Raw genomic sequence first — 55969 nt, 5'->3', positions numbered from 1 at the left:
CCGCCTGCATCCCTGCATTGCTGGAAGGCCGCGACGTCCTGGGCGAGGCCCAGACCGGCACCGGCAAGACCGGCGCCTTCGGCCTGCCGCTGATCGACCTGATCGACGCCGGCGAGCGCGTGCCCCAGGCACTGGTGCTGGCCCCGACCCGCGAACTGGCCAATCAGGTCGCGGGCGCGCTGACCGAATTCGCCTCCGGGTTCGACGGCATCGACGTGCTGCCCGTCTACGGCGGTCAGCCGATGGGCGAGCAGCTGCGCGCCCTGCGCAAGGGCCCGCAAATCGTGGTCGGCACCCCTGGCCGCGTGGTGGACCACATCAAGCGGGGCACGCTGAGCCTGGAGGCCCTGCGGGTCGTGGTGCTGGACGAGGCCGACGAGATGCTGCGCATGGGCTTTGTCGAAGAGATCGAGTGGATCCTGGAGCAGACCCCGGAAGCGCGTCAGACGACCCTGTTCTCGGCCACCATGCCGGGCCCGATTCGTCGTATCGCGCATCGCCATATGCGCGAGCCGGAAGAGATCAAGATTGGTGCCGGCAACGAGGCCGGCACCGATATCGACCAGAGCTACTGCCTGGTCGACGCCCGCCACAAGCTGGAGGCCCTGACCCGGCTGATGGAAACCGAAGAAGACCTGGATGGCGCGGTGGTCTTCGCCCGCACCAAGGCCTCCACGGTGGAGATCGCCGACGCCCTCGGCCTCGCCGGCATCAAGGCCTCGGCCCTGAACGGCGACATGGAACAGGGCGAACGGGAGCGCGTCGTCAGCGACCTGCGCGACGGCCGCCTGGACGTGATCGTTGCGACCGATGTCGCCGCCCGCGGCATCGATGTGCCGCGCATCAGCCACGTCTTCAACTTCGATGCCCCCGGCGATGCCGAGGTCTATGTGCACCGCATTGGCCGTACCGGCCGTGCCGGGCGCAAGGGCCGCGCGATCCTGTTCCTGGAGCCGCGCAAGCGCCGCATGCTCAAGGACATCGAACGCCTGACCGGCAAGCCGGTCCGCGAGCAGGCGCTCCCCGATCGCCAGGCCGTGCAGGCCCGTCGCGAGGCGCGTTTCGCCGAACAAGTCCAGGCCCTGCTGGGCAGTGAACAGGCCAGCGCGCACGACGCCCTGGTCGAGCGCCTGCTGGCCGACGGCACGGTATCCGAACGCGACCTGGCCCTGGCCCTGGTCGCCCTCGCCACCGCCGACAGCCCGCTGGATGCCAACGCCCGTCAGGGTACGGACCCGCTGCTGGCCGCCGCCCGCGCGCCCCATACCGACCACGGCAACAGTCGCCGCGACGCGAAGCCCCGGGGCGAGCGTCCCTCGCGTGGCAAGGATCGCGAGCCGGAAGCGGATATGGTGCGCTACTACATGCCGGTGGGCCGCAACAACGGTGTGGCACCGGGCGCTATCGTCGGCGCACTCGCCAATGAGGGCGGGCTGAACGGCCGCGACATCGGCCGCATCGGGCTGCGCGACGACCACAGCCACGTCGATCTGCCGGCCTCGCTGGACGAGGCCACCATTCGCCGCCTGGGCAACATCCACGTAGCGAATCGCAAGCTGGAGCTGACCCGCCAGGCGCCCCGCCCCGGCCAGTCGGCCCACCAGGACGACGCACGGCCCGCCCCCGCGCGCAAGCCCGGCAAATCCCGCGATGAGCGGTCCGAGCCGGCGGCCCGGAAGTCGCGGCCCATGGGCAAGCCGGCACCCGCCAAGCGCGGCCCGGCCCCGGCCAACCGCAAGCGCCCGGCCTATGCGGCGCCGGGCAAACGCCCCGCCGGCAAGGGCACGGGGTCCCCGAAGGCCTCCGGTCCGCGCGCGGACGGCACGCTGATGATCAAGCGCAAGGTCGCGAACGGCTAACCCGCCCCAACCCGCGAAGACGACGGCTGGCTCAGGCCAGAAGCCCGCGACACCTCTGGATGCCGCGGGCTTTCTCGTTCAGGGCTTCAGAAATCGCCGGTACGGCCCGCCTCGACGATGCTGTAGATCGTGTCGCGGACCTCGCGCGCGGTCGCCTCGAGGTCCTCGGGCAGGTCCGTCGCGTGCAGCATCATGTCCATGTTGGTGGTCACGATCCAGCCCTGCCCCTCGTCGTCCTCCACCACGGCGATCCGGCAGGGCAGGAAGCTGGCGAAGATGATGTCGTGCTGCACCATCTGATTGGCAATCAGCGCATCACAGAAGGCCAGGATGCGCATGTAGTTGCCCTCGCCCCCCATCGCCCGCACCTGCTCGGACAGCGGCAGATCCGCGACCTCCTGGAAATTGCGCAGGTTGGCGCGCAGCTTCATCGACTCGATAGCCTCATCAATGCTTACGCCATCCTCGATGCGCACCAGCTCCACGCTGTGTCGAACCATCTGCTGCAGGGTCTCGCGATCCAGCTCCTCCACATCGGTGGAATCCGACGCAGCCAGAGGCAACGGCAGCAGCATCAACAGCAACACCAGCATCCAGACTTTCATCGCGCTCTCCTGATTCGGGTGGACGGAAGGGTTCGCCGGCCGGGGCGGCATGTGAATCCTTCCTTACCGAAATCTAGATCATGCTGGCGCGCTTCACCCGCTCTCCCGCACTGGACGACGGGAGATACCCCGCGATCAAGGCAATCTGCCCCGCCTGAACTAACGCCGGATCAGGCGGTACAGAAGCTCGTACTTGCCGTTCGTGTGATCGGTGCGACCCACCTCGTCACGCCACTCCCAGCGATCCGCCGGGAACAGTTCCCGCATGGCCGGCAGCGCGCAATGGAAGGGCGGCCCACCCTCCCGGCCGGTCTGCATGAAACACGCAAACAGCTCACCGCCCGGGCGCAACCAGGCGTGCAGCTGGCGTTCATAGGCCGGCCACTGAGCGGGCGGCAGGGCACACAGGGAGGTTTGCTCGTACACCCCGTCTACCGGTGCCTCCGGCCGCCAGGACAGCATATCGGCCTGAACCACATCGGCTTCCAGGCCGGCATGGTCCAGATCGCTCCGCAGCTGTTCGACGGGCGTTGGCGCCACGTCCAGTCCAATCACGCGAAAGCCCCGTGCCGCCAGGGTCGGGACTTCGTGGCCAAACCCGCAGCCGGGCACCACGATACGGGCCCCCGGCTTCAGGGCGGTGCGTTGCAACCATTGCTCCAGCGAGGGGCTGGGCCCACCGCGATCCCAGCGGGTCGAGCCCGCCTGATAGCGGGCCTCCCAGTCCGCCTCCGCATCGACGGAAGCGGAATCGGCAGGGGAACTTTCGGAATTTGGCATCGGACTCCTTCTCGGCACAGGATAGGAACCCAATAGACCATACCAAAGCGCCAACGACTCACGGAGAGCCCGATGGACCGGAACCAACTGCCCTACCGCATCCACCGCCAGGAACTCGGCCCCATGGAGAACTTCGTCTACCTGATCGAGGATCGCGCCAGTCACCGCGGCGCCGTGGTCGACCCCGCCTGGGAGCCCGAGGCGATCATCCGTCAGGCACGGGAGAACGACGTCGAGATCTCCGACATCCTGCTGACTCACAGCCATCACGATCACATCAACGGCGTCGAGGCCATCCTGGAGCAATACCCGAATGCCCGGCTACACCTGCTCAAGCCGGAGGCCGAATTTTGGGGCAAGCAACTGGAACGCCCGGAGCTGCACCACGGCGGCGATGCGATGCGCCTGGGCGATACCGAGATCCGCTTCCTGCATACGCCCGGCCACACGCCCGGCTCTGCCTGCTTTCACATGCCCGCGGGCGACGACCTCATCACCGGGGACACCCTGTTCGTCTTCGGCTGCGGTCGCTGCGACCTGGCCGGCGGCGACCCGGAACAGATGTTCCATACCCTGAACGGGCTGCGTGAAGGCCTACCGGCGCATACCTGCATCCACCCGGGCCACAACTACGCCGACAAAGCCGAATCCACACTGGAAGAACAGGACGCCGGCAACCCCTTCCTGCACTTCCACGACAAGGACGACTTCGTCCACTACCGCATGGTCGAGCACGACCGCGTACGCAGCACGCCCTACCACGCCATCCCCCGGAGCTGAGACGGGCCGAAAAACAAAGAATCGGTCCCGATGGCTTGCATCCCCCGGGACCAATCGCGATAATGCGCGCCTTCAGACGATGCGCCCGTAGCTCAGCTGGATAGAGTACCTGGCTACGAACCAGGTGGTCGGAGGTTCGAATCCTTCCGGGCGCGCCATATTCCTGAGAGAGGGCACCCACATTCAGGTGCCCTTTTTCGTTTGGACCAGCACAAAGGATTCGAACTTCCGTTCAACAATACGGTTCGATCCCGAGCGCAGCGAGGAACGTGTCAGCCCACAGCCGGCAGCCGGGAGGTCAACACGTACCGCGTCGCCGCCATCCTTTCGGGCGCGCCACATTTCGGAGAAAGGGATCCCTGACTTACAGTCGCTGGTCCCTTTTTCGTTCTGGCTCAGGGCTCGTGCCACTCCTGTGACAAACCCGAATTACGCCAATTGGGCTCCTCGTGCCCGATTAGTACCTGGCTTCGCGAGTCATTCCGTTCCTTGTGTTCGTAGGAACGCCTTCGATCGTGCCCCTACAGCCAGCCCTCAGGTGCGGCGCAACGCATCTCCTTCTATATTTTCCACGGGCCAGCTCCCGGGAATGCGCCGTTTGCGCAATCATGCCCCCGACCCGTACTTTTAGCGTAGCAACCGGGTTTCGATGACGCCTCGGTAGTGCTCCCGGCGTTTTCCCAAGCTGGGCGCCGTGCAGGCCTCGGGCAGGACGCGATCGGAGGTGGACGACCCGCAACACGCGGGGCGTTACCCGAAAGAGCGGGGTGGGACGATGATGGAACTGCAGTGGCTGATCGCCCTGCTGCCCTTTCTGGCAGCACTGCTGGTGCACCTCCTTGCGGGCCGGCTGGGCCACCGGGTCGCGCACCTGAGCGTGGGGATCAACGTCATCGTCGTAGGGATCGCCGCGTTCCAGCTGGCGCTCTACATCACCGGCGACACCGGGCCGCAGTGGATGGGCCTGGCCAACGGCTGGGGCAGCCTGCAGCTGGATCCGCTCAGCGCCATCATGGCGCTGGTCGTGGCCGGGATCAGCCTGGTGGTGCACGTCTACTCGATCCGCTACATGTTCGAGGAGCCCGGGTACGCCCGCTTCTTCATGCTGCTGGACCTGATGACCGGATCCATCCTCCTGATGGTGATGGCCGGCGACCTGATCACCCTCCTGATCGGCTGGCACCTGATCGGGGTAGTCCTCTACTTCCTGCTTACGCACAACACCGAACCGCCGCGCGCGCAGCGCTACGCCTTCTGGACGTTCATCACCTACCGTCTGGGGGACCTGCCGCTGGTGCTGGCCACCGTGATCCTGTTCCAGGCCTACGGCGTACTCGACCTCCCCACCCTCTTCGACCGTATCGCCGAAAGCCCCGATGCCCGCACCGTCATGGGGCTGCCCGTCACCGGGACGGTGGCCTTCCTGGTAGCGCTGGCCGCCTTCGCGAAGTCGGCCCAGTTCCCGCTGCACACCTGGCTGCCCTACACCATGGAGGGGCCCACGCCCGTGTCGGCCCTGATGCATGCGGGGATCGTCAACGCCGGCGGCATCATCATCAACCGCTTCGCCCCGGTGTTCGTCCACAGTAGCGAGGTCCTCCATCTGCTCTTCATCGTGGGCCTGCTGACCGCCGTGATCGGCTCGCTGATGATGCTTTCGCAGAACGACATCAAGAAGTCGCTGGGCTACTCCACCATGGGGCAGATGGGCTTCATGGTGATGGAAACCGGTGCCGGCGCCTTCGCGCTGTCGATCTTTCATCTGATCGCCCACGGCCTGTTCAAGGGCACCCTGTTCCTCGGAGCCGGCAACGTGATCGGGGCCGCGCGTCGCCATGACGGGGTTCCCAATGAGCCCCTCTACGACTTCCTCGTGGAGCGCAAATCAGCCCCCGCACGCGTGCCCTGGTTCATCATCGGGGCGGTCACGCTGATCGTGCCTCTGGTGATCCTGGTCGGCGCACATGCCTGGGTTGCGGAGCGCTTCTTCCAGCAACAGGGCGCGATCGTGCTGCTGTTCTTCGGCTGGATCACCGGGGTCCAGGTGCTCTTCACCGCCCAGCGGCTCGATACCGAGAATCCGCTGCGCATGATGGCCCTGATCATCCTGTCCTTCGCCGTGATCGTGATCGGCTACGTGCTCGTGGGCCACAGCTTCGAGGCCTTCCTCTACCCGGATGCCGCATTCCGTGACGCACTCTACTCGTCGGCGGGTATCGACAAGCTCACCTTCGATGTCCTGGTCGTCCTGCTGGCCGTGGTGTTCGTCCTCGGCTGGATCGGGGCCTACCTGAGCCGGACGCGCCAGCGCCCGATGGACAAGCTGCCGGCCGGCGCACGGCTGATGCTGTACTCGCTTCTGTCGCGCGAGCTTTATGTAGCCGACGTCCACGAACGTGTCACGGACCGGCTGCTGGCCCTGTCCAGACGCCTCAATATCTGGCTGAGGTGGCGCTGACATGTCGGTGTTTCTATTGATACTCGCCGCGTTCTTCCTGCCGCTCTTCCCGGCCACGATGCTGTTCACGCGGCTCGCCGTCAGCACCCAGCCTCTGCCGGTACGGCTCGCACTCGTCGTCTTCTGGCCCCAGATCGGGGTCGTTCTGATCCTCTGGGGCGAACTGGAGCCAGGTCCGATTCTCGCGACCTGGGCCGTGATGAGTGCGCTGTTCTACGCCTTCCGGATGCTGACCGTGCGCGAGGTCGGGCGCTGGAACGCCATGCTGGCCGTATCCGCCTGGCCCCTGGTCTGGCTCTACGCCCTGCAAACACCCGCGCCGGTTGATCTCGTCGCCGTGACGCTGGCACTGACCACCGCCCCTGTCCTGATGCTGGTGGTGCGCGAAGTCCTCGTCGGACGCCTGGGAGCCGCCTACACGGGGCTCCACGGCGGTCTGGCACGCGATCTGCCGCGCCTCTCGGGGATCATTGTGGTGGCAACGCTCGCGGCAATGGCCCTGCCCTTGTTCCCCGGCTTCTTCGCCCTGCTGACCCTGCTGGGCAGTGCGCCCGTCGGCTTCGCCATTGGCATCCTGCTGATCTGGCTGCTATGGAGCTGGGCGGGGGCCCGTCTGCTGCAGGGCACGGTATTCGGTCCGCGCAGCGGACCCGTGGCTGCCGATCTGACGGCCCCCCGCGCATGGGGCTTCGCCGGTCTCGTCGTGGCCCTGACAGGCGCCGGGCTCATCTGGACCGGAGGTGCGCTGTGACCCTTTCCCTCGGCCGCCAGCTGAAGATCCGCTCCATGGTGCACATGGCCGCCGAGCCGATCCCCAACTTCTGGCCCATGCGCACCTTCATCCACCACAACCCGTTGCACGGGCTGGAGGACCACCCCTTCCCCGAGGCGATCGAGCGTGGCCGGGCCCTGTTCCACGGGCGCGGCTTCCTGGCCCGCGCCGACTACCAGTGGCTGCTCGCCGATGGCCGCATCGACCCGGATGCGCTGGACACAGCGATCGACCGGGCGCTTGGTGGCTATCCAGCCCTGCAGGCCACCGGTGGCCACGCGCTGATCCATACCCTGCTCACGCGCTGTCGCGAACCGGCCCGTCGACCGTGCGTGCTGGCCGCGGCGGAGGACGTGGCGGCCATCCTCGCCGGCGGTGTTCCATCCGCGGGGGACGGCGTGGATGTGGAACGCATCGAGGACATCCTGCGCCGGGCGTTCCCGCCGGAGCGGCCGCTCTACGAGGCGCTGGACCACCTCTACGACACCCGCATCGCCGAGACCCTGGACGAGCTCCTGATCAAGACCTGCCTCGACTTCTTCGACGAGGGCCAGTCCGCCTGGCCCATGCCCGGGCGCGAACAGGGCCTGTTCGCCGCCTGGAGCCAGCTTGCGCAGCGCAACCTGCGGCTGTTCCTGCGCGGCCTGCACATCAAGAAAATCCTGGATCAGAGCGACACCCCGGAGGGCATCATCGCCTTCGTCCTCGACGAACTCGGCATCCCCGAGCCGTCCTGGCCCGGGCTGATCGTGCGCGAACTCACCCATCTGCACGGCTGGGCCGGCTTTATCCGCTGGCGCGAACGGGCGCCTCGCTATCACTGGGCCCGCGAATATCCAGCGGACCTGGTCGACTTCCTGGCGATTCGCCTGGTGCTGGCACTGTCCCTGGTCCGCGAACACGCGCGGCGCCGTCGGATGCCACGCAACCGGTTCGAACTCGAGGCCCGGATTACCGAGCGCCCGGCGGAATCCTTCCTGCGCCACGAACTGTTCACCGGCGCCGTGCTGCCCACTCGGGCCGAGTCCGTCGAGGACGCAGTGGCGCGCGGTCGGCCGGCCGAAATCGCCCGGCTCATCGGGGCTTACATCCCCGAAAAGCGCCAGGCTGAAGCCGGGACCCAGTCACGTGCCCTCGAAGAACTGGCACAGCGCGCCGGCACACCGAATGCCTTCCGCGGGCTCTCGCCGGGATGCCTGGCCGAGGTGCTGACGGAACTGGAGGCATTCGAACGGCGCGAGGGCATGATCTGGCTGGAGGCCATGGAGACAACCTACCGCCGCGCGCTGCTGTCACGCCTTCACCCGACTCCCGCGCCACCCCGCGAAAAGCGCCCCTTTGCGCAGATGCTGTTTTGTATCGATGTGCGCTCGGAACGCATTCGCCGCCAGCTCGAGACGCTTGGCGACTACCAGACCTACGGGATCGCCGGATTCTTCGGTGTCCCGGTCAGCTTCATCGCGCTGGGCAAGGGTAGCGAGGATCACCTGTGTCCCGTACTGCTGACCCCGAAGAACCTGGTCCTCGAGGTGACGACCGGCGCCGAGAAACTGGAGACGGATCTGTATTCCTCGGCGGAACACCTGCTGCACGACCTGAAGCATTCGGTCCTGTCGCCCTACTTCACGGTCGAGGCCATTGGCCTGCTCTTCGGTTTCGACATGGTCGGCAAGACCCTCGCGCCGCGGCTCTACAATCGCTGGCGCCACCGCATCGAATCGGACAAGCCGTCCACCCGTTTGCTGGTCGACAAGCTCACCCGCGAACAGGCGGACTCGGTCGTTCGTGCGCTGCAGCGGGTCATCATCGTGGAGGCGATTCACAAGGAGTTCGGCATCGAGCGCGAATCGATCACCGACGCGATCATCCGCGAACTGCGCGAGGCGGCCCTGGGGCGCCACACGGGCCAGACCCACTTCGCGCAGGCTTTCGCCCTTGGCAAACGCGCCGAGGCGGATTTTATCCAGACCCTGCAACAGCGCTACCGCATCAATCGCTCGTATGCGCAGATGCAACTCGAACGCCTCGGGCGCATCGGCTTCTCCCTCGACGAGCAGACCTACTTCGTCGCCCAGGCGCTGCGCTCCATCGGGCTCACTGAACACTTCTCCCGCTTCATCATCCTGACCGGGCACGGCAGCCAGTCGCACAACAATCCCTACGAGTCCGCCCTCGACTGCGGTGCCTGCGGCGGGAGTCACGGCCTCGTCAGTGCCCGCGTCCTGGCGCATATGGGCAACAAGCCGGAGGTTCGCCGGCGCCTGCGGCACGAGGGCATCCACATCCCGGACGATGCCTGGTTCCTGCCGGCATTCCACAACACGACCAGCGACGCGATCGAGTTGCACGACCTGGATCTGCTCCCGGCCAGTCATCTCGTCTACCTCGAGCGCCTGCGCAACGGGTTGCAGGCAGCGCGGCGCCGCACCGCCGCGGAGCGGCTGCAGACCCTGCCGCCGGAGGGCGGGCCGGAACTCGAGCCCATCCAGGCCGCGCGGATGGCCCAGCGCAACACGGTGGACTGGACCCAGGTGCGGCCCGAATGGGGCCTGGCGCGCAACGCGGGCTTCATCATCGGGCGCCGCCACCTGACCGAGGGCAGCGACCTTGACGGCCGTACCTTCCTGCACTCCTACGACTATCGCCTCGACCCGCGCGGGCGTCTGCTCGCGAATATCCTGACCGGCCCACTGGTGGTCGCCCAGTGGATCAACATGGAGCACTACTTCTCCACGGTCGACAACGAACACTATGGCAGCGGCAGCAAGGTCTACCACAACGTGGCGTGCCGCCTCGGTGTCATCACCGGCAACCTCAGTGACCTGCGAACCGGCCTCCCCGCCCAGACCGTACTGCGCGACGGCCGGCCCTACCATGACCCGATCCGCCTTCTGGCGGTCATCGAGGCGCCCTTTGAACAGGCCCGGGCGGCGATCAACGGCGTCGCCAAGGTCCGGAGCCTGGTCACCAACGGATGGATCCTGGTGGTGATCCTCGACCCCGAGACCCACCGGATCCATCGCTTCGCGGACGGCCAGTGGCTGGAAGAACCGCTGGCCGGGGCCGCTCATGTCCAGACCGATCCAACGGCTGCGGAGGAGACCCGCGCATGAACGACGTGAACCTGAATCCCCTCAAGAAGCTCGAGATTATCCTCGAGGGCGAACATCAGGCCTTTGCCACCGACCTGCTCGACCGCGCCGGCGTCAAGGGCTACACCATCATGGGCAACCTCTCGGGAAAGGGCAGCCAGGGCTTCCACGAAGGCCATCTGATGTTCAACGAGGACGACGTGCTGATCATGATCATCGCCGCCGTACCCGAGGAACTGGTCGAGCCGATCCTCGAGGGCTTCACCCCCTTCTTCAACCAGCACAGTGGCGTGATCTTCATCTCCGACATCCAGGTCAGCCGTCTGGTGAAATTCAAGGGCTGAAATCCGCCCCCGGGCGGCTGCGGTGCCCCCGGGAACACCTGCTGTTCGACAGCCGGGCTTGGCCGGTTCACAGGCAACATGCCAATCCCTGGCGTGCATCCCGCCTCTTGCAATGCGCCACTCCCGAGGCCAGCCTGAGTCACTCCCCAGTCACGGTTCACCACCATGCGCCAGATGTCCCCCCGGGAATTGCACGACTATCTCTCGCAGGCAAAGAGCCCGCCGAAGCTGCTGGATGTGCGCGAGCCCTGGGAATTCCGGCACTGCCACATCGAGGGCTCGCAACTGCTCCCGATGGGCCAGATCCCGACGGCGTACCAGGACCTGAATCCGGAGGACGAGATCGTGGTGATCTGTCACCACGGCGTCCGCAGCCAGCAAGTCTGCGGCTTTCTGCAGCGGGTCGGGTTCAACAACGTGATCAACCTGTCCGGCGGCATTGATGCCTGGGCACGCGAGGTCGATCCCCACATGGCGACCTATTGATCAGAGCTCCCCTGGCCGCTGCGTGAGACGCGCACCCACCCTGTCGTTCATCATCCCGGCCTGGAACGAGGCCGAGTGGCTGCCACGAACCCTGACGGCCGTCCAGGAGGCCCTGTCGGGCCTTGATCGCCCCAGCGAGATCATCGTGGTGGACAACGCCTCCACGGACGCGACCCCGCAGATCGCGCAGCGCGCCGGCTGTCGCGTCGTCTTCGAGCCGGAACGCAGGATCAGCCGCGCCCGCAATGCCGGCGCGGAGGCCGCCAGCGGGGACTACCTGCTGTTCGTGGACGCCGACACCTGGCCGGATGGCGCCCTGCTGCAGGCTACCCTGAAGGCACTGGACAGCGGCCGCGTCTGCGGCGGCGGTGCCCGGGTGGCGTTCGACCACCTGAATCACCGCATCTACCGCTGGGGCGCGCGTACATGGAATACGCTCTCCGCGCGCCTGGGGCTGGCCGCGGGCTGCTACGTCTTCTCCACCCGCGAGGCGTTCACGGCGGTGGGCGGGTTCAGCGAGCGCGTGTACGCCGGGGAAGAGGTGTTCCTGTCCCGCGCCCTGCGCCGCTGGGGCCGGGCACACGGCCAGCGCGTGGAAATCCTGGACACCCCCGTGTTGACCTCCGGGCGCAAGGCGGACTGGTTTCACCCCGGCCGTCACATCCTGGTGGTGCTGCAGGTCCTGCTGCTCCCCTGGAGCCTGCGCTCCCGCCGCCTCAGCTGGTTCTGGTATACCCGTCCGGGCAGTCGCGACTGAACGATCGCGGTGCCGTCGCCCCGTCGGGTTCGGTATACTGCGCGGTCTTTCGGTTCGCGCCCTGCAGAGGAACCCCCGGACGCCATGAATCCCCGCCTCGACCGGCTCCAGCCTTACCCGTTCGAACGCCTGCGGGCCCTGTTCGCGGACCTGCGCCAGCCGGAAGGGCTGGAGCCCATCGCGCTGTCGATCGGCGAACCACGCCATGCGCTTCCGGGTTTCGTCGAACCCGCCCTGCGCGACGCCGTACAGGGTTACAACCACTACCCCACCACTCGCGGCGAACCGGCCCTGCGCGAGACGATCGCCGCCTGGCTGCAACGCCGGTTCAACTTGGATACCGTTAAGCCCGAGCGCCAGGTGCTGCCGGTCAGCGGTACCCGCGAGGCCCTGTTCGCGATCGCCCAGGCCGTCGTCGCGGAGAAGCCCGGGGCGCGCGTGCTGATGCCGAATCCCTTCTACCAGATCTACGAGGGTGCGGCCCTGCTGGCCGGGGCAGAACCGGCCTTCTACGACCTGGCGCCGGAGAACGGCTATCTACCCGACTTCTCCACGATCGACGTCGCCACCTGGGATGCGGTGCAGCTCGTCTACATCTGCAACCCGGGCAACCCGGCCGGCGCCTGCATGTCCGAGGCGGCGATGCAGGACCTGATCCGTCTGGCCGAACGCCATGACTTCGTAATTGCGGCCGACGAGTGCTACTCCGAGATCTATCACCCGGAGGCCACCCCACCCGCCGGCCTGCTGGGTGCCGCGGCGCGTATGGGTAATACCGGGTTCGAGCGCTGCATCGTGTTCCACAGCCTGTCCAAGCGCTCCAACCTCCCGGGGCTGCGCTCCGGATTCGTGGCGGGCGATGCCGAGCTACTGGACCGCTTCGCGCTGTACCGTACCTACCATGGCTGCACCCTGCCGCCGCCCACCCAAGTCGTCAGTCGCGTGGCCTGGGCGGACGAGGCCCATGTCGCGCACAATCGGGCCCTGTACGCGGAGAAGTTCGCGGCGGTCGTCCCGCGGCTACAGGCCATACTCGACGTCACCACACCGGCCGCCGGCTTTTACCTCTGGCCACGGGTTCCCGAAGGCGACGACGAGGCCTTTGCCCGCCGCCTGTACGCCGAGGCCGGAGTGACGGTGCTGCCCGGGCGCTACCTCTCGCGCAGCGACCCGACCTCCGGGCACAACCCCGGTGCCGGGCATGTCCGCATGGCCCTGGTCGCCGAGCCGGCCGCCTGTGTCGAGGCCGCCGAGCGCATTGCCAGCCTGTATGAATCCATTACCTATTAATACTTTGCAAGGAAAACCTGATGTCCGATATCCAGAGCACCATCGAAACCGCCTTTGAACGCCGCGCCGAGATCAACCCGCGCAACGTGGAGACCAATGTCCGCGATGCGGTGAACGAGGCGCTGGAGATGCTGGACACCGGCCGTGCCCGAGTCGCCGAGAAGAAGGGCGGCGAATGGGTGGTGAACGAATGGCTGAAGAAGGCCGTACTGCTGTCGTTCCGCATCTCGGAGAACGAGTTCATCAAGGGCGGCTTCACCAACTACTACGACAAGGTCCCGTCCAAGTACGCCGACACCTCCAGCCGTGACTTCCGCGAGGCCGGCGTGCGCGTCGTGCCGCCGGCCACCGCGCGCCGCGGGAGCTTCATCGCCCCCAACACGGTGCTGATGCCGTCCTACGTGAACATCGGTGCCTATGTGGATGAAGGCACGATGGTCGATACCTGGGCCACGGTCGGCTCCTGCGCCCAGATCGGCAAGAATGTGCATCTCTCCGGCGGCGTCGGGATCGGCGGCGTGCTGGAGCCGCTGCAGGCGGCCCCGACCATCATCGAAGACAACTGCTTCATCGGTGCCCGATCCGAGGTGGTCGAGGGCGTGATCGTCGAGGAAGGCGCGGTCATCTCCATGGGCGTGTATCTCGGCCAGTCCACCCGGATCTACGATCGCGAGAACGACGAGATCCTCTATGGCCGCGTACCGGCCGGCTCCGTGGTGGTCTCCGGCACCCTGCCCTCCAAGGACGGCAAGTACTCGCTGTACTGCGCGGTGATCGTTAAGCGCGTGGACGAGAAGACCAAGGCCAAGGTGGGTCTGAACGCCCTGCTGCGCGATGTCTGAGATCGCGCTCTTCGGGATCGCCAACTGCGATACCGTCCGCAAGGCTCGCCGGGCGCTGGACGCGGCCGGCGTGAGCGTTCGCTTCGTGGACGTTCGCAAGGACGGACTGGAGGAAGCCCGGGTGCGCGCCTGGGTCGAGGCGCTTGGCTGGGAGGCCTTGGTCAACCGGCGCGGCACGACCTGGCGCCAGCTTCCCGCCGAACAGCGCGACGGGCTGGACCGCGAACGCGCGATCGCCCTGATGCTCGAACACTCAGCCCTGATCAAGCGGCCGGTGATCGAACAGGGGGACGCGATCACGGTCGGCTGGACCCCCGACATCGCGGCCCGCTGGGGGGCTGCCTGAGGCCCTCGGCGGCATGCTGAGGCGGGCCGGCATTCGCTGGCGGGCGTTGCGCTGGCGCGCCCACCACTGGCTGGCCCGTCATCCCCGCCTGCACACGGGCCTGCATGCCGCCGGGAGCATGAAGAGCGGCCCGGAGGCCATGGCCCGCGGGGTTGCCATCGGGCTGTTCATTGGCCTGACGCCCACGGTCGGCTTTCAGACCGTATTGATGATCATCCTCTGCATCGCGCTGGCCGGGAATTTCCCGACGGCCTTCGTGGCCTCGTTCGTCAGCAACCCCCTGACCACCGCTCCCCTGTACTGGGGCTACCACTCGCTGGGCGAGGCAGTCTTTCGCTACATGCCCCTGCTCACCCACGACCCGGACGCCTGGTACCTGCAGGGGATCGGCGACGAGATCACCTTCACGTTGCTGGGCAGCCTGCTGATCGCGAGCCCCACCGCCATGGCCGGCTACTGGATCTCCCATCAACTTTCCGCCGCCTGGCAGCGCCACCGGGACCGGCGGCGCGCCGAGCGGGCCCGGCGCCGCGGCCCCTAAGCCTCGTCACTCGGTCCCCTCCTCGGCGACCCCTTCCCCTGCCGGCGCGCCACTGGGTTCCGGCCATTCCAGCCGGACATCCAGCAACTCCACCGTGCCCCGGTCGCGCTCCAGGGGCGGTACGTCGGCGTAGGGGTCCGGATCCAGCCGGCCGTCGTGCCACACCCACACGAAGTACCCCAGGTTCAGCAGCGCGAGCGCCAGGATTAGCCAGCGCATCCGGCATCCTCCGCGAGCGACAGGGCCCATAGCCCGTCCAGAACCAGGTTGGGCACGATCCGAGATTCCTCGCGCAACAGCGGCGCCAGCCAGTAGGCATCCCCGCCGGTCAGCCAGCAGGGGGCCTCCTCGCCCAGCACGTCGCGGGACCGCGCGATCAGCCCGTCCAGTGCCCCGGCCAGCCCCAGACCCCAGCCACGCTCCAGCGCATCCGCACTGTTCAGCCCGGGCGACGGGTCAAGGTCCTCGGGCCACTGCGTCGCCTCGCGCGGCGCGATACGATCGGCCAGACGGGGCTGCAGCGCCTCCCAGCCGAGCTGGCGCCCCGGCAGTATGTAGCCGCCTGCATGACACCCGCCCGCCTGCAACACGTCGACGGTGACCGCGGTTCCGGCATCCACCAGGATGACCGGCATATCGCCAACGGCCCGCGCCGCGACCAGCGCGCAGTACCGGTCCACCCCCAGCTGGCCGGCTGCGTAGTCGGTCCGCAGGCCGTTCGGCCCGGCAGCCGCAACCCGGACCGCGTGGACCGAGGCCGCCAGCCCGGCGCTGTCCAATTCCTCGGCGAACGCCGCCCCGCGATCACCCGCCACCCGCGAGACCCATACGGCGTCGATGGTCGAGTCCTGCGTCATGGATGCAAGGGCGCGGGCGCAGCCCGCGGGCTCCCGGGCCGCGCCGGAGCCCAGCACGTCGCCATCCCGGCTGCGCACCTGCCATTTGACCCGGGTACTGCCGATATCCACCAGCGCAACGTCAGACATGTTCACGACTCCGTACCGAAACCTCGCCCGAGTGCAGATGACGCACCGATCCGTCCGCGAATGCCGCCACCAGACAGCCGCTGGCCGGGTCGATCCCCAGCGCCCGGGCCTGCGCTCCACCGTCCAGAAGCTCGATGGCCTGCCCGCGCAACAGATCGAGCCGCTCCAGCTCGGACTCCAGCGGGGCCACGCCCTCGCGCACCAGGACGGGGTGCAGGCGGCAAAGCCGGTCGACCACCCGCGCGGCCAGTTCCAGGTCGTCTGGCGCCCCACCCGGACAATGACTGGCGAGATCGGTGACCGCGCGGTCCAGTTCCAGTGTATCTGCGGCCTCGCGATTAATCCCGATCCCGGCCACCAGCCGGCCCGGGCGCTCCCGACCGGGTGCCCGCTGCTCCATCAGGATTCCGCCGAGCTTGGCGCCCTGGATCATCAGGTCATTGGGCCACTTGAGCCGCACGGACTCCAGACCCAGCCCCGCCAGGGCCTGGATTACCCCGATCCCCGCGCCCACCGGATAGGCGGGCGGCACCGGGCCCCGCGCGATGGGCCACGCCAGCGACAGAGCGAGGCTCGCCCCGGGCCGCGACTGCCAGATCCGGCCCCGCCGGCCGCGGCCCGCGGTCTGGGTATGTGCCACGCAGACACGCGGTCGCTCATCGTCCGTGGCAGCCGCCTCCAGGAGATAGCGGTTGGTCGAATCGACCGATTCCAGGACCTCGACCCAAGGTGCGTCGACGTCGCTGCCCGCCAGCAGGCCGTCGACGCGCTCTTTCAGCCATGCACTTTCCGGCGCCATAATGCAGACTGTGAACGAAGTCTCGGTCATCGGGATCGCTACTCGGCCAGGGGGCACAGGGGTTGGATACCAGGGATACGCGGAGGAAAGCCAGGCACCATGGTAAGCATTCCGCCCGGCCGGCGCTGCTACTGCTGGTCCTGGCGGCGGGCCTGCTCGCGGGCGGGACCAGCGCGGCCGAGCTGTACAGCTACCGCGATGCCTCCGGTGCCCGCGTCCTGACCGACGAACGGCCCCAGGGTGTGCCGTACGAAACCATCCGCTCGCCCGCGAGCACGGGTACGGCCACGCCGCCTGCCGGCGGCGACTGGTCTCCCAGCCAGATCTTCGTGTTCGAGGGCCCGGGCGGTGAACGCCTGGTCACCAACCAGCACCGCCAGGACAACGGCATGGAACTGGTCGCCACCTACGGCCGCCCCACCGCACGGGCCCGCTGCGGCGAACGCGCCCGCCATGCGCTGGCCACCGGCGGCGGCGAGTTCGCGGACCTCATTCGTACGGCCGCCACCCGCAAGGGCCTCGACCCTGCGCTGGTCCAGTCGGTCATTCACGTGGAATCCTGCTTCGATCCGCAGGCGGTCTCGCGGGTGGGCGCCCACGGCCTGATGCAGCTGATGCCCGCGACCGCGGCCGATCTCGGGGTCACCGACCGCTTCGATCCGGCCCAGAACATCAACGGCGGCACACGCTATCTGGCCGCCATGCTCGAGCGTTTCGAGGGCAACCTGGATCTCGCCCTGGCCGCCTACAACGCCGGCCCCGGCGCGGTGGAGCGCCACGGCGGCGTCCCGCCATTCCGCGAGACGCAAACCTACATCCAGCGCATCCGCTCGCAGTACACCGGCAACGGACGGCCGAACTGACTCAGACTTTGGGCTTGTCGCGCCCGCAGTTCCAGCACTGGGTGAACTGCGGCTCGATTACCTCGCCGCAGCGCGGGCACTTCCAGTCCCGGCCGTCGTGTTCCGGCTCGCCCTCCAGATACTCCAGGATCAGGGCTCGCGCCTCCTCGGCCTGCTCCTCGTGCACCACCATGATGCGCGCCCAGGTCTCGGTTGGCGGGACCTCCCCCGCCGCGCCCATGAGCCCCGCCTGGTTCACGTACGCCGGGATGCCGGCCTCTTTCAGCAGGTCCTCGATGAACCCGGCCATCACGGGGTCGGCGGCGGAATAGACAGTCCTCATGGCCGCGACCGTAGCACGCGCGGCAAATCCGACGCAGCGGGCCTACCCCTACTGCACCGTGCCCTGATTGGCCGCCTGGAAGTACTCCATCGCCTTCTGGATCGCGAAGAACGGGGCTTCCTCGAGCGCGGTGCGGGTATGCGGCAGGTTGATGTCCGCGTGGTACTTGCGCATGGCCAGGACATGGATCGGCAGCTCGCGCGCGAACATCGGGTTCTCGAAGTTGAAGTACTGGCCCAGCCCCAGCACCAGATCCTGGCGCTCGTCGGCCGTCAGGCTCTCCGGGGACACCCGGACATCCGGGAGCTGCCCGGCCTGGCCGTCGACCGATACCACCACCTGGCGATCCCCGTCGGCCGCGGCCGGCACGGAATCTCCGTTCACCAGCTGCAGGTTCTCCGACAGGTCCAGGTACCCCTTGGACAGGATATGCCCATGCGGCTGGAACACCTTGCTGGACATGTTGACCGCCCAGAGTTCCATGGTCTCCTTGAGGTCCTGGGCCGCCTGCACCTCGCCCAGGGCGAACAACTGCTGGGCGTAGACGATATCCCACACCCAGACCTGGCCGTATTCGGGCAGCTCGCCCTCGACGGCCAGCGAGACCTTGCGCAGCTCGGGCTGCGATTCGTCGCGCGCATGCAGTGTCAGGGTAAATTCGGCCAACGGACTTCTCCTTACGGCAGCGGATATCGCGCTGCATGATCAAGCCCTAAATTATAGCCGTCCGTCGACCCGTACCGCAGTTCAGGCACGTCGCCCGGGGACTTCGGCCACGCCTGCCCCCCATTCACGGAACTGACATAATGTCGGAGGGGAACACTGGTTAATCTACACATTCGCGTTGGTGCCCCATGTTTCCCGAGACAAGGCGCGGTGCGCAGCCGGTAGTGGGGCTACCGGTAAGCGCCGCAACGCTGCATCGGGGAACATGGGGCACCAACCCCACAAACTATTGAACGCAGGGGCTCGGCCGATTTTGCGCGCGCACGGCGTTGCGGTTCCCTTGTGCAGAATGACTGCACGGCAGTCACCGCGCCTTGTTCGCACGCAAAATCGACTCGAGCGCGAACGTGTAGATTAACCAGTGTTCCCCTAGACTCGCGAGTCCACTTCTGCCGCGAGTCGTGCATGCCGGATGCCGACGTGACCCAGACTGATCTGTTCCTCAATCGCGAGCTGTCCCTGCTGGAATTCAACCGTCGGGTCCTCGCGATCGCCCAGGACCCCGCCTTCCCGCTGCTCGAACGCCTGCGCTATCTGAGTATCTCTTCCACCAACCTGGACGAGTTCTTCGAGGTCCGCGTGGGCTCGCTGCGCCAGCAGGTCGAGCTGAACGTGCAGGCCCCCGGTCCGGACGGCCTTTCCGCCGCCGAGCAGCTTCGCCAGATCGCCCCGCGCGCGCACGACCTGGTCGAGGAGCAGTACCGCACCCTGAACGATGAACTGATCCCGGCACTGGCGGCCGAGGGCATCCACTTCGTGCGTCGCACCCACTGGAGCTCCGCGCAGCAGGAATGGGTGCTGCAGTATTTCCGCGAACAGCTGCAGCCGGTCCTGACCCCGATCGGCCTGGACCCGGCGCATCCCTTTCCGCGCATCCTGAACAAGAGCCTGAACTTCATCGTCACGCTCAAGGGCAAGGACGCCTTCGGCCGCGAGTCCGGCCGCGCCGTGGTACAGGCACCGCGTTCTCTCCCGCGTCTGGTGCGCCTCCCGAGGGAGGTCGCCAGCGGCGACAACGATTTCGTCCTGCTGTCGTCCATCCTGCACGCCCATGTTGACGAGCTGTTCCGCGGGATGAAGGTGACCGGCTGCTACCAGTTCCGGCTGACCCGCAACTCCGACCTGTTCGTGCAGGAAGAGGAGATCGACGACCTCCTGAACGCCCTGGAGGGCGAACTGCCCCAGCGCAACTACGGCGCCGGCGTGCGGCTGGAGGTCGCGGACAACTGCCCGCAGGAGGTCGCCGATTTCCTCCTGCAGCAGTTCCATCTGGACCCCGACGACCTGTATCAGGTCACCGGCCTCGTGAACCTGAACCGGCTGATGGCGGTGCACGAACTGGTCGACCGCCCGGACCTCAAGTTCCCGCCCCTGGTCCCGGCCCTGCCTCGCGTGGACGCCAGCGGCAGCGGCATCTTCGCCTGCATCCGCGAGCAGGAGCTATTGCTGCATCATCCGTACCAGTCGTTCATGCCGGTGGTGGATTTCCTGCGCCAGGCCGCGGCCGACCCGCGGGTACTGGCCATCAAGCAGACCCTGTACCGCACGGGCACCCGCTCGCCCCTGGTCGAGACCCTGATCGAGGCGGCGCAGGCCGGCAAGGAGGTCACCGTCGTGATCGAGCTGCGGGCGCGCTTCGACGAGGCCGACAACATCGAGCTGGCCAACCGCATGCAGGATGCCGGGGTGCATGTGACCTACGGCGTGGTCGGCTACAAGACCCACGCCAAGCTGGCCCTGGTGGTACGCCGGGATGGCGACCAGATTACCCGCTACGCCCACCTCGGCACCGGCAACTATCACTCGGGCACTGCCAAGGCCTACACCGATTTCGGCCTGCTGACGGCCGACCCCGTGCTGACCGAGGACGTCCACCGCGTGTTTCTCCAGCTGACCGGGCTCGGCAAGGTGACCCGCCTGCGCCAGCTCATCCAGGCCCCCTTCCGCCTGCACGACGCGATGCAGGAGAAGATCGAGCGCGAGATCGAGAACCACCGGGCCGGCAAACCGGCGCGCATCGTCGCGCGCATGAACTCCCTGAACGAGGCCACCATCATCCAGGCCCTGTACCAGGCCTCGCAGGCCGGAGTACCCATCCAGCTGATCGTGCGCGGCATCTGCAGCCTGCGCCCCGGGGTCCCCGGCATATCGGAAACCATCGAGGTGCACTCGGTACTGGGCCGCTTCCTCGAACACTCGCGGGTGTTCTACTTCGAGAACGCCGGCAACCCCGAGGTGTTCCTTTCCAGCGCCGACTGGATGCCGCGCAACTTCTTCCGCCGCGTCGAGGTGGCTTTCCCGGTGCGCGACCCGGAGCTGCGCGACCGCGTGGCCGAGGAATCCCTGTTCAACTACCTGCGCGACACCGCCACCGCCTGGTCCCTGCAACCGGACGGCAGCTACACCCGCATTCGGCCCGCCGACGACCAGGCCCCCTACTCCGCACAGGAGGTCCTGGCGGCCCGGCTGGCGGGGTCTACCGCCGGCTGACGCGACACCCATGGCCGGCGCGGGGCACCCGGTCGTGGGACTTCGCCGGTCCCCGCTTGACCCCATCCTTCGGACAACCGAACCTGAAGGTCACAACCTCCCTGTGGGCGCGAGCATTCGGACCCCCTATGAAGATCCTGATACTGGAAGACGAAGATCTCATGGCGGATCTCCTGAAGACGCTCGTTCGCGGCCTTTATCCCAATTCCGACATCTTCCACGCGCGCTCCATTACCGAGGCCCTGCGACGTTGGCGCGAGACACACCACGACCTCGTGCTGTCGGACCTGTCGCTGCCCGACGGGAACGGGCTGGACTTCCTGCGACGGGCGGCCATCGATGGCCGCGTCACGCCCATCGTCATCATCACCGCGAACCCGGAGCGTAAGAGTGTCCAGCGCGCCGCTCGCTACGGCGTCCGGGGTTTTATCTCCAAGCCCTTCGAGGCGGAACTGGTGCATGACCGTCTGCAAGCGATACTGGCTACGGGAGCGACTACCGCCGAGTCCCGCGAAGAAGCCGAGGGCGAGCCGGAGGCGCCCGCCCTGGAAAACGCCCTGCAACAGGCCGAATCCGGTGAGCTGAGACTGCCTACACCGATCGATCTTGACGCACTGCGGGAATTGAGGGCGCGGGCCGACACACTCTCGCTGTCCGAACTGGAGAAGGCCTGGCAGGACATTCCATCCCTGGTCACGCGCCTGATCGATGCATCCAACGGCAGTGCTCTGAGGCGCACCGACACCCCCAATACCTCGCTACGCGACGCCCTGCAGGTTCTGGGCATCCCCACCGCCCTGAATCTGGCAATGGCCATGGCCCTCGATCTCACCACCACACTTCAAGACCCCAACCTCCAGAGCCGCGCCCGGCATTACCAGGAACAGAGCGAGCGCATGGCCCACCAGGCCGCGGCCCTGGGTCGCAGCCTGCGGGCGGACGCCAGCCTTTGCTTTACCGCCGGACTGATGCATCGCCTGGGCGAGCTCGCGGTCATCGCCACGGCACAGCGCTGCGTCCTTCAGGGCTGCACCCTCGACCCAGCCGCCCTGGATACGGCGCTTGCGGGGGACTGGCCCGCTCGAATGGCCGTAGCGCTGAAGTCGCGTCTGCGCCTTTCTCTCCCGTTAAAGCAGATGATTGGGGCCGCCCACGGCTTCGGTCTGGGCAGCGGCCACATTCATCTCCCCATCATGCGCACCGCCTTCTTGCTGACCAATGGGGCGGCGGACTCCGCCGAATGCCAGAAGCTACTGGGGCGCCTTGGTCTGTCGGACCAGGACACAACAGGCGACATACCCGCTCAGCAGGTCTCGCTCCAGAGAAATGCTGATGGGTGAACACGCTCGCGTGGGTACCCCGAGCCCCCGAGGCAGGGGTCACACAGCCGTTAGCGCCTCCACCCCCGTTCTATAAACCCTCGGGGCGCAATGCAGGGTCGGGGAACCTGGAGTACAAGCCCCAAACGTGAGTGAATACAGGGGCACATGCGCCGCACACCATCGGGCCGCACACGCGTGCGGCACCCTCCCGGAACCGAGGCGCTCCTGAACCCAATCCTCTTGTTCCCGATGCAGAGGGTCGCTGGGTTCCCTACCCGTTCACAACACACCCGGTAAGCGCCTCAGCTCCCGCGGTTTTTTGTATCCGCTTCACTTTGACGCTCGGAGCGCGGCACATCATGCAGTCCGCCCAGCAGGGTGACCTCGGCGTCGCCATGACGCAGCAGGTCCTGCAACAGCACCACGATCCCGGCCACGCAGAGGAACAGCCCGAAGTTCAGTCCGATCGACTGCACATGGCGGAGCACAAAGAAGAACTCCGCCTCCTGCGCCGGAATCCACAGGATCGGCGCCATCACCCCCAGCAACGCCACGAATGCATACACCATGAAACGGATGAAGTGCACCGGTACCCGCCGTATGCTCAGGCCGTACACAATGGTGGCCACGATCAGCACACTCGCCGTCGCCTGAACCGCGATCATGGCCCGGTCGGTGATGAACACGTACCGGCCCTCCTCGTAGGTGGCTTCGCTGAGCCCGCCGAACATGGCCACCAGCAGGGCGTTTCCGACCACATACACCAGACTGAGCAGGAAGGGCAGTGCCAGCAACCGGTTGTGCCGCATCAACCGGAACCCCGTAGCCGACCACCAGATGCCGATCCACAACGGCACCGACAGTACATAGATCCAGACCACCAGCGTCAGCATTGCATCCATCCTTTCCGAATCCGCCGTCAGGCGTACTCGAGTTGCAGTGCGTGGCGGGCCCATTCCTCGCGCTCGGCGTCGAGGTCGGCCCGTGTCAGGGGATGGGCATCCAGCCATCCCGTCGCAAAGCTCAGTGCGAGGCCGTCCGTCGTCGCCTCGATACGCTCCAGCGGCACCGGATCGGGTGCCCGCGAGCGATGCAGCAGCACGGCCAGGCGCAACAGCACCGCCATATACCGGAAGGCGCCCGTACGATCCTCACGCACATCGCCCAGAAGCTTGGGTTTCAGGCTCCGCCGGTGCAGGCGTACCAGCAGTGCAAGCTCCGCCTGCTCCGGCTGCGAGAACCCGGGCAGGTCGGCCCATGTGAGGATGTATTCACCGTGCTTGTGGTACTTGCTGTGGGCCAGGGCGAGGCCGATCTCGTGCAGCTCGGCAGCCCAGTCCAGACGCTCGGCGTCGTCCCCGTCCAGCCCCCAGGCCGAGCGCACCGCGGTGACCAGGCGTGCCACCGTGGCCTGGACGCGCTCGGCCTGGGCCGGGTCCACCGCAAAGCGCCGGCGCAGATGATGAATGGTGCGCCCGCGCACGTCCTCGTGCCGGAAGCGCCCCAGCAGGTCATGCACCACTCCCTCGCGCAGCGCCCCGTCGGAGGGATGCAGGCGCTCGATGCCCAGCGCCTCGAACACGCCCAGCAGGACCGCCAGTCCGCCGGCGATGACCGGCGCCCGCTCTGCCGCCAGGCCGGGGAACTCCAGCCCGTCGATCGAGCCCTGCTCGATCAGTGCGTCCCGCAGCCGCTCGAGGGCCTGCCGGTCCATGCCCGGCGCCGGGTCCAGGCCCGACTCCTGCACCATGCGGTCCAGCGCGAGGATCGTGCCCGAGGCCCCGAGTGCCTGATCCCATCCCTCGGCCCGGTAGGCGCTGGCAATCGGCTGCAGTTCCTGCTCCGCTCGCAGCCGGGCGGCATCGAAGGCCTTGCGACTCAGCTTGCCGTCGGCGAAGAAGCGCCGGGTAAAGGTCACACACCCCATCTCGAGGCTCTCGGCCAGGACCGGCTCGAAGCGTTCCCCGATAATGAACTCGGTGCTGCCGCCGCCGATATCCATCACCAGGCGCCGGCCACTGTCATCCGCCAGCGTGTGGGCCACGCCGAGGTAGATCAGCCGTGCCTCCTCGCGCCCGGCGATGACCTCCACCGGATGTCCGAGGGCCTGCTCCGCCGACCGCAGAAAGGCCCGGCTGTCATGCATCTGGCGCAGCGTGTTGGTCCCAACGACCCGCACATGACCGCGCGGCAGCTGACGCAGCCGCTGGCCGAAACGATCCAGGCAGTCCAAAGCCCGCTGGGCGACCTCCGGATCCAGCTGTCCCTGATCGTCGAGGCCGCTGGCAAGCCGCACCATCTCCTTGAGCCGGTCCACCTTCAGGACCTCGCCATCCTGACGCCGAGCCACGATCATGTGAAAGCTGTTGGATCCCAGATCGACGGCCGCAACCGTCTCCGTATGGTGAGCCTCCTGCATGCCTAATGCGCCTCCCCATCGGCCAGCCGTTCGAGGACCCGCCGCGGGAGATGCCAGACAAGGCGCATCGGCCCCGGCAGCGAACCCGCCAGCCCGCAGGCATCGCCCTTGCCCATATGCACCAGACTCCGCCCCCCGGGCGCGCCCAGCAGGCAGCTGGCCAGGAGCGACAGGTCGGGCTCGTGGCCCACCAGCACCAACCCGCCGTTCGCCGGCAGGTTCCGGGCCAGGGCTTCGACCTCCAGCCCGGCGGGTTGTCCCGGAGCCAGCCATTTCTTCTGTCGCACCGGTACATCCAGCGCCTGGGAAAGGGGGATCGCCGTCTGCCGGGCGCGCAGATAGGGGCTGCACAGGAGCTCCACGGAAGCCGGCAGCAGATCGCCCAGCGCCTGGGCCATGCGCACCGCGCTGACCTGTCCCTTGTCGGTCAGCGGCCGGTCACGATCAGCCCCGTCCCAGTCGCCGGGATTACCGGCCTGGGCATGCCGCACCAGCACCAGCCGCGGTTCCCGCATGCCGATCAGGCCGCCCCGGGCCGCAGCAGGAACAGGGAGTACCACGCCTCGGGCGCCGACCACTCGGCCTCGTGTTCCAGCCCCGCCGCCGCCAGCAGACCATCGACCGCCTCGCGGCTGAACTTGCGCGAGATCTCGGTGCGGATGATCTCGCCTGCCGCGATCTCCAGGCGAGCCTCGGGCTCCGAGACCTGCACGACCTGGTCGCGACGCGCCACCAGGTGCATCTCGATCCGCGAATGCTCTTTCACGAAGGGCGCGTGGTGATCGAACCCCTCGGGGTCGAAATCCGCCCCCAGCTCCGTATTCAGCACCGACAGGAGATTCAGATTGAACGCCGCGGTGACCCCCGCCGCATCGTTGTAGGCCGCCTCCAGCACCGGACGCGGCTTGACCCGGTCCAGCCCCAGCAACAGGCGATCCTCCGCATGCATGGTCGCGCGGATCCGGGTCAGCAGGGCTGCGGCCTCTGGATCCTCGAAATTCCCCAGACTGCTGCCGAGAAAGGCGAACAGTCGGGGACCGTCGCCGCGCGCGCCGGAAACCTCGCCCAGGTGGCCCAGGGCCGCCGCATAGTCGCCGCACAGACTGTCCACCCGCAGTTGATCGAAGCGCTGCAAGAGCCGCTCGCCCGCCTCGTCCAGGATCTCGCCACACACGTCATTAGCGACGTAATGGGGCGCCGCCACGCGCCGATCCAGGGCGGCCAGCAGGTATTCGGTCTTGCGCGAGGTCCCGCTGCCCAGCTCGAACAGCGTCCGGGCGCCGGATGCCTCCACGATCGCATCGGCATGGTGCTCCAGGAGCTCGGCCTCCAGGCGGGTCGGGTAGTATTCCGGCGTGTCGCAAATCGCATCGAACAGCTGCGAACCCCGTGCATCGTAGAAGTACTTCGGCGGCAGGGATCGCGGTGGCTCGAGCATCCCCGCGCGAAAATCGGCCAGTAACTCGGCGTGGGCATCACGTTCTTCCACCACCCGGCGGCTGTAACGGGAGGAAACGGGTACAGCGCAGGCGTCGGCGGACATGCGGGCTTCCGTATCAAGAGGGTTTGCGGCACGCTAGCATGAAACCACCGACGTCCCAACTGCCCCCAGGGAAGCCCGGATCAATGTGCCGACACCTCGCTTATCTGGGTCCTCCGATCACGCTGCGCAGCCTGATCCTGGATCCCCCCCACAACCTGATCGAACAGGCCATGGCGCCCCAGGAACTGGTTTACGCGCGGGTCAATGCCGATGGCTTCGGCTTCGGCTGGTTCGGGGCCGGGGGCATGGCGCGCCATTACCGCCGAGCCGACCCGCTCTGGCAGGATCCCAACCTGGAAGATCTGGCCAGCGACATGCGCCAGCCCCTGTGGATCGCGGCCATCCGCAGCGCGACCCCCGGCTTCGGGGGAGACTCGGTCAATGCCCAGCCGTTCGCCCGGGACGGCCTTCTGTACAGCCACAACGGTCTGATCAGCCGCTTCCGGCCGGATGTGCGGCGGCAGATCCAGAACATCCTCAGCCACGAGATCGAAGCCAGCATCGAGGGTACAACCGACTCGGAACACCTGTTCGCACTGGTGCGGCAGTACCTGGCCGATGACGAGAACGCCACCCTGGAGGGCGCCCTCGGCGAGGCGTTCTCGACCATCGAGGCCTGGCTGGGCGCGGATACCGCCCTGCTGAACGTGATCCTGTCCGACGGACGCCGCATCATCGCCAGCCGCCACGCGATCAACGCGCCCTGCCCCAGCCTCTACTACACCACCGATGACGAGACATTCCCCGAGGACAGCGTAGTCGTGGCATCGGAACCGCTGACGGATCGCGAGCGCTGGCGCCCGGTGCCATCCGGCCACCTGCTGATCCTGGATCCCGACGAACCGCCGGAACTCCTGGCCTTGTAACGCGCTCCACCGGATATGAACGCCGTCCATCCGCTATCGAACGCGTCCGAACCGGACCTCGTGGAGTGCCTGTCCGTCCAGCACGACCGCCTGAACGCGGCGCTTCTCGCCACCCCGGAACACGAGTGGCGCAATCAGTACCACCCGGACCTCAGCCCCATAGGTTGGCATTACGCCCATTGCCATTTCATCGAGGCAGTCTGGCTGCACGAACGGATTTTGGGTGAGCCGCCGCTCGCACGGCGGGATTGGCACGACCTGTATTTCCCGGAGCAAAGCCCGAAATGGCGCCGCGGCGGGCGCCTCCCACCCCGCCACTCGCTGCTCGAGTGGGGCCGGGCGTGTCAGCAGCACCACCTGGAGCTTTTGCGCGCCCACCCGGAGGTGCGCCGCCATCCCCTGCTTGAAAACGACTACCTGACCGGTTTCCTCGCGCAGCACCACGCGATGCATCTGGAGAGTCTCGAACAGGTGCGCTGGTTTGCCCGCCTGCAACACCCCGAAGCCGGCCCTGTACAAACCTCCGAGACCGCGCACCGGCCTTGCAACGACTGGATCGAGTGCCCGGGGGGCGAACACATCGCCGGCAGCGATTCCATCACCGCCTTCGACAACGAGCGCGGCCGACACACCGTGCGGCTCGCGCCCCACGCCATCCGTGCACACCCCGTCACCAACGCCGAGGTCGCGGCCTTCATCGAGGCCGACGGGTATCACCCCGGCCCTCACTGGGACGAATCCGGCCGGGCGTGGCTGGAACAGACGGGGGTCACCGCCCCGCTGGGCTGGGGGCGCCGGCCCGACGGCACACGAGTCCAGACCCTGCCGGGCGGCACCCAGCGGCTCGAGCCACGGGCACCCGCCGTCGGCCTCTCCTGGTTCGAGGCCACGGCCTACGCGCGCTGGGTTGGCGCCCGCCTGCCCCACGAACACGAGTGGGAGCATGCCGCGCAGGCCGGTTGCCTAGCCGGTACAGGGCAGGTCTGGGAATGGTGTGCGACCCCCTTTCAACCCTACCCGGGTTTCCGGCCCTACCCCTATGATGAATACTCCCTGCCTTGGTTCGACGGGAAGCACTACGTCCTGCGCGGCGGTAGTGCCTGGAGCGACCCGCTGCTCACCCGGACGACCCTGCGCAATTTCTTCACTCCCGATAAACGCCACGTATTCGCCGGCATCCGCCTGGCCCGCGACCTCTAAGGAAACACCCATGCGACCGAACCACATCCCGCTTGCCCACCGGACATCCTGGCTCGTCGCCGGCCTCGCCGTACTTGCACTGGCGATCCCCGGGGCCGCTGTTGGCAGCGATGGCGCCACGACGCTTTCCCTGACCGGCAAAACCGAACGCCAGGTCGCGAACGATCACATGACCGTGCAGATGCAGACCGAGGCGCGCGCCCCGGAGGCTGCCACAGCCGCGGCTACCGTCAACCGGAACATGGAGGCGGCCCTGGAACGCGCAGGCGAACACAATACCGTCGAGGCCCGCACCATTGGCTATTCGACCCGCCCCATCTACGACGCCGACGACCGCAGCCGCATCAACGCCTGGCAGGTCCAGCAGAACCTGGAACTGACCAGCGGCGACTTCGACCGCCTGGGCGAACTGGTGGGAACCCTCCAGCGGCACGACCTCACGGTGAGTCAGATCCGTTTTTCCCTGAGCCCCGAGGCCCGCGAGGAACACCGCGAGGCCATGATCGAAGAGGCCATGGACGACCTGAAGGATCAGGCGCGCGTCATCGCCCGCTCACTGGGCGCCACGCACCTCCGTGTTCTGGAAGTGGAACTGCCGGATGACTCCTACAGTGGCCCGCAGCCGATGATGGCCATGCGGGCGATGGACGAATCCGCCAGCCAGCCGGCGCTAGAGGCCGGGCACTCCACCCTGAGCCTCAGCGTACGCGGCCGCCTGCAGGCCCTTGGTGCCGAAACCCTGCGCGTCGGCCCCGCCCGGTAACCCACGGCACCTGCCGCAAGGTGCCGCGAGGCGATTCCAAACCGCGCCTCACCGAGAGCCCTTGCGCCGAAACGTCATCACGGCCGGAGCGCAGCGCAGAGCCGGGATCGCCAGTTCCCTGCCCCAGGCCTTTCCCAGTCCATCGTTGCAGATCCCGGATAACCGCTTCGCGGCTTCCGGGGTGACACAGCGCGGCGGCATCGCGTGTGACCTTGGGAGGTCCCGCGCACCGTCCAGAACAGGCCGTCGGCCCGGGGACGGATGCATGACTCCACAAGGCACTCCCTCAGCGGGCGAGCTCCAGGGCCAGCTCGCCGTCGCGCACCTCGATGGATTCGATGCCGGCGCGCAGTTGCTGGAAGGGCTCCAGCCCCAGCAGATCCTCGTCCTTGAGCCCGCCAAGCCAGGCATCCGGCAGCGGGATCCCGGCAACGCTGACGCCCACCAGCCGCGCGTGCACCTGGCCCTCTTCCGTACCAAAGCGAACGCCCGAGCGCACATTAAGGACGCGTCCGCCCAGAAGGGGGATATCCGGCGGCACATCGATGCGCACCCGCGTGCTCACCTGTCCCGGCGTCAGGCGGATCGCCACCCGCCCGGCCAGGTCCGGGTCCTGCGCGATCAGCGCATTCAGCTCGCGTTCGCTGAATTGCACCACCCGGGCCTCGGCGCGTTCCTCGTAGAGTTCGGGGACCAGCGGCTCGGCTTCGGCGTCGAGATCGATGATCGGATCGCCTGGTGCGCTATCGGGGCGGGGCTCCGCATCGCGCGGACCCAACGCCCGCAGCTTGGCCTCCAGCTCCGCCTGCTCCTCGACATTCAGGGTCACCGGCTTGGGCTCGCCCGACTGCAGGTGGATGACACCCCAGAACCCCGCCCACAGCGCGGCCAGGATCAGCAGGACGATCAGATAGCGCGGGGGCCGCCCGGTGGAACGGTACTGGATGGGCGCGGAGGGTTCGTTGTTCTTGGCCATGCCGGAGTCTCGCAGATCACAATGGCGTCATGGTCGCACAAAGGCGCGACCATGATCCGCACGGCCGGGGCATGGATCAGAGGAAGTCGAACAGCGACAGGCGGTTCACCTGGGTATAGGTCTGCTGCGCGGCCTGAAGGGCCACCTGCTGCTGGTTGAAGCGGCTGATGGCCTCGGCATAGTCCAGATCGCGGATCTCGGAGACCGCGCTGTTCAGGTCCACCAGGCGGTCCTCGTTCAGGTCCTTCTGCTGATCGAAGCTCTTCAGCCGCGAGCCGACCTCGGCCCGGATGTCGCTGAAGTTGCCCAGCACCGCATCCAGGTCGGCCAGTGCCGTGTTGCTGGCGGTCGCAAGATTGGCCCGGCTGGTGCCGCTGGCACCGCCCTCTTCCAGCGCCGCGATAATCGCGTCCAGCGTCTCGAACACGCTCTTGTTTTCGGCGGCGCGGGACAAGACCTGATCCCCAGCCTGGGGTGTGCCACTGAGGGTGATACTCCGCCCCTCAAAAAGGACCGCCTCACCGGCCACAAAAGGCCGATCTTCCATCGAATTCCCGGAATTGTCTTCGGCGAACTGGGTATCTCCATTCTCATCTACATAGGTGATGGAAAACTGGACGTTCCCGCCGGCGTCTTCAGAGAATTCAATCGTGTAGTCGCGCTCATCCAGTGCACCAACGTCGCTTACACCGGTTTGCTCCACAACAAGAGTACTGCCGGGTTCCCGATTGAGCACCTCGGCCCCGACCCGCCCGTCGTTCTCCGGAATATCCATGAACACCCGCGCACCGGTATCGCCCACCGGCACCTTGCGGTTGGCCGAGATTGCGACCTCGCGGACGCTGCCCGTACCCTCGGCCCCCTCATAGCGCACCGCGCCCGTGCCATCCTGCTGGAAGGGCTGCTGCAAGGACTTCGTCCCGGCGAAGAGGTATTCGCCGTTGGGATCCTTGGTGTTGGCGATGTCGAACAGGCCCTCTCGTAACTGACGCAGTTCGCCGGCCAGATAGCTGCGGGTCTCGTTGGTCTGGGAATCGTTGTTGCCGGCCACCACCAGTTCGCGCGCCCGCTGCAGCAGATCCGTCCCGCTTTGCAGGGCCGATTCCTCCTGCTGCAGGCGTGGTTGGGTGTTGTCGATATTGCGCTGGTACTGTTTGGTGGCCTGGATGATGCGTTCGAACTGGTTGACCTGGGTGGCCCCGCTCGGGTCATCGGAGGGGCTCAGGATGCGCTCGCCGCGACCCATCTGCAGCGAGGTCCGGTTCAGCTCCGTCTGGCCCCGCTGGATCTGGTCGATCCCGGTCTGGAAGATCTGGGTGGTCGAGATGCGCATGTCCGTATCTCCCGGTGGGCGCTAGCGGCGGAAGGCGCCGAGCAGTGAGTCGAACAGCGAGTTGCTGACCGAGATGACCTGGGCCGCCGCCTGATAGGCCTGCTGGTAGCGGATCAGATCCGCCGCCTCTTCGTCCAGATTGACGCCGGACACTGCCTCACGCTGCGCCCGCGCCTGTGCCAGCTGCGCATCGGCGGACTCCTGCGCGACCTGGGCCTGCCGGGTGCGCGTGCCGACATTGGCCAGCAGGCTGTTGTAGCCATCCCCGAAGGTCCGGTCACCGCCCACCAGGCGCTGATCCGACAGCTCGTTCATCGCCAGCATGTTGCGATTGTCGCCGGGATACCCCTCGTTGCTGCTGACCTTGAAGATATCCCCGTCCGCAGGCGCACCACGGACCTCCATTTCCCATCCATTGAACTCAATGGTTGTCACACCATCCTCACTGAGCTCAAATTCTTCTCCATCGATCACGAAAGCGCCCCGGTCCCCGATGTCAGCATCGAACACAACCTCATCGGGGTCGTCCGCGGGTAGAGCTTCCAAATCGATGGTCGGGTCTGCTGCTCGCACAGACGCGATCGCGGCATCCCCGGCGTTGTCATCGCCAAGGTCGGCCCGCACGGCGCTGGCTGCAGCGATCCGACTAGGGTCGGTCATCTCCACCGACAGGTCGCGCGACCCATTGCGGGTCGGCTGGATCAGCCAGCCATCCCCTTCCACCTGTCCGCCAATCGTAGCCGTATCCACAATGATCCCATCCGCCTCAAGGACTCCATTGCCACTCGCTACGACCTCACCATCCGACAGCTTCCGTAGTTCATAGTCCGTACCGTTATAACTCAGGCGGTAATCGGACGTGGTCAGGTCGCGCACGTCTCCGAATTCGACAGACGGAACATCATCAGACTCATTGCCGGGGAATCCACGTACCGCCGGATCACCAATCCCGAAGATATCCGCGCCCAGATTGCCCTCCAGGTCCAGCCCGAGGTTGTTCTGCTGGTTGTATTCCGCCCCGATGCTCACCGCGAGCCGGCCCAGGGTGTTCTGGGCCTCGTCGATGATCCCGGTGCGCGTCTCCAGCAACGCACCCAGCTCGCCGCCCTGGATGAAGCGGGAGATGTTCACCGGGTCGCCACTGGTGGCCAGCCCGATGTCCGGGGAGCGCGGGTCGCCCGTGAGCGACTCGGCCACCAGCTCGCGGTTGTTGCCACCCAGTACCAGGGCCTGACCGTTGCCGACGAAGACGTTGACCGCTCCGTCATCCTGCTCGGTGATGCGGACGTTGACCTTCTCCGCCAGCTGGTTCAGCACCCGGTCGCGCTGGTCCAGCAGATCGTTCGGGGTGCCCTGCGTGGATTTGGACACGATCTCGCGGTTGAGCCCGGCGATCGCATCGGTCAGGGAGTTGATCTCCTCGACGTTGGTGCGGATCTGGCCATTAATGATGTCGCGCTGTTCCTCGATGCGCCGATCGATGGAGGCAAAACGCTCGGCCAGGGATTCCGCCTCGGTCAGGAAGACCGTGCGCGCGGCACTGGACGTCGGGTCGTTGGCCAGATCCTGGCCGGCGTCGAAAAAGTCCTGCAGTACCGGCGTCAGACCGGAACTGGAGCTGCCCAGCAGGTCGTCGATGCGCCCGGCCAGCGAGGCCTTCAGCTCGGCATTCGACTGATCCGAGATGGAGTTGCGCAGCTGGGTGTTCACGAAGTCGTCGGAGATGCGCCGAACCGTGTCCACCTGCACGCCCTGGCCCTGGAAGCTGCCCCCCAGGAACTGCGGCGTCAGGTTGGACAGCTCGGTGCGCTGCCGACTGTAGCCCTCGGTCGCGGAGTTCGCGATGTTGTTGCTGGTGGTGCCAATCGCGCGCTGGAAGGCCAGCAGCGCCGAGGTGCCAATCCCGGACGCGCTCATACCCGCGCCTCCCGCGAAACCGCTCGTTCAACCACCGGATTGGGCCATTTCTGCTTCATGCTCTACCCCTCGGTACGGGTAACGGCCGCATCGGCCGCGACTTGAGTCGATCCACTGCCCTGGTGCGCGGCCAACTGATCGCGCAGGCGCAGGACCTTGTCCGCATAGGCCGGATCCGTCGCGTAACCGGCGTCCTGCAGCTCGCGAATGTACTGTGCGTCATCCCCGGCCTGCAGGGCCCGGTGGTAACGCGGATTGTTGCGAATGAACTCGACGTAATCGGAGAACGACTCTGACGGATCGGCATAGGCACGGAAACGCGCCTGCTCCCTTTGCGCAACCCCCTCACGGAACTCGAGGGTGCCCACGGAGACCTGATCCCCGTTCCAGCGGCTGTCCGCCTTGATCCCGAACAGGTTAAAGCTCGGCTGGCCGTCGGCGCGCGACGGCACGTGCTGTCCCCAGCCGGTCTCCAGGGCACTCTGCGCCAGCAGGATGCCGGGTTCGACCCCGAGCTCCGCGCCCGCATCCCGCGCCAGGGGCTCCAGGCTCTGCACAAACTCGGCGGCGTCCCGCGGGGGCCAGGCGATGGGTGATGGCGCCGCCGCCCCCGCGCTCGGTTGCGGGGCCACAGCATCGGGGCGCTGCGGCCCCACCGGCTGCAACTCGGGCTCCACATCGCCCTGCAGTACGCGCAGGGTATCCAGTCCCGACCGCCGCTGCGGCAGTTCGAGTGCCGCCTGGCGATCCGGGTCATTCAAGGCCTCGGGATCGGCGGGTTGCTGCGCGGAGAGCTGGCGCATCAGGGCATCCCGCAGGCCGATGCCATCACCCTGGCTCATGGCCTTGGCGAATTCCTGGTCCTGCATCTCCAGGTACATCTTGCTCTGGTCGTTGTCGAACAGGCCATCGCCCAACGAGGCCTCGCGCATCTGCTTGAGCATCTGGCCGATCAGCATCGCCTCGAACTCGCGGGCGACGGCCTCCAGGCCCTTCTGATCGCCCGAACGCGCTCCCCGGGCCAGATCCTGCAGGCCGCTGGGGTCCGAGGCCAGGGCCGCGCGGGCCTGCATCTGGGTATCGACGCCCGGGGTAATCATCAGATGACCACCAGCTCCGCGCGGAGCGCGCCGGCTTCGCGAAGGGCCTCCAGGATCGCGACCAGGTCGCCGGGGGCGGCCCCCACGTTATTCACCGCGCGGACGATCTCGTCCAGCGAGGTGCCCGGATCGAACAGGAACATGGTGTTATCGCCCTCCTCGATCGCGATGTCGGTATCCGGCTGGATCGCCGTTTCGCCCGCGCCGAAGGGCGCCGGCTGGACGACCTGAGGGGCCTCACTGATCGTCACCGTCAGGCTGCCGTGCGAGACGGCGGCCGGGGTCACCTGCACGCTGGAGCCGATCACCACCGTCCCGGTGCGCGAGTTGACGATCACCCGCGCCGGTGGCGCACCACGTTCAATCGGCAGGCGCTCCAGCTCCGCGACAAAGCCGACCCGGTGATCCGGATTGGACGGCGCACGCACGCGCACCGACGATCCATCCAGGGCATGGGCGACCCCCTGGCCGAAGGTATCGTTCACCGTCTGCACCAGGCGGTTGGCCGTAGTGAAGTCTGGGCGGTGCAGATTCAGGGTGACGTGATCCCCCTGGGCAAACGCGGTCGGGACCTCGCGTTCCACCGTGGCGCCGTTGGGGATACGGCCGACACTCGGCACGTTCACGGTGATGCGCGAACCATCGGTCCCCTCGGCCCCGAAGCCCCCGACCACCAGGTTGCCCTGAGCGATGCTGTAGGTCTGCCCGTCCGCCCCCTTGAGCGGCGTCATCAGCAGCGTGCCCCCGCGCAGGCTGGTCGCGTTGCCCATCGACGAGACGGTCACGTCGATGCGCTGGCCGGACTTGGCGAACGGCGGCAGTTCGGCCGTCACCATCACGGCGGCGACGTTGCGCAGCTGCGGGTTGCCGGCATCCGGCGTCAGCCCGAGCTGGCCGAGCATATTGTTCAGGCTCTGCACGGTGAATGGCGTTTGGGTGGTCTGATCCCCCGTGCCGTCCAGGCCCACCACCAGGCCGTACCCGACCAGCTGGTTCTCGCGCACCCCGGAGACACTGGCCACGTCCTTGACTCGCTCCATGTAGCTGCGCTCCTGCATCGCCGCCTGCTGCTGGATGGCGGTCTGCGCCGCCACCGAAGCGCTCCCCGGACCGGCCACCAGCAGCGCTACCAGAACCAGCAGGGCCAAGCGCCGCCAGTCGCCGAGCGCCACGATCCGGCGGTCGTTCGCGGGTTGTTTGAGGGATATCGAGTCCATGTCGTACCTCGCCGCGCGCACGCTGCGTCAGAAGGGCCAGATCGGGCTGTTAAAGAAGCGCGTGATCCAGCCGGGGGTGTTGCTGTCCGCCAGCACGCCGGAACCGCCGTAATAGACACGAGCGTTGGCGACCTGCGTGGAGAGCACGGTGTTGTTGGTGGTCACGTCCACCGGGCGCACGATGCCGCGAAAGCGCACGTATTCCTCGCCCTGGTTGATCCCCAGCCACTTCTCGCCCTGCACGACCAAGTTGCCGTTGGGCAGGACCTCGGCCACGGTCACGGTAATCTCGCCGTCGAGCTGGTTGCTCTGCGAGGAATCCCCCGAGCCGTCGAAGTCACGCGAGCTCGAATTGCTCGCGCCAAAAAGGGGGCGCCCGTTGAAGGTGGCATCGCGGCCGAAGGCCGACAGGTTCCCCAGGTCGAGATTGGAATCCTTGCCCGTGGAGGTCGACGCCGACTTCTGCGCGTTGGTGCTCTCCGCCAGGATCACGGTGAGGATGTCGCCCACGTTGCGCGCCTTGTAGTCCTCGAAGAGGCCCTGGGAATGCGCCGCCTGGTAGATCCCGCCATTGTTCTGCGACTGCGGGACCGGCTGGGCAGGCATCACCGGGCGATATTCCGGGTTGTCGTCCGGCTTGGTTGTTTGCGTGGCGGCGCAGGCGGACAGCAGCAGTGCGGCGGTCACGGCCAGGGCCGGGCGGAGAACGGTTCCGAGGCGCGTCATCACATCACCCGATGGTCTGGTTGACGAACTGCAGCGATTGGTCAGCCGCGGAGATCGCCTTGGAGTTCACCTCGTAGGCGCGCTGGGTCTCGATCATGTTCACCAGCTCCTCGGCGATGTTCACGTTCGAGGTCTCCAGCGAGCCCTGCACCACGGTGCCGGTCCCGTTCAGGCCCGGCAGGGACTGCTGTGCCACGCCGGACGCGGCGGTCTCGCGGAACAGGTTCTCGCCCACCGCCTGCAGGCCCGCCGGGTTCACGAAGTCCGCCAGCTGGATGTTGCCCAGCTCCACCGGCGCCGCCTGACCCGGGATCTGCGCGGTCACCGTGCCATCCTTGCCGATGGCCAGGGACTGCGTGTCCTCCGGTACGAACAGACCCGGCTGCAGCGGGTAGCCGTTGGACATCACGACCTGGCCGTCCGAATTCAGCTGGAAGCTGCCGTCGCGGGTATAGCCGACGTTGCCGTCGGGCAGCAGGATCTGGAAGAACCCGCGCCCCTCGATGGCGATGTCCAGCGAGTTGTCCGTCTGCTGCAGATTTCCCTGCTCGAACATCTTCTCGGTGGAGACGGCGCGCACGCCGGTGCCGATCTGCAGGCCCGAAGGCAGCTGCTGATCCTGGGTGGCCTGGGCGCCCGGCTGGCGCACGGTCTGGTAGATCAGGTCCTCGAATACCGCCCGGTCCTTCTTGAAGCCCGTGGTATTCACGTTGGCCAGGTTGTTCGAGACCGTCGACATGCGCGTGTGCTGCGCGTCGAGGCCGGTCTTGGCGATCCACAGTGCCTGGTTCATGGTGTTCTCCTGTTTTCTCTCAAGTGCCGCGCGAGTCCCGGGAAATTACCCGAGGCCCAGCAAGCGGTTACTGCTCTGTTCCAGCGTGTTGGCGCTGTCCATCATCTTCACCTGCATCTCGAAGTGACGGGACAGCTCGATCATTCGGGTCAGGGCCTCCACCGTGTTCACGTTGCTGCCCTCCAGCATCCCGGAGACGACGCGCACCTCGGCATCCGCCGGCGCCTCGCCGCCATCCGCCAGGCGGAACAGACCGTCATCACCCCGCTGGAGCTCGTCCGTATCCGGGTTGACCAGGCGGATGCGTTCCACCGCCGCCAGGGCCTCCGGACCCACGCCCAGCGGGCGCACGCTGATCGTCCCGTCGGTGCCGATCTCGATCTGCTCCGCCGGCGGGATGGCAATCGGCCCGCCATCCCCCAGGACCTGGTGGCCCTGCGCGGTGCGCAGCAGGCCGAAGGCATCCACATGCAGCGAACCGGCCCGGGTATAGCCCTCCTCCCCTTCCGGTCCCTGCACCGCGATGAACCCCTCGCCCTCGATGGCGATGTCCAGATCACGGCCGGTGCTCTGCATCTTGCCCTTGCTGAAATCCACCGCCTCGTTACCCACCTGGGTGTAGTCCCGCGAGGCATAGCCCGGGCCGCGTACCGGCACCGTATCCGCGGTGGCCAGGGCCTGGCGGAAGCCGTCGGTATTGGCGTTGGCGAGGTTGTGATTGTTGATGGCCTGTGCGTGCATCGTCTCCTTCGCACCGGACATCGCGATGTACAGAAATCGATCCATGCTCAAGCCCTCTTTACCAACTTATCCGATACTTAGCGGATATTGATGATCGTCTGGGTGACCTGGTCGGCCGTGGAGATCGTCTGCGCATTCGCCTGGAAGTTGCGCTGCGCGGTGATCAGGTTCACCAGCTCCTGGGCGATATCCACGTTCGAGGCCTCCAGCGCCCCGGCCTGCACCGACCCCAAGTTGCTGGATCCGGGCCGATCCAGGCGCACATCACCTGCTGCAAAGGTTTCGGCCCAGTTGTTGTCACCCAGCTGTTCCAGGCCCTGCGGATTGGGGAAATTCGCCAGCGCCAGCTGACCCAGCTCCGTGGACTGCCCATTGGTGAAACGAGCGAACACCACGCCGGTTTGATCGATGTCGATACCGGTGAGCTGTCCAGAGGCAAAGCCGTCCTGATTCAGGTCATTGACGGAAAAATCTCCGCCGAACTGGGTCGTACCGTCGAAGCTGATATCGAATTCCAGATCATCTGCCCCGTCCAAGCTAGTGCCCGGGACGAATAATCCCTCTGCAGCGGGACTAACACCGTTCAACTGACCGCTTGGGCCAAAGTCCAGTGTTAGCGCAGATGCCGGTGTACCAGGAGTAGCCGGGTCATCTGGATACTGAACCTCTACCAGCTCACCATCGTCTTGACGCACCGCGACATGGGCGTTCCACTCGTTCTGCCCCGTCTTCACGAAGTAGAGGTTGGCGTCCCGCGCAATGCCCAGAGAGTCATACATCGTGAGCGAGGTCGAGAAGTTGTAGGTCTCCGGATCCTCGAGATCAAAATCGTCCGGATCGGCACTCAAAGCCGGCGCATCCGAACGCAAATTAATCAGTGCCTCGAGATTCTCGGTGGCCTGAGGGGCGGCCGTATCGGTTTGCAGACGCAAATCCCCGAGATTCGTACCACCCGCCTCGTCATAGCCCTGCAGGCGCAGGCCCTGGTTGTTCACCAGGTACCCGTCGCGGTCGACCTGGAAGGCCCCCGCCCGGCTGTACACCGTGCTGCCCTGGTCATTAAGGACGAAGAAACCCTCTCCGTTGATCGCCAGGTCCAGGCCGTTCTCGGTGAACTCGGTCCGTCCCTGCGAGAACTGCTGGGTGACCGCCTGCAGTCGTGTGCCGGAGCCGATGGCTGTCTGGCTGATCCCGCCGAAGCTCTGGGCGAACACATCGCCGAACTCGGCACGGGAACGTTTAAACCCCGTGGTCCCCGAGTTGGACACATTGTTACCGGTGGTCTGCAGATCGGCCTGGGCCGCGTTCAGTCCGCTCAATCCGATATTGAAGGGCATGGGGTGTTTCCTCCGTCAGGGTTCTTGTTGCGGGGCGTCAGCCGCCAATCCGCCGTACATCCGAAAAGCTGATCTCGCCCAGGCCCTGCACGGTCAGTGCCAGCCCGGAGTCACTGCCCACCGCGACGCTTTCCACGCGGGCATCCAGAAAGGTATCCACGGCCTCCGACTGGGTCCCGGAGCGGGCCGTGGCCTTGAATTCGTAGACCCCCGGTGGCGCGAAGGTGCCGTCGTCGCGCATGCCGTCCCAGGTGAACTCCTGCAGGCCGCTGCCGGCAGCGCCCATATTCATGCGGCGAATGCGCTCGCCATTAGGGCTGTACACGTCGATCTGCAGCTCTTCGGTGGCGCGCTCCAGATCGACCGCGCCGTTCACCCGCCCGTCGGGCCCCAGCTCGCCAAACTCGACGGGCACCAGTACATCCTTGCCAACCAGCGAAGCCGCCTGCAGCGTCTGGTTCTGCCCCAGGGACTGCGCCAGCTTCTCGAAGGACTTGGACAGCTGCTCGATGCCGGTCACGGTGGAGAACTGCGCCATCTGGCCGAGGAAATCACCGTTATCCATCGGCTCCATCGGGTCCTGGTTCTCCAGCTGAGTGGTCATCAGCTTGAGGAAGTCGGACTGCCCGAGGCGGTCCATCTCGCCTTCCGGCTTCTTCTCCGGGCGCGACAGGCCGAGGCGATCAAGCAATTCAGGTGATATCTGTGTCATTTCGAACTCCTGGGCTAGCCCTGACCGATCTGCAGTGTGCGCTGGAGCAGCTGACGCGAGGTCTCCATCACCTCCACGTTCGCTTCGTAGTTGCGCGAGGCGGACATCATGTTGGCCATCTCCTCGACCACGCTGATCGCCGGGCGGAAGATGTAGCCCTCCTCGTTCGCCTGCGGGTGGTGTGGCTCGTAGTGGGCCTGTGGCGCGGCCTGCGACTCGGTCACGCCGGCCACCCGGACGGACGTCGCCGCACCATTGGGGTTGGCCTGATCCATCACGCTCTGAAACAGCACCTGCTTGGCGCGATACGCCTCGTCCGGGTTGGTGGCGACAGTGTTCGCGTTGGCCAGATTCGAGGCCACGGTATTCAGGCGCACCGACTGCGCCGACAGCGCCGAAGCCGAGGTATTGAACAGACTGAACATGTTGCTCACGACATCGATCTCCCGATCCGGTCGACGTTAGCGATCACCCCTAAGGGCCTCGCGGATGCCGGAGACCCGGCGATTGAGGAATTCCAGACTGCTCTGGTACTGGATCGCGTTCTCGGCAAAGGCGGCACGTTCCATCTGCGGATCCACCGTGTTGCCATCCAGAGACGCCTGCGACGGGACGCGATAAAGCGCCTCGGCCTGCCCGTTCATCGCCCCGGCATTGGGGTCGATATGCGCCGCCTGGCTACGCACCATGGGCAAGTGATTGCCGCTCCCCGTCGCGGACTCGAGCACCGCGCGAAAGTCGATGTCGCGCGCCTTGTAGTTCGGGGTGTCCGCATTGGCGATGTTGGACGCCAGCAGCTCCATACGCTGGGCGCGCACGTTGACCGCCTGCGGCAGGATACCCATCGCCTTGTCGAGAGAGAGACTCATCGTTTCCGTCCTGTCCGCCCGTGGCGGACCCTCGCTACCAGAACCGGGACGCAGCCATTGCGGCCCTTTGCGAGGAGACCGATGCAATCGCTATGCCAGCGACGGGAATCCGTCTCGGCTGGGGACGCCCTTAGCGGGAAACGTGGGAAGGGAGCAATTCGAGTCGCGGCCGCATTGCGCGGGCGTTTCGGACCTTGCGGCCCTGCGACCGAGGGGCGTCAGGATTTGAGCCGGAGGACCGAGCCGTAGTCGGTGCGAACCGTCTCGAAGGCCTTGGTGTACGGGCCGGCCGTCTCCGAAGCGCCAAGAAACAGATAGCCGCCCGGATTCATCTGCCGGGCAATACCGTCAAGAACCTGTCGCTTGGTCTCGCCGGAGAAATAGATCAGCACGTTGCGGCAGAACACCAGGTCGAACTTGCCCAGTGCCGCGTAGCTGTCGATCAGGTTGAGCTTCTGAAAACGACAGCGCCGCTGGACCTCGGGAACGACCTTGTGGCCGTCCGTCACGGTCTCGAAGAAGCGCGCGCGGCGGCTCTCGCTCAACCCGCGCACAATACTCAGGCCGTCGTAGACCGCCCGCCGGGCGTCATCCAGGATCTTCTCCGACAGGTCCGTCCCCAGGATGGATACCGGCACCTTGCGCGGGGGGCGGGATTCCTCCCACTCGGAGACGACCATGGAGATGCTGTAGGCCTCCTGGCCACTGGAACAGCCGGAAGACCAGACCTTGATGCTGCTTCCCTTCGCAGCCAGCTCCGGCAACAACACATGCCGGAGGATCTCGAACGGAAAGCCATCGCGAAACCACGAGGTTTCGTTGGTCGTCATCGCGTCGATCACACGGGTGCGCAGCCGCGGATTCGGGGCTTGCCGCATCGCGTGCAGGAGCTCCGGCACGCTCTTGAAGTCGAACTCGTCGAGCAGCCGGGACAGTCGGCTCGACACCAGATACTGACGGCTGTCACCCAGCACCAGGCCGCAGCAGTCCTGCAGGAAGCGGGAAAACTCCTCGTAATCGCGGGAATCGATCACCGGTTCATCCCCGAGCACAGTCCATGGTGATTAGCATCCTGATGACGAGTCCTTGACAGCGGCGCCCGCGCCACGAAACGCAGGGGGAATCCCCGGTAGCGGGTTTCAGTATACGGTGTCGCAGGCGGGACACGACACTGGGCCCTTGTCGGCCATGTGACGCCGCCCCGGCCTTGCCGGGCGGCAACCCCGTTCCCCCCGGCGGTCATTCGACCTGTTGATCCTCGCGCCCGGTCTGGTCGAGCACCGCGTTGGCCAGTTCGTCGGGGTTGAATTTCGAGAGAAACGCATCGGCCCCGGCGCGCTTGACCATGTCGGTATTGAACTCGCCGCTCAACGAGGAATGCAGCAGCACCTTCAGATCTTTCAGGGCGGGATTGTCCCGGATCCGCGCCGTCAGCGTATAGCCGTCCATGCGTGGCATCTCGATGTCCGAGATCACCAGCTCGATCTGGTCGCGAACCGGGCCCTCCCCGGCCTTCTGCTCCAGGAAGTCGAGCGCCTCCTGACCATCCTTGAAAACCTCGTATTCGAACCCGAGACCGCGAATCGCCCCCTCGATCTGCTTGCGCGCCACGACCGAGTCGTCAACGATCACGACCTTGCGCCCCCCCGCTGGCGTGGCGTCCGCTCGGATGGACTCGGAGACCTCGGTCGGCAGAGGATTGACGATCGAAAGCACCCGTTCCACGTCGATGATCTCGACCAGCTTGTTGTCGATCTCGGTGACCGCAACCAGGAAGGACTCGCGCCCCGTACCACGCGGAGGGGACTTCACGTCCTGCCAGTTCACATTCACGATCCGGTCCACGGCCGATACCCAGAACCCCTGAACCGAACGGTTGAACTCGGTGACCACCACCTTCTGGTCGCCGCTGTCGCTGGCACCGGCCGCGCTGCGCAGGCCCATGGCGCGCGCCAGATCAATGATCGGCACCGTGCCGCCCCGCAGCGTAGCCACACCGCGCACCACACTCATCGACCCCGGGATCTGGCGCAGCGGCGGCGACGGGATCACCTCGCGCACCTTGAACACGTTGATTCCGAAGGTCTGTGATCCACCCAGGTGGAACAGCAGCAGTTCCATCCGGTTCTGACCCACCAGCTGCGTTCGCTGGTTCACATCGTCAATGAATTGACTCATGGTGCTGCTCTCCTTGTCCCGCGCCCATCTGCCGCGAGCCGCTCCCGGGAGCTCAGTGTGCACCGCGCACCCCCGGGCTGTCATTTGCAATCGCCTGTATGCGCCTTCTGGCGCCGCTTCCCAGGGATAACGGCATTGAACGCCGGGCCTTGAGTCGGGCACCGCCCGGACAACTGGCATCAAACCTGCATAGCTTCGGGTCCGCGAACGGACGCGGCAGACCCGGGGTATTCCCTCGGGCGGCGAGGACCGGCATATGCATCCACATACAACCTGTACATCACGCTGCATCCCCATGGGGCTCATGGCTCTCGTGGCGTGGTTCGCGCTCTCCGTGCCGGCCCACGCCGAGATCCACCCCGTTGCGGAGATCCGCGCGGCCGCGGAACAGTTTCTGTTGCAGGAGCTGGACGCCGAACATAGCGACGACATCAATATCGAGATCGGCCAGCTCGACAACCGGCTCCGGCTGGCCTACTGCCATGACGGACTCAACGCCCGTTTCCCGCCCGGCGGCCGCCGCGACGGCAATACCGCGATCCACCTTCAGTGTGCGGGCCCGGTCACCTGGCAGCTGTATGTCCCGGCCACGGTGGAACGTTACGCTCAGGTGCTGGTGGCCAGTCGCAACCTCCCTCGCCAGCACACGCTGACCAGCGGCGATCTGCGCTTCCAGCGCATCGAGACGTCACGCCACGCGGGCAGTTATCATGAAGACAAGTCGGCCCTCATCGGTCAGCAGACCCGGCGCAGCATTCGTCCGGGCCAGATCATCGGCACACAGCACGTCACCCAGCGCGAGATCGTCAGCCGCGGCCAGCGGGTCACGATCCTTGCCGAAAACGGCTCGATCGCCATCCGCATGCAGGGCGAGGCCCTGGAAAACGGCAGCCTCGGGGACCGCATCCGGGTCAAGAACACCTCGTCCGGGCGCGTGGTCGAGGGCGAAATCCAGCCCTCCGGGCACGTCCGGGTGACACTTTGATGCCGACTCTGTGATCGGTGTTACAAAAACCACCGCCACAGGGCTACAGTTTCAGCACACGCGGCCGTAAACACTTGCAGCACAGTTACAACGACAGGACGGCACAATGGATATCAAGGGCCTCAACACGAACAGTCTGCGCCCCGACGGCCAGAGCTCCACGGTCAAGGGCCGCGAGGACTCCAGCGGCGCGCCCAACCGTGCGCAAGGGTCGGATAGCGCCGCGACCACCGGTAACGATTCGCTTACCCTGACCGGCGCCGCCCAGGCGATGAGTTCGGCCGCCAGCGCCGGCGAGAACGCCCCGTTCGACGCGGCGCGTGTGGCCGAGCTGCGCGAGGCGATCGCCAGCGGCAACTACCCGGTGGACAACGAACAGCTGGCCGACCGCATGATCGACCTCGAGCGCCTGCTGCGCTAATCACGGACCTCACCGATGAACACCGACACGCGCCATCGCCTGCTGCGCTCCCTGGAAACCTCGATCCGGCTGGCCCACCAACTGGAAGAGGCCCTGATCCAGGAGACCCGCGCGGTCGAGGCGCGCACCCCGGAGACCCTGCAGGAGGTCGTGGCGACCAAGCAGGGGCTGCTGCAGGACCTCGAGACCGAGACCCGCCAGCAGCGCGCTATCGCCGAGGCCGCGAGCGAGTCATTCACGCCCGAGGGCATGGCCCGCCTGCTCTCGCGCATGGACGACGGTGCCGTCCTCAACGATCACTGGCAGGCCCTGCGCCAGTCCATCGAGCGCTGCAACACCCTCAACCAGGGCAACGCACGCCTGATCGATCGCGATCGCCAGCGCGTGGAGCTCTCCATGCAGATCCTGCGCGGCGAAGAGGCCGGCCCGGCGGCGACCTACGACCCCTACGGGCGCACCCGCCCCAACACCCGTGGCGGACGCCGTATCACACAAGCCTGATGCAGCTTATTCGCACCGATGCTGGCATTTCGGATGCTCGACCAGTACCTTGCGTCCTCACACCCAGCTAACGTCACGGACGCATGGACGAAACCGACTACACGGTCGACAAGCCGGACCGGATCGCCGGCATTCTCAAGGACCTGGACCACAAGCTCACCCTGGTCAGCGTCCGGCTCGACGCCGACGGCCCGCTGTACACTTCGGCCCTGGTCCGGCTGGACCCCGCCGCGAAGGAACTCTTTCTCGACGAACTGAATCCGCCGCGCGCGCACCAGCATGTCACCTCCGGTATGCCCCTGCGGGTATTCGCCGCGCTGCGCGGCGTGGCCGTACGCTTCTCCACCACCGTGGCCCGGATCGAACATGAAGAAGGCGGCGCCCTGTACGCCTGCCCCTACCCCGAAACACTGGAGCATCTCCAGCGCCGCGAAACCTTCCGCGTTCACATCCCCATGGCCCAGCGCCCGCAGATCGAACTGCGCGCGCCCGGCTGGAAGGACCCGGTCATCGGCGAGCTCGTCGATCTCTCGGGCCAGGGCATGTGCATCGAGCTGGCCACGGCCACGCTCGACACGCTGGAGACCGGCACCACCCTCGCGTTCACCAATCTGCTGCTCCCCGACGTCAGTGAGCGGCTCTCGGGCGACCTGCGCCTGGCCAACCGGCGGCGCAGTACGCGGGAGGGCTACGAATACGCCGGCTTCGAGATTGTCGGGATGACCCAGTGGCTGGAGCGCCAGACCAACCTCGCCTTGCTGCATTACCAGCGCGAGGCGCGTCGCCGCTCGATGGAATAGACCCGCCCGGACAAACTCGGACGTCAGACACAAAAAAGGCCGCTACAAGCGGCCTTTTTCATGCTTCCCGTTTGGTCGGGACGGCAGGATTTGAACCTGCGACCCTCTGCACCCCATGCAGATGCGCTACCAGACTGCGCCACGCCCCGAAGCCGCGAACTATATCCGATTCCCCGCCGTCACGAAAGCACCCAACACCGTCAAAGCGAACCGAGCGCCCATCACGGCACACGAGTGTTTAGTTCACCACAGAGTGCACGGAGGACACAGAGAAACGCGTGAAAACGGAAGGCATCGATGGCTCGCGGATTCGGAGACGGGATGCGCCGCAATGGATGCGGCCCTTTAACCCGCGACCAGACCCGAAAGACCTTCTTCGTGAACTTCGTGCCCTCTGTGGTTCAAAAAGACTTTCTGAACGCGGGCACAAGGAAGGTCAGGCGCGGAGCGTGCGCAGTACGGACTCGAGCTCGGAGATGGTGTCCTGGATGATCTGCTGGGCCTGCTGGCGATCGCCCTTCGCCTCGTCACCGGAGAGCTTCTGGCGGGCCCCGTTGATCGTGTAGCCCTCCTCGTACAGCAGAGCCCGGATCTGGCGGATCAGGATCACGTCCTGGCGCTGATAGTAGCGGCGGTTCCCGCGGCGCTTCACCGGCGCCAGCATCGGGAATTCCTGCTCCCAGTAGCGCAGCACGTGCGGCTTGACCTGGCACAGCTCCGCCACCTCGCCGATCGTGAAGTAGCGCTTGCCCGGGATCGCGGGCAGTTCCTGGTGGTTACTCGCCTCCAGCATAGCTCTCTACCCGCTCGCGCAGTTTTTGCCCCGGGCGGAAGGTAACCACACGTCGCGCGGATACCGGGATCTCCTCGCCCGTCTTCGGATTGCGTCCCGGACGCTGGTTCTTGTCGCGCAGGATGAAGTTGCCGAAGCCCGAGAGTTTTACGCCCTCGCCTGCTTCCAGCGACTGGCGCATTTCCTCGAAGAACATCTCGACGAATTCCTTGGCCTCCCGCTTGTTGAGACCCAGTTCCTCGTTTAGCACGGCGGCAAGATCCGCCTTGGTAACAGCTGCCATCGCCTTATTGTCTCAGGGTTGCGTTGAACCGGGCCTGGAGATGCTGCATCACCGCGTCGGTGACGCCAGCCACATCCTGTTCGCCTAGGGTGCGATCAAAAGCCCGTAAAATCAAGCCCAAAGCCAGGCTCTTCTCGTCCGGATTCAAGCCCTTGCCCTGGTACAGATCAAACAGGCGGACATCCTGCACCAGCTCCAGGTCCAGCTCCCGGATGGCCGCCAGCACGTCGCCGGCGGCAACCGATTCGCCGACCACCACCGCCAGATCGCGCCGGATCGACGGATAGGGCGACAGCGGGCTGAACTGGGCCACCGGCGCGCGGGCCACGGCGACCGCGTCCAGGTCGAACAGGTAGACGGGCTCCACGTCGAATCGCTCGCACAGGGAGGGGTGCAACCGCCCGACCCAGCCAATCGCCTGGCCATCCACCAGGACGCGCGCTGACTGACCATCATGCAACGCCGGGTGCCGTTCCATACGGAAGCCCAGCTCCCCGGAGACCCGCTCGCAGAGGGTCTCCACCACCCCCTTCGCGTCAAAGAAATCGATCTTCCTCGGGGCCCCTTCCCAGTGCTCCGGTGCCGCCCGGCCGCCGAGCAGACCGGCCAGGCGTGCCTCCTGGCGCAAACCCGAGGCGTCCGGAACAAACCGCAGACCGTGCTCGAACAGCCGCAGATCCGGTTGCTGGCGCGCCTGGTTGTACGCTGCGGCAGTCACCAGTCCCGGCCACAGCCCGGGACGCATCACCGCCAGGTCGGACGAGATGGGATTGGCCAGGGCCAGGGGTTCGACGTCCGGATAGAACGCCCGGGCCGTGTCCGCCGCAACAAAGCTGAAGCTGATGATCTCGTGAAACCCGCGGCGCGCGAGCCCGTCGCGCAGTGACCGCAGGGCATTGTCCGGGGTCACCGGCGCCACGGGCGTCGGCAGGGTCTGCGGCAGGGCATCGTAGCCGTGCACCCGCGCCAGCTCCTCGATCAGGTCCTCTTCGCGTTCCAGATCGAACCGCGCGCGCGGCGCCCGCACCGACCAGCCGTTACCGACCGTCTCCACCTCGCAGTCCAGCGCCCGCAGGATGCGTTCGATCTCGGCGGCATCGAGTGTGACCCCCAGCAGGCGCTGGACCCGCTCCGGGCGCAGGGTGATCGCGTTCTCCCGGTGCGGAGCCGGCGTCTCGCCGGTCTGCTCGACCGGGCCGCACTGCCCTCCGCAGATCGCAAGAAGAAGCTCAGTGGCGCGCTCCATGGCCCGGGGGACCAGGGTGGGATCGACCCCGCGCTCGAAGCGGTGCGAGGCATCGGTGTGCAACCCGTGGGCCCGGGCGCGGCCGGCCAGGGCACGCGGGGTGAAATGCGCGCACTCGAGGATTACCCGCGTGGTGGCCTCGTCGACCGCACTGGCGGCCCCGCCCATCACGCCGGCGAGCGCCAGCGGCCCATCCTCTCCAGCAATCACCACGTCCCTGGGCGACAGTTTCACCGTCTGCTCCCCACCCAGCAGGGTCAGGGATTCACCCCCTTCCCCGCGGCGCACGATGATCCGTTCACCGGCGCGCCCGGCATCAAAGGCATGCAGGGGCTGGCCCAGCTCCAGCATGACGTAGTTGGTCACATCCACGATGGCGCTTAGCGGACGCACCCCGGCACGCCGCAGGCGTTCCGTCATCCAGACCGGTGTGGCAGCCTTCGCGTCCAGCCCCTCCAGCACCCGCGCCGCATACAGCGGGCAGGCCTCCGCATCGCGGACCTCAATGGCCACACGGGCTTCACTGGCCACCTGCACGCCCGGCATGTCCGGGGCGTGCAGCGGGCGATCGAGCAAGGCCGAACATTCGCGGGCAATACCCCGCATCCCCAGGCAATCCGCCCGATTCGGGGTCAGGTCCACCTCGAGGATGGTGTCGTCCAGCCCGAGGGCCTCGCGCAGGTCCAGGCCGGCCTCCAGGTCCGATGGCAGCGCCATCAGTCCCGCCGCATCCTCGGACAGGCCCAGCTCGCGGGCCGAGCAGAGCATTCCCTCGGAGGCCACCCCGCGCAGCTTCGAGCGCTTGATCCGGAAATCGCCGGGCAAAACCGCCCCCACCACGGCCACAGGCGCACGCATGCCCTCGTGCACATTGGGCGCCCCGCACACGATGGTCAGCGGCTCCGCCGCGCCAGCCGCGACGCGGCACACGCGCAGGCGATCGGCATCCGGATGCGGCTCCACCGAAAGGACATGACCCACCCGCACGCCGCTGAAATCCGGGGCCGCGGGTTCCAGGGCGTCCAGCTCCAGCCCTGCCATGGTCAGGCGATGCCCCAGCGCCTCCGGGGTTTCGTCGATCTGCAGCCATTCCTGCAGCCACTGCACACTGATACGCATTAGCCTGTCTGCCCGAATTGCCCGATAAAGCGGATATCGTTGTCGAAGAACAGCCGGAGATCATTCACGCCGTGGCGCAACATCGCCATGCGCTCCACCCCCAGCCCGAAGGCAAAGCCCGTGTACTGCTCGGCGTCGATCCCGACGTGCCCCAGCACGTTCGGATGCACCATCCCGCAGCCCATCACCTCCAGCCAGCCGGTATGGCTGCACACCCGACACCCCTCACCGCCGCAGTGCACGCACTGGATGTCGACCTCCGCCGAGGGTTCGGTGAACGGGAAGTAGGAGGGCCGAAACCGGGTGGCCAGATCATCACGGTCGAAAAAGGCCTGCAGGAAGGCGCTCAGCACACCGCGCAGATCCGCGAAGGTGATATCCGTATCCACGCACAGCCCTTCCACCTGATGGAACATCGGGCTGTGGGTCAGATCGGAATCACAGCGATACACCCTCCCGGGCGCGATGACCCGCAGCGGCGGCTTCTGCTGCTCCATGGTCCGGATCTGCACCGGCGAGGTATGCGTACGCAGCACCCGGTGGGCGTCGAAGTAGAACGTGTCGTGCATCGCCCGCGCGGGGTGATGCTCGGGGATATTCAGGGCCTCGAAGTTGTGGAAGTCGTCCTCCACCTCCGGTCCCTCGGCCACGCGGAACCCGAGACCGGCAAAGAAGGTCTCGATTCGTTCAAGCGTCTGCGTGATCGGGTGCAGGGCACCCGGCCCCGGCCGGCGCCCCGGCAGCGTCACGTCCACCCGCTCGCTGGCCAGCTGATCCGCCAGGGCCGCCTGCGCCAGCGCTTCCTTGCGCGCCTCGATCAGACCGGCGACCTCGGCCTTGGCTTCGTTCACCTTCTGGCCCGCGGCGGGGCGTTCCTCCGCCGTCAGCTTGCCGAGTTCCTTCAACTGGGCGGTAATCGACCCCTTCTTGCCCAGGTACTGCACCCGGACCTCATCCAGCGCCTTCAGGTCGGTGGCCGCCTCGATGCGGTCGCGCGCCTCGGCGACGAGCTGTTGCAGTTGCTCCACGTGCGTTCCCCGAAAATGATGGGCGACGGCTTACCCGCCGTCCCGGTGTTCCCTGTTCCCGAAACAAAAAAGGGAGGGCGTCGACCCTCCCCTTTCCGGGACCCGCCAGGCAATGCCCGGCGGGTAATCCTGCAGGATCCTGCTCAGGCCGGCAGTGCGGCCTTGGCCTTTTCGGCGATCTTGCCGAAGGCGGTCAGGTCGTGCACGGCCAGATCGGCCAGGCTCTTGCGGTCGATCTCGATCTCGGCCTTCTTCAGACCCGCCATCAGGCGGCTGTAGGAGAGATCGAACTGACGGGCCGCCGCATTGATGCGGACGATCCACAGCGACCGGAACTGGCGCTTCTTCTGGCGACGGTCACGGTAGGCGTACTGGCCGGCCTTGATGACGGCCTGGTTGGCAACGCGGAAGACGTTCTTCCGGGCGCCGTAGTAGCCCTTGGCCTGCTTCAGGACCTTCTTGTGACGGGCGTGAGCGGTTACACCGCGCTTGACTCGTGGCATGTCTCGATTCCTCGGTCAGTTCAACGGTACGGCAGCAGCTTGCGCACGGCCGGGGCATCCGACTCGTGCACCATCGCCGGACTGCGCAGGTGACGCTTACGCTTGGTAGGCTTCTTGGTCAGGATGTGGCTGCGGTGCGACTGGAACCGCTTGAACTTCCCCGACCCGGTACGGGTGAAGCGCTTGGCCGCACCCCGATTGGTCTTGATCTTCGGCATTACTCTCTCCGGCATTTGGGGCCGTACCCGATTCGGGCCGGCCGTTTGTGAAAAGGCGATACGGGTATGCGGAGACCCGGCCGCCCTTGTTGTCTGACCGGCCTACTTCTTCTTGCCAGTCAGCACCATGATCATCTGGCGCCCTTCCATCTTCGGGCGCTGTTCCACGACCGCAATATCGGCCATGTCCTGCTCGATCTTGTCGAGCAGCTCGCCACCGAGTTCCTGGTGGCGCATCTCGCGCCCGCGAAAGCGGATGGTGACCTTACCCTTGTCGCCGGCCTCGATGAACCGGCGCAGGTTGCGAAGCTTGACGTTGTAGTCGCCCTCGTCCGTACCCGGACGAAACTTCACTTCCTTGATCTGGATCTGCTTCTGCTTCTTCTTGGCTTCCTGCGCCTTCTTCGCCTGCTCGAACTTGTACTTGCCGTAGTCCATGATCCGGGCCACGGGCGGCTCGGCATTCGGCGAGATTTCGACCAGGTCCAGACCGCTTTCCGCGGCCATTTCCAGGGCCTCTGCAGTACTGCAGACGCCGCGATTCTCGCCCTCGGCGTCGATCAGTCGGATTTGCGGGCTGGTGATCTGATCGTTCAGGCGGACCGTTTTCGCTGCGCTAATAGCCTTCTCTCCAGTTCAAGGTTCAGTGTTGGCGACTCGCGACCTCCTCCCGGAGGCGCTCGCCGAAGGCCTCGAGACTCATCACGCCGAGGTCTTCTCCGCTTCGCGTGCGTACCGCGACCTGCCCGTTTTCCATTTCCTTGTCTCCAAGGACCAGCAGATACGGCACGCGCTTGAGCGTGTGCTCGCGAATCTTAAAGCCGATCTTCTCGTTTCTCAAGTCGGACTCGACCCGGAAACCCTTGTCCCGCAGCGTCTTGGTGACCTCGCGGGCGTAGTCGTCCTGGCGCTCGGTAATGGTCAGCACCTCGGCCTGCACCGGCGCCAGCCAGGTCGGGAAGTGCCCGGCGTAGTGCTCGATCAGCACGCCGAAGAAGCGCTCCACCGACCCCAGCAGCGCGCGGTGGATCATGATCGGGCGACGGCGCTCGTTGTCCTCGGCCACGTACTCCATGTCGAAGCGCTCGGGCAGGTTGAAGTCCAGCTGTACCGTGGAGCACTGCCATTCGCGGCCGATCGCGTCGTGGATCTTGATGTCGATCTTCGGTCCGTAGAACGCACCGCCGCCCTCGTCCACCGAATACTTCAGCCCCTTCTTCTCGATCGCCGAGCGCAGCGAAGCGGTCGCGTGCTCCCAGATCGCGTCGGAGCCGACCGCGTCCTCGGGCTTGGTCGAGAGGTTCACGTCGAACTTCTCGAAGCCGAAGGTCTGCAGGACCTCCAGCGTCAGGTCGATCACCGCCATCACCTCGGCCTCGATCTGGTCCTCGCGGCAGAAGATATGGGCGTCGTCCTGGGTGAAACCGCGCACACGCATCAGCCCGTGCAGCGCACCGGACATCTCGCGGCGGTACACCGTGCCCATCTCCGCCCAGCGCAGCGGCAGGTCGCGGTAGGAGTGCAACCGGTCCTTGTACATCAGCACATGGAACGGGCAGTTCATCGGCTTGAGCTGGAAGGCCTGATGCTCATCCTCCATCGGCTCGTACATGGACTCGGCGTAGAAGTCCGCGTGGCCGGAGGTCTTCCACAGCTCGAGGTTCGCGATGTGCGGCGACACGACGAAGTCGTAACCCGCCTTCTCGTGCATGTCGTACCAGTACTTCTCGATCTCGCGGCGAATGCGCGCGCCCTTCGGGTGCCAGAACACCAGGCCGCCACCGGCCTCGTCCTGGATCGAGAAGAGATCCAGCTCCTGGCCGATCTTGCGGTGATCGCGGCGCTCGGCCTCTTTCAGGCGTTCCAGGTATTCCTTCAGCTGGTCCTTGTTCGGCCAGGCGGTGCCGTAGATGCGCTGCAGCATCTCGTTGTCGGAGTCGCCGCGCCAGTAGGCGCCGGCCACCTTGGTCAGCTTGAAGGCCTTCAGCTTGCCGGTGGAAGGGATATGCGGGCCGCGGCAGAGATCGACAAAGTCGCCCTGCTTGTACAGCGAGATGTTTTCGCCCTGCGGGATGCTGGCAATGATCTCGGCCTTGTACTCCTCGCCCATGTCGCGGAAGTACTTCACCGCCTCGTCGCGATCCATCAGCGAGCGCTCCACCGGCAGGTCCTGTTTGGCCAGCTCTTTCATCCGCTTCTCGATCTTCTCCAGATCCTCCGGCGTGAAGCCGCGGTCATAGGCAAAGTCGTAGTAGAAGCCGTTCTCGATGGTCGGGCCGATGGTGACCTGGGCCTCGGGAAAGAGCTGCTTGACCGCCTGCGCCATCAGGTGCGCGGTCGAATGCCGGATGATCTCCACCCCCTCCGGGTCGCGGTCGGTCACGATCGCGAGTTCGGCGTCATCGTCGATCTCGTGGCGGGCATCGACCAGCTGGCCATTCACCTTGCCGGCCAGGGTCGCCTTGGCGAGGCCCGGACCGATGTCCTTGGCCACATCCAGCACGGTGACCGGATGATCGAACTCGCGGCGGCTGCCGTCGGGGAGGGTTACTGCGGGCATTGCGAGGCTCCTTCGCCGACCCATACGCGGGGTCGAACGTCGCGTGTAAAAGATTGGAATTGCCGGAAACGACAACGGCGCGAAGCGTATCACACGCCCCGCGCCGTCGGCAGGTTTCCCGGCCAGCTGCCGGGATTCCCGAAGGCCGACTTACATGTTGCCTTCGATAAACAGGTAGGTCCGGTTCACGTTCGGGCGGTGCCAGTCATCGTAATGACGCAGATGCTTGAACTCTTCCAGATCCGCGAGTCGGTCCACCACCTCGCTCAGGGATTCCCAGTCTTCGATCCCCGCGCGCACTTCGCGCACCAGCAACTCAAGGTAATCACCGGTATCCTGGCGCGCCTCGGCCATATCCGTCGCGCGGCCATGACCCGGCACCACAATCTCCGGGTCAATGGACTCCAGGTGCCGGAAGGCCTCCAGCTTTTCCACCGGGTTGCTGAACGGATGAATCCCCAGCATGCGCTCGGTATAGACGATATCGCCGGTAAAGACGACGTCCTCGCCCGGCAGATGGACCATGATGTCACCCGGGAAATGGGCATCCCCGGCATAGATCAGCTCGAAGTCCACGCCGCCCACGCTCAGGGTGTACTCATCGGCATCCACGGGGTTCGGTGCCGGAACCGGCTCGGTGCCCTCCATCGCCTCCTCACCCACGGAGTTGGCCAGCGAGGCGATTTGCCCCTCGCCCCGTTCGGCCTGGGTACTCGCGGTCCGCTGGAGTGCCACCAGTTCCGCGCCCTGCTCGTGGAAGTACCCGTTCCCCAGCCAGCGATGGTCCTGCGAGCCTACGGAGATCACGTGCGTGATCGGCTTGTCGGTCACGCCGGCCATCGCCTTTTCCATGCGCTGGGCTACCTTGTAGCTCGGGCCCGAATCGATCAGCACCACGCCCTCGTCCGTGATCACAAAACCGGTGTTGTTGGTGAACCCCAGATTGACTGGCGTGCGGTTCTCGAGCGAGCCGTAGAAGTAATACACCCGCTCGGTCAGCTGGATCGGCTCCAGCACCTTTTCGATTGGTCGATCCAGCGGCTCGTCTTCCGCCTGCACCGCCATGCCGAGCCCCATCAGACCCAGCGCGAGAAACGCCGCCTGACCCTGGCGCAGAAGAATATTCAATGTCATGTAATTAACTCTCCTTGGGCCTGGCAGCGCACTCGGCGGACAGGCGAATCGATCCCGAAAGCCTTGAGACTTGAATCCCGCGACTCTCGTTCCAAACGCGCAGCTTAACGGACAACAGGAGTATATACGCACCTGCAGATACAGCAGTCGGTTCAACCCCTGCCGGCATGCCGGCGCCGCGAGCGAACCGCGGTCACGCCCCAGCGCGCCAGGAGCGGAAACACACCCGTCGCGACCAGGGACAGCAGCAGCACCGGCGACAGCAGCCCGTCCAGCCCTTGCAACTGCCCCAACTGCGTACCGGCATTGGCGAAAACGACCGTGGCCGGCAGCATGCCCACCAGCGACACCCAGAAATAGGTCCAGGTCCGGATCGGCAGGAGTCCCATCCCGGCATTCACCAGCAGGAACGGGAACACCGGAATCATCCGCAACGCGAAAAGATAGAACGCGCCCTCGCGGACGAAGCCTTCATTGATCCGCCCCAGCTGCCGCCCGTAACGCCGCTGCACCGCATCGCGCGCCAGCGCGCGGGCTGCCAGGAAGGTCAGCGTTGCGCCCAGCGTGGAGGCCAGTGACGACAGCAACGCCCCCCAGACCACCCCGAACAGGGCACCGCCCGCCAGGGTCATCACCACGATGCCCGGCACGGAAAACGCGGCGACCACCGCATACGCGACAAAGAACAACGCGGCCGTGGACAGGGGCCGTGCATCCCGCCACGCCTCCATCTCCCCGCGCGCGGCCCTCAGGCTCTCGAGGTCCAGCCCCGTTCCCACTCCGGCCAGCAGACAGACGCCGACCAGAGCCATCAGTGCGGCCAGCAGCCCCCAGTAGTAACGGTTCAAGCGCGGTTCCTCGCGTGCAGCTCGGCGAAACCATGCGCGGCAAACCCGTACACTGCAAGTATGAACACATCGCAACCGCATCCGTACGACGCACTGAAGCCCGGGGTGATCCTCGACGCGGTCGAGACCACCGGGCTGCGCTGCGACGGGCGCCTGCTGGCGCTGAACAGCTACGAGAACCGGGTCTACCAGGTCGGCATCGAGGACGCCACGCCGGTGATCGCCAAGTTCTACCGGCCCGGGCGCTGGTCGCCGGATGCCATCCGCGAGGAACATGCCTTCAGCCAGGAACTGGCCACGCGCGAGGTCCCGGTGGTCGCCCCGCTGGCGGACGATCGGGGCGAAACGCTGCACGAACACGCGGGCTTCCTGTTCGCCGT

General features: G+C 66.3%; 58 protein-coding genes and 2 tRNA genes (2 of these 60 cut by a window edge). 24 read left to right on the top strand and 36 right to left on the bottom strand.

The window, feature by feature from the left end; translation table 11 throughout:
- Nucleotides 1-1859 carry the 3' portion of a DEAD/DEAH box helicase gene (locus F793_RS0109300; RefSeq protein WP_018882359.1) on the top strand. Its footprint begins 97 nt before the window's first position, so only the last 1859 of its 1956 coding nucleotides appear in the window; the start codon falls outside the window, past its left edge; it ends in the stop codon at nt 1857-1859.
- A gap of 86 nt (nt 1860-1945) precedes the next feature.
- Here F793_RS0109300 and F793_RS0109295 read toward each other — a convergent pair whose 3' ends face one another.
- Both F793_RS0109295 and F793_RS0109290 read right to left on the bottom strand, forming a co-directional pair.
- Nucleotides 1946-2464 (bottom strand): DUF302 domain-containing protein, encoded by a 519-nt coding sequence (locus F793_RS0109295; RefSeq protein WP_018867370.1) that lies wholly within the window; start codon nt 2462-2464, stop codon nt 1946-1948.
- A gap of 159 nt (nt 2465-2623) precedes the next feature.
- Nucleotides 2624-3244, bottom strand: a complete 621-nt coding sequence (locus tag F793_RS0109290; RefSeq protein ID WP_018882360.1) for a methyltransferase domain-containing protein — start codon at nt 3242-3244, stop codon at nt 2624-2626.
- Between the two features lie 72 nt (nt 3245-3316).
- Here F793_RS0109290 and F793_RS0109285 point away from each other — a divergent pair, with 72 nt between their 5' ends.
- The 12 genes from F793_RS0109285 (at nt 3317) to F793_RS0109230 (ending at nt 14952) form a co-directional block, all read left to right on the top strand.
- Nucleotides 3317-4024 (top strand): MBL fold metallo-hydrolase, encoded by a 708-nt coding sequence (locus F793_RS0109285; RefSeq protein WP_018877778.1) that lies wholly within the window; start codon nt 3317-3319, stop codon nt 4022-4024.
- A gap of 81 nt (nt 4025-4105) precedes the next feature.
- A tRNA-Arg gene (locus tag F793_RS0109280) sits at nt 4106-4182 on the top strand.
- A 617-nt stretch (nt 4183-4799) separates the two neighbouring features.
- On the top strand, nt 4800-6482 hold the full coding sequence (locus F793_RS0109275; RefSeq protein ID WP_018867367.1) for an NADH-quinone oxidoreductase subunit L: 1683 nt from the start codon (nt 4800-4802) through the stop codon (nt 6480-6482).
- Between the two features lies 1 nt (nt 6483).
- Nucleotides 6484-7233 carry a hypothetical protein gene (locus F793_RS0109270; protein WP_018867366.1) on the top strand — a complete coding sequence of 250 codons (750 nt, stop codon included), beginning with the start codon at nt 6484-6486 and terminating at the stop codon, nt 7231-7233.
- Entirely contained in the window at nt 7230-10367 is a 3138-nt protein-coding gene (locus F793_RS0109265) for a DUF2309 domain-containing protein (RefSeq protein WP_018882361.1), read from the top strand. Before F793_RS0109270 ends, F793_RS0109265 begins: the two co-directional genes overlap by 4 nt.
- Nucleotides 10364-10690 (top strand): P-II family nitrogen regulator, encoded by a 327-nt coding sequence (locus F793_RS0109260; RefSeq protein ID WP_018867364.1) that lies wholly within the window; start codon nt 10364-10366, stop codon nt 10688-10690. The genes F793_RS0109265 and F793_RS0109260 overlap by 4 nt, the downstream gene beginning before the upstream one ends.
- 165 nt (nt 10691-10855) lie before the next feature.
- A complete protein-coding gene (locus tag F793_RS0109255; protein ID WP_018867363.1) occupies nt 10856-11176 on the top strand; it encodes a rhodanese-like domain-containing protein in 321 nt (106 codons plus the stop codon).
- Between the two features lie 22 nt (nt 11177-11198).
- Nucleotides 11199-11933, top strand: coding sequence for a glycosyltransferase (locus tag F793_RS0109250; protein ID WP_018882362.1), 735 nt, complete (start codon nt 11199-11201; stop codon nt 11931-11933).
- 84 nt (nt 11934-12017) lie between these two features.
- A complete protein-coding gene (dapC, locus tag F793_RS0109245) occupies nt 12018-13223 on the top strand; it encodes a succinyldiaminopimelate transaminase (RefSeq protein ID WP_018882363.1) in 1206 nt (401 codons plus the stop codon).
- Between the two features lie 20 nt (nt 13224-13243).
- Complete coding sequence (gene dapD / locus F793_RS0109240) at nt 13244-14065, top strand: 2,3,4,5-tetrahydropyridine-2,6-dicarboxylate N-succinyltransferase (RefSeq protein ID WP_018867360.1); 822 nt, start codon at nt 13244-13246, stop codon at nt 14063-14065.
- Nucleotides 14058-14411: an arsenate reductase gene (locus F793_RS0109235; RefSeq protein WP_018867359.1), complete on the top strand. Its 354-nt coding sequence runs from the start codon at nt 14058-14060 to the stop codon at nt 14409-14411. Before dapD ends, F793_RS0109235 begins: the two co-directional genes overlap by 8 nt.
- 13 nt (nt 14412-14424) lie before the next feature.
- The gene (locus F793_RS0109230) at nt 14425-14952 is read left to right on the top strand and encodes a DUF2062 domain-containing protein (RefSeq protein ID WP_018882364.1); all 528 of its coding nucleotides are present in this window, start codon (nt 14425-14427) and stop codon (nt 14950-14952) included.
- 6 nt (nt 14953-14958) lie between these two features.
- On the opposite strand, the gene F793_RS0109225 is transcribed toward F793_RS0109230, so the two are convergent.
- The 3 genes from F793_RS0109225 to F793_RS0109215 are packed head-to-tail and all read right to left on the bottom strand — an operon-like array spanning nt 14959 to nt 16737.
- Nucleotides 14959-15171, bottom strand: a complete 213-nt coding sequence (locus F793_RS0109225; RefSeq protein ID WP_018882365.1) for a hypothetical protein — start codon at nt 15169-15171, stop codon at nt 14959-14961.
- Nucleotides 15159-15938 carry a type III pantothenate kinase gene (locus tag F793_RS0109220; RefSeq protein ID WP_018880731.1) on the bottom strand — a complete coding sequence of 260 codons (780 nt, stop codon included), beginning with the start codon at nt 15936-15938 and terminating at the stop codon, nt 15159-15161. Before F793_RS0109220 ends, F793_RS0109225 begins: the two co-directional genes overlap by 13 nt.
- Nucleotides 15931-16737: a biotin--[acetyl-CoA-carboxylase] ligase gene (locus tag F793_RS0109215; protein ID WP_018882366.1), complete on the bottom strand. Its 807-nt coding sequence runs from the start codon at nt 16735-16737 to the stop codon at nt 15931-15933. Before F793_RS0109215 ends, F793_RS0109220 begins: the two co-directional genes overlap by 8 nt.
- 125 nt (nt 16738-16862) lie before the next feature.
- Between F793_RS0109215 and F793_RS0109210 the strand changes: the two genes are divergently transcribed.
- Nucleotides 16863-17600, top strand: coding sequence for a lytic transglycosylase domain-containing protein (locus F793_RS0109210; RefSeq protein ID WP_026280432.1), 738 nt, complete (start codon nt 16863-16865; stop codon nt 17598-17600).
- A 1-nt stretch (nt 17601) separates the two neighbouring features.
- Here the strand turns inward: F793_RS0109210 and F793_RS0109205 are convergent, their stop codons facing one another.
- A complete protein-coding gene (locus tag F793_RS0109205) occupies nt 17602-17922 on the bottom strand; it encodes a DUF2007 domain-containing protein (RefSeq protein ID WP_081618691.1) in 321 nt (106 codons plus the stop codon).
- A gap of 48 nt (nt 17923-17970) precedes the next feature.
- Nucleotides 17971-18588 (bottom strand): hypothetical protein, encoded by a 618-nt coding sequence (locus tag F793_RS0109200; RefSeq protein ID WP_018867352.1) that lies wholly within the window; start codon nt 18586-18588, stop codon nt 17971-17973.
- Nucleotides 18589-19053: 465 nt separating this feature from the next.
- Here F793_RS0109200 and ppk1 point away from each other — a divergent pair, with 465 nt between their 5' ends.
- Nucleotides 19054-21138, top strand: coding sequence for a polyphosphate kinase 1 (gene ppk1, locus F793_RS0109195; protein WP_018877816.1), 2085 nt, complete (start codon nt 19054-19056; stop codon nt 21136-21138).
- A gap of 128 nt (nt 21139-21266) precedes the next feature.
- A complete protein-coding gene (locus tag F793_RS0109190) occupies nt 21267-22478 on the top strand; it encodes a response regulator (protein WP_018880733.1) in 1212 nt (403 codons plus the stop codon).
- A 284-nt stretch (nt 22479-22762) separates the two neighbouring features.
- Here F793_RS0109190 and F793_RS0109185 read toward each other — a convergent pair whose 3' ends face one another.
- From F793_RS0109185 to egtD, 4 genes are read right to left on the bottom strand one after another with little or no spacing between them, the layout of a single operon-like run.
- Nucleotides 22763-23353: a hypothetical protein gene (locus F793_RS0109185; RefSeq protein WP_018867349.1), complete on the bottom strand. Its 591-nt coding sequence runs from the start codon at nt 23351-23353 to the stop codon at nt 22763-22765.
- 26 nt (nt 23354-23379) lie between these two features.
- Nucleotides 23380-24879: an exopolyphosphatase gene (gene ppx / locus F793_RS0109180; RefSeq protein ID WP_018882367.1), complete on the bottom strand. Its 1500-nt coding sequence runs from the start codon at nt 24877-24879 to the stop codon at nt 23380-23382.
- Between the two features lie 2 nt (nt 24880-24881).
- The gene (locus tag F793_RS0109175; RefSeq protein ID WP_018882368.1) at nt 24882-25394 is read right to left on the bottom strand and encodes a histidine phosphatase family protein; all 513 of its coding nucleotides are present in this window, start codon (nt 25392-25394) and stop codon (nt 24882-24884) included.
- 5 nt (nt 25395-25399) lie between these two features.
- Nucleotides 25400-26422, bottom strand: a complete 1023-nt coding sequence (egtD, locus tag F793_RS0109170) for an L-histidine N(alpha)-methyltransferase (protein ID WP_018882369.1) — start codon at nt 26420-26422, stop codon at nt 25400-25402.
- A gap of 83 nt (nt 26423-26505) precedes the next feature.
- On the opposite strand from egtD, the gene egtC reads away from it, so the two are divergent.
- Genes egtC through F793_RS0109155 form a run of 3 tightly spaced genes read left to right on the top strand, consistent with a single transcriptional unit; the run spans nt 26506 to nt 29251 of the window.
- A complete protein-coding gene (gene egtC / locus F793_RS0109165; protein ID WP_018882370.1) occupies nt 26506-27288 on the top strand; it encodes an ergothioneine biosynthesis protein EgtC in 783 nt (260 codons plus the stop codon).
- A gap of 15 nt (nt 27289-27303) precedes the next feature.
- Nucleotides 27304-28488, top strand: coding sequence for an SUMF1/EgtB/PvdO family nonheme iron enzyme (locus tag F793_RS0109160; protein ID WP_018882371.1), 1185 nt, complete (start codon nt 27304-27306; stop codon nt 28486-28488).
- A gap of 10 nt (nt 28489-28498) precedes the next feature.
- Nucleotides 28499-29251: an SIMPL domain-containing protein gene (locus F793_RS0109155; protein WP_018882372.1), complete on the top strand. Its 753-nt coding sequence runs from the start codon at nt 28499-28501 to the stop codon at nt 29249-29251.
- 286 nt (nt 29252-29537) lie between these two features.
- Here the strand turns inward: F793_RS0109155 and F793_RS0109150 are convergent, their stop codons facing one another.
- From F793_RS0109150 to F793_RS0109085, 14 genes are all read right to left on the bottom strand, one after another.
- Complete coding sequence (locus F793_RS0109150) at nt 29538-30227, bottom strand: hypothetical protein (RefSeq protein WP_018867342.1); 690 nt, start codon at nt 30225-30227, stop codon at nt 29538-29540.
- 76 nt (nt 30228-30303) lie between these two features.
- Nucleotides 30304-31560 carry a flagellar hook-associated protein FlgL gene (flgL, locus tag F793_RS0109145; protein ID WP_018876816.1) on the bottom strand — a complete coding sequence of 419 codons (1257 nt, stop codon included), beginning with the start codon at nt 31558-31560 and terminating at the stop codon, nt 30304-30306.
- A gap of 21 nt (nt 31561-31581) precedes the next feature.
- Nucleotides 31582-33477: a flagellar hook-associated protein FlgK gene (gene flgK / locus F793_RS0109140; RefSeq protein WP_018882373.1), complete on the bottom strand. Its 1896-nt coding sequence runs from the start codon at nt 33475-33477 to the stop codon at nt 31582-31584.
- A 62-nt stretch (nt 33478-33539) separates the two neighbouring features.
- Complete coding sequence (gene flgJ / locus F793_RS0109135) at nt 33540-34577, bottom strand: flagellar assembly peptidoglycan hydrolase FlgJ (protein ID WP_018882374.1); 1038 nt, start codon at nt 34575-34577, stop codon at nt 33540-33542.
- Nucleotides 34577-35794, bottom strand: coding sequence for a flagellar basal body P-ring protein FlgI (locus F793_RS0109130; RefSeq protein WP_018867338.1), 1218 nt, complete (start codon nt 35792-35794; stop codon nt 34577-34579). Before F793_RS0109130 ends, flgJ begins: the two co-directional genes overlap by 1 nt.
- 27 nt (nt 35795-35821) lie before the next feature.
- Nucleotides 35822-36520, bottom strand: coding sequence for a flagellar basal body L-ring protein FlgH (flgH, locus tag F793_RS0109125; protein WP_018867337.1), 699 nt, complete (start codon nt 36518-36520; stop codon nt 35822-35824).
- Nucleotides 36521-36524: 4 nt separating this feature from the next.
- Nucleotides 36525-37313 carry a flagellar basal-body rod protein FlgG gene (gene flgG, locus F793_RS0109120; RefSeq protein WP_018867336.1) on the bottom strand — a complete coding sequence of 263 codons (789 nt, stop codon included), beginning with the start codon at nt 37311-37313 and terminating at the stop codon, nt 36525-36527.
- A 45-nt stretch (nt 37314-37358) separates the two neighbouring features.
- On the bottom strand, nt 37359-38099 hold the full coding sequence (flgF, locus tag F793_RS0109115) for a flagellar basal-body rod protein FlgF (protein ID WP_018877826.1): 741 nt from the start codon (nt 38097-38099) through the stop codon (nt 37359-37361).
- Nucleotides 38100-38131: 32 nt separating this feature from the next.
- Nucleotides 38132-39391 (bottom strand): flagellar hook protein FlgE, encoded by a 1260-nt coding sequence (gene flgE / locus F793_RS0109110; RefSeq protein ID WP_018867334.1) that lies wholly within the window; start codon nt 39389-39391, stop codon nt 38132-38134.
- 37 nt (nt 39392-39428) lie between these two features.
- Nucleotides 39429-40103 carry a flagellar hook assembly protein FlgD gene (locus F793_RS0109105; protein WP_018867333.1) on the bottom strand — a complete coding sequence of 225 codons (675 nt, stop codon included), beginning with the start codon at nt 40101-40103 and terminating at the stop codon, nt 39429-39431.
- 14 nt (nt 40104-40117) lie between these two features.
- A complete protein-coding gene (gene flgC / locus F793_RS0109100) occupies nt 40118-40537 on the bottom strand; it encodes a flagellar basal body rod protein FlgC (RefSeq protein WP_026280871.1) in 420 nt (139 codons plus the stop codon).
- Between the two features lie 27 nt (nt 40538-40564).
- Nucleotides 40565-40972, bottom strand: a complete 408-nt coding sequence (flgB, locus tag F793_RS0109095; protein ID WP_038037090.1) for a flagellar basal body rod protein FlgB — start codon at nt 40970-40972, stop codon at nt 40565-40567.
- Nucleotides 40973-41190: 218 nt separating this feature from the next.
- Nucleotides 41191-42006, bottom strand: a complete 816-nt coding sequence (locus tag F793_RS0109090; protein WP_026279283.1) for a protein-glutamate O-methyltransferase CheR — start codon at nt 42004-42006, stop codon at nt 41191-41193.
- A 205-nt stretch (nt 42007-42211) separates the two neighbouring features.
- Complete coding sequence (locus F793_RS0109085) at nt 42212-43150, bottom strand: chemotaxis protein CheV (RefSeq protein ID WP_018867329.1); 939 nt, start codon at nt 43148-43150, stop codon at nt 42212-42214.
- A gap of 295 nt (nt 43151-43445) precedes the next feature.
- On the opposite strand from F793_RS0109085, the gene flgA reads away from it, so the two are divergent.
- From flgA to F793_RS0109065, 4 genes are all read left to right on the top strand, one after another.
- On the top strand, nt 43446-44135 hold the full coding sequence (gene flgA / locus F793_RS0109080; RefSeq protein WP_018877830.1) for a flagellar basal body P-ring formation chaperone FlgA: 690 nt from the start codon (nt 43446-43448) through the stop codon (nt 44133-44135).
- A 106-nt stretch (nt 44136-44241) separates the two neighbouring features.
- A complete protein-coding gene (gene flgM, locus F793_RS0109075) occupies nt 44242-44556 on the top strand; it encodes a flagellar biosynthesis anti-sigma factor FlgM (protein ID WP_018877831.1) in 315 nt (104 codons plus the stop codon).
- A 15-nt stretch (nt 44557-44571) separates the two neighbouring features.
- The gene (locus F793_RS0109070; protein ID WP_018882378.1) at nt 44572-45057 is read left to right on the top strand and encodes a flagella synthesis protein FlgN; all 486 of its coding nucleotides are present in this window, start codon (nt 44572-44574) and stop codon (nt 45055-45057) included.
- 83 nt (nt 45058-45140) lie between these two features.
- Nucleotides 45141-45857 (top strand): flagellar brake protein, encoded by a 717-nt coding sequence (locus tag F793_RS0109065; RefSeq protein WP_018867325.1) that lies wholly within the window; start codon nt 45141-45143, stop codon nt 45855-45857.
- Nucleotides 45858-45929: 72 nt separating this feature from the next.
- On the opposite strand, the gene F793_RS0109060 is transcribed toward F793_RS0109065, so the two are convergent.
- The 11 genes from F793_RS0109060 to F793_RS0109010 form a co-directional block, all read right to left on the bottom strand.
- Nucleotides 45930-46006, bottom strand: a tRNA-Pro gene (locus F793_RS0109060).
- 287 nt (nt 46007-46293) lie between these two features.
- Nucleotides 46294-46650, bottom strand: coding sequence for a MerR family transcriptional regulator (locus F793_RS0109055; protein ID WP_018867324.1), 357 nt, complete (start codon nt 46648-46650; stop codon nt 46294-46296).
- On the bottom strand, nt 46634-46933 hold the full coding sequence (locus F793_RS0109050; protein ID WP_018867323.1) for an integration host factor subunit alpha: 300 nt from the start codon (nt 46931-46933) through the stop codon (nt 46634-46636). The genes F793_RS0109055 and F793_RS0109050 overlap by 17 nt, the downstream gene beginning before the upstream one ends.
- A 4-nt stretch (nt 46934-46937) precedes the next feature.
- Nucleotides 46938-49298 (bottom strand): phenylalanine--tRNA ligase subunit beta, encoded by a 2361-nt coding sequence (gene pheT / locus F793_RS0109045; protein ID WP_018882379.1) that lies wholly within the window; start codon nt 49296-49298, stop codon nt 46938-46940.
- On the bottom strand, nt 49298-50326 hold the full coding sequence (gene pheS / locus F793_RS0109040) for a phenylalanine--tRNA ligase subunit alpha (RefSeq protein ID WP_018876827.1): 1029 nt from the start codon (nt 50324-50326) through the stop codon (nt 49298-49300). The genes pheT and pheS overlap by 1 nt, the downstream gene beginning before the upstream one ends.
- Before the next feature lie 143 nt (nt 50327-50469).
- Nucleotides 50470-50829 carry a 50S ribosomal protein L20 gene (gene rplT / locus F793_RS0109035; protein ID WP_017925358.1) on the bottom strand — a complete coding sequence of 120 codons (360 nt, stop codon included), beginning with the start codon at nt 50827-50829 and terminating at the stop codon, nt 50470-50472.
- Nucleotides 50830-50849: 20 nt separating this feature from the next.
- Complete coding sequence (gene rpmI / locus F793_RS0109030) at nt 50850-51047, bottom strand: 50S ribosomal protein L35 (protein WP_017942014.1); 198 nt, start codon at nt 51045-51047, stop codon at nt 50850-50852.
- A 102-nt stretch (nt 51048-51149) separates the two neighbouring features.
- A complete protein-coding gene (gene infC / locus F793_RS0109025) occupies nt 51150-51668 on the bottom strand; it encodes a translation initiation factor IF-3 (protein WP_081618407.1) in 519 nt (172 codons plus the stop codon).
- Between the two features lie 22 nt (nt 51669-51690).
- Entirely contained in the window at nt 51691-53607 is a 1917-nt protein-coding gene (thrS, locus tag F793_RS0109020; protein WP_018867319.1) for a threonine--tRNA ligase, read from the bottom strand.
- Between the two features lie 150 nt (nt 53608-53757).
- Nucleotides 53758-54741, bottom strand: a complete 984-nt coding sequence (locus F793_RS0109015) for an MBL fold metallo-hydrolase (RefSeq protein ID WP_018882380.1) — start codon at nt 54739-54741, stop codon at nt 53758-53760.
- Nucleotides 54742-54893: 152 nt separating this feature from the next.
- A complete protein-coding gene (locus tag F793_RS0109010) occupies nt 54894-55589 on the bottom strand; it encodes a TVP38/TMEM64 family protein (RefSeq protein WP_018867317.1) in 696 nt (231 codons plus the stop codon).
- A gap of 60 nt (nt 55590-55649) precedes the next feature.
- Between F793_RS0109010 and F793_RS0109005 the strand changes: the two genes are divergently transcribed.
- Nucleotides 55650-55969: the 5' portion of a serine/threonine protein kinase gene (locus F793_RS0109005; RefSeq protein WP_026280872.1), read on the top strand. Its footprint extends 676 nt past the window's final position; 320 of the gene's 996 nt are visible here — the first part of the coding sequence; its start codon is at nt 55650-55652; the stop codon falls past the right edge of the window.

The sequence above is a fragment of the Thioalkalivibrio sp. ALE22 genome, assembly GCF_000381445.1.
Classification (GTDB): domain Bacteria; phylum Pseudomonadota; class Gammaproteobacteria; order Ectothiorhodospirales; family Ectothiorhodospiraceae; genus Thioalkalivibrio.
The sequence above is the reverse complement of the archived record's forward strand: the minus strand, read 5'-3'. Positions and strand labels throughout refer to the sequence as shown.

Bases quoted from the DNA above. Each gene is read 5' to 3' on its own strand.
- F793_RS0109130 (WP_018867338.1), bottom strand. From the start codon at position 35,794: ATGGACTCGATATCCCTCAAACAACCCGCGAACGACCGCCGGATCGTG.
- F793_RS0109150 (WP_018867342.1), bottom strand. From the start codon at position 30,227: ATGGCCAAGAACAACGAACCCTCCGCGCCCATCCAGTACCGTTCCACC.
- F793_RS0109065 (WP_018867325.1), top strand. From the start codon at position 45,141: ATGGACGAAACCGACTACACGGTCGACAAGCCGGACCGGATCGCCGGC.
- flgB (WP_038037090.1), bottom strand. From the start codon at position 40,972: ATGAGTCTCTCTCTCGACAAGGCGATGGGTATCCTGCCGCAGGCGGTC.
- F793_RS0109190 (WP_018880733.1), top strand. From the start codon at position 21,267: ATGAAGATCCTGATACTGGAAGACGAAGATCTCATGGCGGATCTCCTG.
- flgL (WP_018876816.1), bottom strand. From the start codon at position 31,560: ATGCGCATCTCGACCACCCAGATCTTCCAGACCGGGATCGACCAGATC.
- flgE (WP_018867334.1), bottom strand. From the start codon at position 39,391: ATGCCCTTCAATATCGGATTGAGCGGACTGAACGCGGCCCAGGCCGAT.
- F793_RS0109070 (WP_018882378.1), top strand. From the start codon at position 44,572: ATGAACACCGACACGCGCCATCGCCTGCTGCGCTCCCTGGAAACCTCG.
- flgM (WP_018877831.1), top strand. From the start codon at position 44,242: ATGGATATCAAGGGCCTCAACACGAACAGTCTGCGCCCCGACGGCCAG.
- F793_RS0109230 (WP_018882364.1), top strand. From the start codon at position 14,425: ATGCTGAGGCGGGCCGGCATTCGCTGGCGGGCGTTGCGCTGGCGCGCC.
- F793_RS0109295 (WP_018867370.1), bottom strand. From the start codon at position 2,464: ATGAAAGTCTGGATGCTGGTGTTGCTGTTGATGCTGCTGCCGTTGCCT.
- F793_RS0109105 (WP_018867333.1), bottom strand. From the start codon at position 40,103: ATGACACAGATATCACCTGAATTGCTTGATCGCCTCGGCCTGTCGCGC.
- egtD (WP_018882369.1), bottom strand. From the start codon at position 26,422: ATGTCCGCCGACGCCTGCGCTGTACCCGTTTCCTCCCGTTACAGCCGC.
- flgG (WP_018867336.1), bottom strand. From the start codon at position 37,313: ATGAACCAGGCACTGTGGATCGCCAAGACCGGCCTCGACGCGCAGCAC.
- F793_RS0109260 (WP_018867364.1), top strand. From the start codon at position 10,364: ATGAACGACGTGAACCTGAATCCCCTCAAGAAGCTCGAGATTATCCTC.
- flgF (WP_018877826.1), bottom strand. From the start codon at position 38,099: ATGGATCGATTTCTGTACATCGCGATGTCCGGTGCGAAGGAGACGATG.
- ppx (WP_018882367.1), bottom strand. From the start codon at position 24,879: ATGCAGGAGGCTCACCATACGGAGACGGTTGCGGCCGTCGATCTGGGA.
- F793_RS0109275 (WP_018867367.1), top strand. From the start codon at position 4,800: ATGATGGAACTGCAGTGGCTGATCGCCCTGCTGCCCTTTCTGGCAGCA.
- dapC (WP_018882363.1), top strand. From the start codon at position 12,018: ATGAATCCCCGCCTCGACCGGCTCCAGCCTTACCCGTTCGAACGCCTG.
- rpmI (WP_017942014.1), bottom strand. From the start codon at position 51,047: ATGCCGAAGATCAAGACCAATCGGGGTGCGGCCAAGCGCTTCACCCGT.
- F793_RS0109235 (WP_018867359.1), top strand. From the start codon at position 14,058: ATGTCTGAGATCGCGCTCTTCGGGATCGCCAACTGCGATACCGTCCGC.
- flgJ (WP_018882374.1), bottom strand. From the start codon at position 34,577: ATGATTACCCCGGGCGTCGATACCCAGATGCAGGCCCGCGCGGCCCTG.
- F793_RS0109205 (WP_081618691.1), bottom strand. From the start codon at position 17,922: ATGAGGACTGTCTATTCCGCCGCCGACCCCGTGATGGCCGGGTTCATC.
- F793_RS0109055 (WP_018867324.1), bottom strand. From the start codon at position 46,650: ATGCTGGAGGCGAGTAACCACCAGGAACTGCCCGCGATCCCGGGCAAG.
- F793_RS0109155 (WP_018882372.1), top strand. From the start codon at position 28,499: ATGCGACCGAACCACATCCCGCTTGCCCACCGGACATCCTGGCTCGTC.
- egtC (WP_018882370.1), top strand. From the start codon at position 26,506: ATGTGCCGACACCTCGCTTATCTGGGTCCTCCGATCACGCTGCGCAGC.
- F793_RS0109015 (WP_018882380.1), bottom strand. From the start codon at position 54,741: ATGACATTGAATATTCTTCTGCGCCAGGGTCAGGCGGCGTTTCTCGCG.
- F793_RS0109285 (WP_018877778.1), top strand. From the start codon at position 3,317: ATGGACCGGAACCAACTGCCCTACCGCATCCACCGCCAGGAACTCGGC.
- flgA (WP_018877830.1), top strand. From the start codon at position 43,446: ATGGGGCTCATGGCTCTCGTGGCGTGGTTCGCGCTCTCCGTGCCGGCC.
- F793_RS0109085 (WP_018867329.1), bottom strand. From the start codon at position 43,150: ATGAGTCAATTCATTGACGATGTGAACCAGCGAACGCAGCTGGTGGGT.
- F793_RS0109290 (WP_018882360.1), bottom strand. From the start codon at position 3,244: ATGCCAAATTCCGAAAGTTCCCCTGCCGATTCCGCTTCCGTCGATGCG.
- F793_RS0109255 (WP_018867363.1), top strand. From the start codon at position 10,856: ATGCGCCAGATGTCCCCCCGGGAATTGCACGACTATCTCTCGCAGGCA.
- rplT (WP_017925358.1), bottom strand. From the start codon at position 50,829: ATGCCACGAGTCAAGCGCGGTGTAACCGCTCACGCCCGTCACAAGAAG.
- pheT (WP_018882379.1), bottom strand. From the start codon at position 49,298: ATGCGTATCAGTGTGCAGTGGCTGCAGGAATGGCTGCAGATCGACGAA.
- ppk1 (WP_018877816.1), top strand. From the start codon at position 19,054: ATGCCGGATGCCGACGTGACCCAGACTGATCTGTTCCTCAATCGCGAG.
- F793_RS0109175 (WP_018882368.1), bottom strand. From the start codon at position 25,394: ATGCGGGAACCGCGGCTGGTGCTGGTGCGGCATGCCCAGGCCGGTAAT.
- F793_RS0109220 (WP_018880731.1), bottom strand. From the start codon at position 15,938: ATGTCTGACGTTGCGCTGGTGGATATCGGCAGTACCCGGGTCAAATGG.
- dapD (WP_018867360.1), top strand. From the start codon at position 13,244: ATGTCCGATATCCAGAGCACCATCGAAACCGCCTTTGAACGCCGCGCC.
- thrS (WP_018867319.1), bottom strand. From the start codon at position 53,607: ATGCCCGCAGTAACCCTCCCCGACGGCAGCCGCCGCGAGTTCGATCAT.
- F793_RS0109270 (WP_018867366.1), top strand. From the start codon at position 6,484: ATGTCGGTGTTTCTATTGATACTCGCCGCGTTCTTCCTGCCGCTCTTC.
- F793_RS0109215 (WP_018882366.1), bottom strand. From the start codon at position 16,737: ATGGCGCCGGAAAGTGCATGGCTGAAAGAGCGCGTCGACGGCCTGCTG.
- flgK (WP_018882373.1), bottom strand. From the start codon at position 33,477: ATGAGCGCGTCCGGGATTGGCACCTCGGCGCTGCTGGCCTTCCAGCGC.
- flgH (WP_018867337.1), bottom strand. From the start codon at position 36,520: ATGACGCGCCTCGGAACCGTTCTCCGCCCGGCCCTGGCCGTGACCGCC.
- F793_RS0109160 (WP_018882371.1), top strand. From the start codon at position 27,304: ATGAACGCCGTCCATCCGCTATCGAACGCGTCCGAACCGGACCTCGTG.
- F793_RS0109185 (WP_018867349.1), bottom strand. From the start codon at position 23,353: ATGCTGACGCTGGTGGTCTGGATCTATGTACTGTCGGTGCCGTTGTGG.
- F793_RS0109225 (WP_018882365.1), bottom strand. From the start codon at position 15,171: ATGCGCTGGCTAATCCTGGCGCTCGCGCTGCTGAACCTGGGGTACTTC.
- F793_RS0109050 (WP_018867323.1), bottom strand. From the start codon at position 46,933: ATGGCAGCTGTTACCAAGGCGGATCTTGCCGCCGTGCTAAACGAGGAA.